The organism is Mesorhizobium sp. KR2-14 (assembly GCF_040049255.1).
Classification (GTDB): Bacteria; Pseudomonadota; Alphaproteobacteria; order Rhizobiales; family Rhizobiaceae; genus Pseudaminobacter.
Genome location: NZ_JBDZDR010000006.1, coordinates 169,703 through 226,961, shown reverse-complemented (window position 1 = coordinate 226,961; position 57,259 = coordinate 169,703). Strand labels below are relative to the sequence as shown.

The window sequence follows — 57,259 nt, the reverse complement described above, 5'->3', positions numbered from 1 at the left end:
ACCTGCCCGGCTACGCGGCCGGCAGCTACAGCTGCGTAATCAACGGTGCGGCTCCGGTGCCGGGCAATTCGGTAACGCCGGTCAATGGCGATGCGGCGGTGTGCACCATCGTCAACAGCGACATCCCGCCGGCCGTGACGATCAAGAAGGAACTGATCGACGAGGACATCGCGCGCGACGAGGCTCCGCAGCCGGGCGAGCTGCTGACCTATCGCATTACGCTCACCAACACCGGCGGCACCGCCTCCAATTATTCGCTGACCGACGTGCTGGATGCCAATGTCAGCTTCGTTGCGGCAGATCATGGCGGTGTGTTCAGCGGTCAGGAGGTTATCTGGAATGGCCTGACCGTAGCGGCTCAGGACGGCGCCACCCCCGGAAAGCTGGAGCTGACGATTCGGGTGCAGGTGGATGACCCGCTCGCGCCGGGCGTGACGACCATCACCAACATCGCCAAGAAGACGGGGAACAGCAATCCCGGTTGCCCGTCCGACCAATGCGTGCAGATCCCGGCACCGGCGAAGATCACGCTCAGGAAGGAACTGACCGGCGAGAGCATGGTCGAGGACCGCTCGCCGCAGCCAGGGGAGGTGCTGATCTACCAGATCACGCTGACCAACACCGGCGGCGCGGCCATCAACTACTCCGTCACCGACAAGCTGGACGAGCACGTCACTTTCGTCTCCGCCGACAATGGCGGCGTCGCGGGCGGGGAGGGCGTCGTATGGAACGGCCTCGCCGTTCCGGCCCAGGTCGGCGCGACGCCGGGCACGCTTGTGCTGACCGTCGAGGTGCAGGTCGACGACCCGCTCACGCCAGGGGCGATCGTGACCAACCTGGTCAAGGAGACCGGCGACCCCGACCCGTCCTGCCCCTCCGACCAGTGCGTGCGGATTCCTGATCCGGCGCATATCAGCGTCAGCAAGAAGCTGGTCGGCGAGGATGGCGCGTTGCCGGGCATTGCCGAACCCGGCGAGACGCTGACCTACAGGATCACCCTGACCAACACTGGCGGCGCGACAAACAGCTATGGCGTCACCGACAAGCTGGATGCCAACACCATTTTCGTCAGCGCCGACAATGGCGGCGTCCACGCTGGCGGTGTGGTCGAATGGACCAACCTGACGGTGCCTGCCTACAACAACGGCGCGCCGGGCATGCTGGAGCTCACCGTCGAGGTGCGCGTTGCCGCATCCCTGCCGGCAGGCACGACCAAGGTGTCGAACATCGCCTTCGAAACCGGACAGACCGAGCCATCCTGCCCGTCGGCCCAGTGCGCCGAGCTGCCGACCCCGCCCGTCATCGCGATCGACAAGAAGCTGGTCGGCGAAAGCGGCGCCAAAGCCGGTGTAGCAGAACCGGGCGAAACGCTGACCTACCAGATCACGCTGACCAATACGGGTGGTGCAGCGACTGGCTACGCCGTCACCGACCGGCTCGATCCCAATGTGTCCTTCGTCAGCGCCAGCGACGGCGGCGCCCCGAGCGGCAGCGATGTCAATTGGACCAGCCTGTCGGTTCCGGCCCAGGTGGGCGCGGTGCCGGGCACCCGCGTGCTCACGGTGCGCACCAAGGTGGCGAGCCCGCTGCCGGCCGGCGTGACCGGCATTGCCAACGTCGCCTTCGAGACCGGCCAGCCCGAGCCGCCCTGTCCTTCGGCGCAGTGCGCCGAAATGCCGACGCCTCCAAACGTGAAGATCAAGAAGGAGCTGATCGGCGAAAACGGCACGCAGGCCGGCATCGCCGAGCCTGGCGAGACGCTGACCTATCAGATCACGCTGACCAACACTGGCGGCCCCGCGACCAACTTTGCGGTCGTAGACAAGCTCGATCCAAATGTCGGCTTCGCAAGCGCCGATCACGGCGGCGCACCTGTCGGCAGCAATGTCGAGTGGAGCGGGCTTGCCGTTCCACAGCAGATGGGGGCGACGCCGGGCGAACTCGTGCTGACCGTCATCACCATCGTGAACGATCCGCTCCCGGCTGGCGTGACGAAGATCGGCAACCTCGCCTATGAAAAGGGCGAGGCTGAGCCGTCCTGCCCGTCCGACCAATGCGCGTCGCTGCCGACGCCGCCCGCGATCACCATCGAGAAGAAGCTGACCGGCGAAAGCGGCAGCCGCGCCGGCGTTGCCGAGCCGGGCGAGACGCTCACCTATACGATCACGCTGACCAATGTCGGCGGTCCGGCGACCAACTATGCCGTCACCGACGTGCTCGACCCCAACGTGACCTTCGCCAATGCAAGCGATGGCGGCACGCAGAGCGGCGGCAACGTCAACTGGACCGGCCTTTCGGTGCCTGGCCAACTGGGCGCAGTGCCCGGGACGCGCACGCTGGTGGTGCGCACCAGGGTCAAGGATCCGTTGCCGGTGGGGGCAACCAAGGTCTCCAACGTAGCCCTAAGGACCGGCGATCCGCTGCCGCCATGCCCTTCGGCAACATGTGTGGAAACGCCGACGCCGGCCGAGGTGACCGTGCAGAAGACGCTCACCGGCGAGAGCAAGACCGTAGACGGCATCGCCGAGCCGGGCGAGACGCTGACCTATACGATCACGCTGACCAATGCCGGCGGCACCGACTTTGCCGATTTCAGGCTGACCGAGCACGTACCTGCGGGCGCGACGCTGACCGCGGTCATCGGGGCAGACGGCCTTGCCGGGCCGATATCCGGCGCCGGCACGCTCGACCTCACGGTGCCCGTGGTGCCGGCCAACGGCGCGACTACCGTCACCGTCTCGTTCCAGATCGCGGATCCGCTGCCGGCGGGGGTCACCAGCATCGTCAATGCGGTTTCCGGAGGCGACGTGCCCCCCGATTGCACCACCTGCTCGGTGACGACGTCGACGCCGGCCAAGGTGACTCTAGACAAGAAGCTCACTGGCGAGAGCCTTGCCGTTGACGGCATTGCCCAGCCGCGCGAGGTGCTGACCTATACGCTCACATTGACCAACTCCGGCGGCAGCGACTTCGCCAATTTCCGCTTCACGGAGAATGTGCCTGCCGGAGCCACGCTGACGGCCGTCACAGGGGCGACCGGCTTCACCGCTCCGGTCGCGGGGCCGGCCACGCTTGACCTGTCGGTGCTCAGTGTGCCCGCCGGTGACATTGCCACTGTGACGGTTGCCTTCACGGTGGATGAAATTCTGGCCGATGGGCTCACCAGCATCGTCAACACGGTGTCGGGCGGGGACACGGACCCCGGCTGCACGACCTGCTCGGTCACCACACCGACTGCGCCTAAGGTGACCCTCGAAAAGACGCTCACCGGCGAGAGCATTGCTGCAGACAACATCGCCCAGCCCGGCGAGGTGCTGACCTATGCGCTGACGCTGACCAACAGCGGCGGCAGCCCCTTCGCCAATTTCCGCCTCACGGAGAATGTGCCGGCAGGAGTGAGGCTGACTTCGGTCAGCGGTGCCAGCGGCTTCGGTTCGGCGGTTGCGGGGCCGGGTGCCGTGAACCTTACGGTCGCTACTGTTCCGGCCAATGGAACGGCCACGGTAACCGTCCAGTTCACCGTCGACGCTCCCGTTGCCGACGGTGTGGACAGCATCGTCAACACGGTCTCTGGGGGTGATGTCGATCCCGATTGCAGCACCTGCTCGGTGACGGTGCCGAGCGCACCCAAGGTGCGGGTTGCCAAGGCCTTGACCGGCGAGAGCATGACCGTCGACCAGGTCGCGGAGCCAGGCGAGGTGCTGACCTATACGCTGACGCTGACCAACAACGGCGGCAGCGACTTCAACGATTTCGAGTTCACCGAGAACATTCCCGCCGGTGCGACGCTGACAGCTGTCGCAGGGGCGACTGGCTTCACCACGCCGGTTGCCGGTCCGGGCTCGCTCGACCTTGCCGTGGCTACGGTCCCTGCCGACAGCTCGGTCACGGTCACCGTCGAGTTCACCGTCGATGACCCGCTGCCGGCCGGCGTTTCCGAAATTGCCAACACGCTATCGGGCAGGGACATCGATCCCGGATGCACGACCTGCTCGGTCACGACGCCTGTCGCCAAGCCTGAACTCGCCATCTCGAAATCAGGCAAGTTCGAGGATGCCGACGGCAGCGGCGGGCCGACGCCGGGTGACAGGCTGACCTATAGCTTCGTCGTCACCAACACCGGCAACCTGCCGCTCGACAGCGTCAGCCCGGTCGATGCTGGCCCGACCTTCAACGGCCATCCGGCGACCAACAGCCTCTCCGCGATCACGCCAGCGGCGCTGGCGCTCGCCCCCGGCGAGGAAGCGACCTTCACCGCGACCTACCCGCTCAGCCAGGCGGATATCGACAACGCTGCGGGTATCGTCGACGGCATCAACAACACCGCCAAGGCCCAAGGCTACCGGGGCGGTGTCATGATCCCTTCGAACCTGGTCGAATCCAACGAGAGCGTGGCGTTGATCGCGCTGCCGTCGGCGGCGCCTTCGGACGTCACCGTCATCAAGCAGGCCGGCTTGCGCTACATCCGGATCGGCGAGAAGGCGCCCTACACCATCACGGTCGTCAACAACGGCCCGTCCAATGTCTCGGGCATCAGCGTAACTGACGTGGCGCCGTCCGGCTTCCGCTATGTGGACGGCTCGGCGACGGTCGACGGGGTGGCCGTGGCCCCGGTCGTCAACGGTCGCAACATCGTCTTCAAGGATCTGGCGGTGCCGGGCAACGGTAAGCTGGTCATCCGCCTGCAGCTGATGGCACTGAGTTCGGCCGGGCCGGGCAAGCACGTCAACACGGCGATTGCCGCGGATGAAGACGGCAACAGGATCGCGCCGGACGCCAAGGCGACGGTCGAGATACTGGCCGAGCCGGTCTTCGACTGCGGCGACGTCATCGGCAAGGTGTTCGACGACAAGAACGGCAACGGCTACCAGGACGAGGGCGAGCCCGGCCTGCCAGGCGTGCGGCTGGCAACCGTCGACGGCGTGCTGGTGACGACCGACGCGCATGGTCGCTTCCACATCGCCTGCGCGGACCTGCCCGAACAGCGCATCGGCTCGAACTTCATCCTGAAGCTCGACCCGCGAACGCTGCCATCCGGCTACAGCCTGACCACTGAGAACCCACGTGTCGTCCGGCTCACCGCTGGCAAGATGACCAAGCTCAACTTCGGCGCCTCGATCGGCCGCGTCGTCCGGCTCGACCTCAAGGATGAGGCTTTCGTTGCTGGCCGCATTGAGCTCAAGGGCGAGTGGCAGCGAGGGCTCGACCAGCTGGTCGAACTGCTCGGCAAGGAGAAGTCGGTGCTGCGCGTCAGCTATGTCGGCGCCGGGAAGGAACTTGCCGCCCACCGCATGCGCGCGCTGGAGGCGGAAATCGCCGAACGCTGGCGCAAGGCAGGCCACCGCACCCCGCTGGACATCGAAACGCGCGTGGAGGCAGGCAAATGAGGACCATCTTGGAGGCCGCTCGCCTGCGCGCGGGCTCGTCGTCAGTTGCGCGAACCGGTCGCTCGGCGTTGCTGCTTGCCGGCACGGCGTTTGCCCTGTTGGCCTGGTCGGGGGCCGCCTGGTCTGACGATGGCGCAATTCCCTTCTCGATCTCCGTCGACGGCGCACCGGTGGCGGAAGGCGCCACGCCGATGGCGGAAGATGAAGCGCGCAAGACCGACGTTGGTCTTGCCGCAGTCGACATCCAGGTGAAGTTCGACGGGCTCGATGCCAAGCCGTTGCTCAACGTGGCGACCATGCCGCTGCGCCGCGCCTACAAGACGGGTGAGGTTGTCGGTTTCGTTGCGAGGGCCAACTATCCGGCCTTCATCGAGCGGGCCGAGGTCCGTATCTATCCAGCGGACAAGCCGGAGGCTTCGAGGCCGGTCGCCGTGGTGCCGGTTGCCATCAATGGCGAGGCGGCCTGGACGTTACCATCGCCCGCGGAAACGGCGGGCGATTTCAGCTATGTGCTTCGCGTCTACGACGCCCAGGGCCGCTACGACGAGACCTTGCCGCTGACCCTTGCGCGGACGGACATGGCCGTCACCGAGGGCCTGACCGATGTCGCCAGCGCACCCGACATGGGCGAGGTCCGTACTGCGCTGCGCAACATTCCGGTCAGCGGCGGCGCCGTCACCATTTATGGGCGCAACGTGCCCGAAGGCCATCGCGTGCGCGCACTCGGCGAGGACATCCCCGTCGATCCCAACCGGGCCTTCGTCGTCCAGCGCATCCTGCCGCCCGGCGACCATGAGGTCGATGTCGCCGTGCAGGGCGTCTCCACGGCAAGCGCGCTCGATTTCAACCGCCAGATAACCATTCCCGACAACGACTGGTTCTATGTCGCGCTGGCCGATCTTACGATCGGCAAGCGCATGGGCGATGCCGGGATCGAGGCGGTGCGGCCGGGCGAATACGACGACATCTACACCAACGGCCGACTGGCCTTCTATGTGAAGGGCAAGATCAAGGGCGCGTACCTGCTCACCGCCGCCGCCGACACCGGCGAGGACAGAATCGAGAACCTGTTCCGCGGCCTCGACGGCAAGGATCCGCGCCAGCTTCTGCGCAGGCTCGATCCGGACGACTACTATCCGGTCTATGGCGACGATTCGACCATGGTCGAAGACGCGCCCACCAACGGCAAGTTCTACGTCCGGCTCGAACGCGGCGACAGCCATGTGATGTGGGGCAACTACAAGACCCGCATCACCGGCACCGAGTTCATGCGCTCGGACCGCGCACTTTATGGGGCGAACGTCGTATATCGCTCCGAGGAGGCAACCTCCTTCGGCGAACGCAAGAGCGAGGTCACCCTCTATGCTGCCCAGCCCGACACGCTGCCGCAGCGCGATGAGTTCCTTGGCACCGGCGGTTCTGCCTATTTCCTGAAGCGACAGGACATCACCATCGGCTCGGAGACGGTGGCGGTCGAGGTCCGTGACAGCGTCACCGGCCGCGTCATCGAGCGGCGCACGCTGGTCTATGGCGACGACTACAGCTTCGACTACATGCAGGGCGTCCTGATCCTCAAGAGCCCACTGTCGTCGGCTACTGGAGCCACCGGGCCGGTGCGCAACGGCGCGCTCGGCGGCAACAAGATCTACCTGGTCGCCCAGTACGAATACACGCCCGTTGCCACCGACGTCGACGGCTATGTCTATGGCGGCCGGGCCCAGCAATGGCTGGACGACAAGGTGCGCGTCGGCGTCACCGGCATGAGCGAGACCACCGGCGAGGCCGACCAGCAGGCCTATGGCGCCGACATCCAGTTCCGCCATTCCGAGAAGACCTTCATCGAGGCCGAGGTCTCGCGGTCCAGGGGCCCGGGCTTCAGCACCGCTCGCTCGACCGACGGCGGCCTGACGATGAGCGAGATCGGCACTGCGGGCCGGCGCGACCGCGCCGCCGCGGCCTGGCGCGTGCGCGGGCAGGTCGACCTCGAAGAGATCGCCGAAGGCGGTGTGAAGGGCACGGTCGGCGGCTACTACGAGGAGGTGCAGGCCGGCTTCGCCACGCTTTCGAAACAGGCCCTGATCGGCCGCCGCATCTGGGGCGCGCATGCCGATCTCGCGATCACCGAGCGCACCGGCCTCACGCTCCTCTATGACGATTTCAAGGACGCGGAAGGGCAGCTCAAGCGCGAGGGCAACGCCAGTCTCGGCTACCAGCTCGATGAATATTGGAAGGTTGCCTTCGGCATCGGCTACACAGACATCCTCTCGCCGAGGGCGATCGGCTCGGGCAAGAGCGGCTATGACGGCTCGCGCCTGGACGCCGGCGTCCGGCTCGAATACCGGCCCGACGCGGACCGCATGGCCTACGTCTTCGGCCAGGGCACGCTCGACCGCTCCGGAGACATCAGGCGCAATGACCGCGCCGGCGTCGGCGGCGAGATCAGGCTCACCGAGACGATCGGCGCGACCGGTGAAATCTCCTACGGCAACAGCGGCCTCGGCGCGCTGGCCGGGCTGACCTACGACCCGACGGCCGACGCGCATTATTACATCGGCTACCGTCTCGATCCCGACCGCGCCTTCGATGTCGACCGCTCCTACGATCTGGTCGGCACCGACCGCGGCGCGATCGTCGGCGGCGTGCGGCGCAAGCTGGGCGAAACCGCCTCCGCCTATGTCGAGAACAGCTACGACATGTTCGGACGCCGACAGTCGCTGACCCAGACCTACGGCGTCGTCTACACCCCCAACGCCGTCTGGACTGTCGACACCGGCTTCGAAGCGGGCCTCGTGCGCGACCGCACGATCGATCCGGCCACCGGGCTGGAGCGCGCGGACTTCGACCGCAAGGCGGTGTCGCTGTCGGTCGGCTACAACGACGAAGAGGAGGGCATCAACGCCCGTACGCGCGGCGAGGCGCGCTTCGATGAGAGCGAGGACGGCAGCCGCAATCTCAACAGCTATCTCTTCGCTTCGGGCCTGTCGTGGAAGACGAGCGAGGACTGGCGCCTGATGGCGCATGTCGACGCGGTTCTGTCCGACAGTTCCGCCGGTGCCTTCCGCGCCGGCGACTATGTCGAGGCTTCGCTGGGCTACGCCTATCGCCCCGTCGACAATGATCGGCTCAACGCGTTGTTCAGATACACCTGGCTCTACGATCTGCCCGGGCCCGACCAGGTGGGCTTCAATGGCCGGCTGGCCAGCCCGCGCCAGCGCAGCCACATCCTGTCGGCCGACCTCATCTACGACCTGTTTCCCTGGCTATCGGTTGGCGGCAAGTACGGCTTCCGCATCGGCGACGTCCAGCAGCGCTTCCTCGACGGCTCTGACGGCCTCTCGCCTTGGGAGCGCTCATCGGCGCATCTCGGCGTCCTTCGTGCCGACCTGCACATCGTCAAGGAATGGGACATTCTGCTGGAGGGCAGGGTGCTGGCCATGCCGTCAGCCAAGACAACCGACTACGGCGCGCTGGCGGCGGTCTATCGCCACGTCGGCAACAACTTCAAGGTTGGCGTCGGCTACAACTTCGGCGTCTTCTCCGACGACTTGCGCGATCTGACGCTGGACGACAGGGGAATCTTCCTCAACGTCGTGGGAAAGTTCTAATTGCATAGGCTGAGACATTGCGCTGTGAGCTCGCGAAGCTGAACAGCGCAGATCACCTCCCGCCTCACGCTGTCGTGAGGAGAACGGCCACATTGCGGACAGATTGGGCGGCTGCCCTGATGCAAGTCCGCCGGCGGCCGCGTGCACCGGCGGCATTGTAAATGTGCTGATCACCGAAGCGCTCACTCGACCCGGAGGCGCTGATGCCTGCACCTACGTCTCGCCTGCCAAAGCAATCCGACCCGCCCGGCACATCGGCGGCTATCCTGCAGCTATCGGCGTCGGCGTCGCGCGCCGGCTGGCTGGCAGCCTATGAGGCCGTTCGGGCCGAGACCGAGCGGCGCGCCGCGCCGCTTTCCGCCGAGGACCAGCTCGTTCAGTCGATGCCCGATGCAAGCCCGATCAAATGGCATCGCGCGCATGTCACCTGGTTCTTCGAGCAGTTTCTGCTGATGCCATACGCGGCCAACTACCGCGTTTTCGATGAGCGCTTCCCGTTCCTGTTCAATTCCTATTACGTCAGCGCCGGGCCGCGCCACGAGCGGCCGAGACGGGGACTGATCACCCGCCCGGATGTCGAGACGGTCACCGCTTACCGACAGCATGTCGACGCGGCCGTCCGCACCCTCATCACCGCGGCCGACGATGAGCTGTTTGCAACAATATGTCCGATTCTGGAGATCGGGCTTCATCATGAGCAGCAGCATCAGGAACTGATGCTGACCGACATCCTGCATGCCTTCGCGCAAAATCCGGTGCTGCCGGCATATGATTCCGGCTGGCGCTGGCCGGTGACTGCAGGCAAGGCCGGGGCGTTCGCCGAGCTCGCGGAAGGCGTCCACACGATCGGATACGGCGGCGACGGCTTTTGCTATGACAATGAAGGTCCCGCGCACCGGGTCTTGGTGGGTCCGATGCGGATCGCCCGCCGGCTTGTCACGAATGGCGAGTGGATGAACTTCATGGCCGATGGCGGCTATGAGACGACGACGCTCTGGCTCTCGGACGGCTGGACAACCGTCCAGGCGGAAGGGTGGAAGGCGCCTGGCTACTGGCGCGAGGTCGACGGCGCCTGGTTCAGATTGACGTTCGCCGGTCTCGAGCCCGTCGATCCCGACCTGCCGGTCTGCCACGTCAGCTATTATGAAGCTGATGCATTTGCCCGCTGGGCCGGCAAGCATCTCCCGAGCGAAGCGGAATGGGAAGTGGCGGCGAAGAGCGGCGTGCTCGACGACGCCTTCGGCCAGGTGTGGCAGTGGACGCGCAGCGCCTATCTGCCCTATCCCGGCTATCGTGCGGCGCCCGGTGCGCTCGGTGAATATAACGGCAAGTTCATGGTCAACCAGATGGTGCTGCGTGGCAGTTCGCTTGCCACGCCGGAAGGTCATGCCCGGTATAGCTATCGCAACTTCTTCGTCCCCCAGGCGCGCTGGCAATTCACCGGACTGCGCCTTGTCGATCACCCCTGACAATGTCGCGATGATGGCGCTCCCCCCACAAAACGCCCACCCTGCCGAAATGGAGGTCGGGGCGACCTTTGATTTCGCGGCCGATGTGGTGGCGGGCCTCCGGGCAAGGCCGAAGCGCATCCCCTCGAAATATTTCTATGACACCCCCGGCTCGCTTCTTTTCGAGGAGATCACGCAACTCCCGGAGTATTACCCGACCCGGGTGGAGCGCGGCATCCTCGCCGAGAACGCCCAGGCGATCGCCGAGCTGTTGCCGGCAGGCAGGGCGCTGGTTGAATTCGGCAATGGTTCGAGTGCCAAGACGCGCATTGTCCTGCGTGCGGCAAGAGAGCTCTCAACCTATGTGCCGGTCGATATCGCCGCCGAGTTTCTGGAGGAACAGGCCCAAGCCTTGCGGCTCGAATTCCCGTCCCTGAATGTGCTGCCGGTCGCCGCCGACTTCACGAGAGTTTTCGACCTGCCGACGAGCGTTCGGACGATGCCGCGGGTCGGCTTCTTTCCAGGCTCCACGATCGGCAATCTCGATCCGCCGGACGCCGCCGGATTCCTTCATCATGCCGGCCTGAGCCTCGGCACGGACGCGGTGATGGTTGTCGGGGTTGACCTCGTAAAGAACGAGGCCGTCCTCCACGCCGCCTATAACGACGCTGCCGGCGTGACCGCCCGCTTCAACCTCAACCTGCTTGCCCGTATCAACCGGGAGCTCGGCGGCGATTTCGATCTGGGTTCTTTCGAGCATCGGGCGTTTTTCGACCGCGGGCATTCGCGCATCGAGATGCATCTCGTAAGCCGCGCAGCCCAGCGCGTGGCGGTGGACGGTCATTCGTTTGATTTCGCGGAGGGCGAGACAATCCACACCGAGAACAGCTATAAATACACCGTGGAGGCCTTTTGGGCGCTCGCCCGCGGGGCCGGTTGGAGGCCCATCAAAGTCTGGACAGACAGCGATGGCTGGTTCTCGATCCATGTTCTCGCGAACGAGGCCGATGCCGGCAACCAGCCAGAGCCCCGGCGCCTGTAACGCCCAGCATCGCTATCGTGGCCCCTTCGGTTCGGTAGATTGATCGGAAGGCCACCTGCCGGCGGCGGCCGCGTCACTGTCAGCCGCGCCGGGCGGCCTCAATCGCGGCGACGTCGATTTTCTTCATGTCCATCATGGCAACAAACGCGCGCTTTGCTTCATCGCCACCAGCAGCCAGCGCCTCTGTCAGCACGCGCGGCGTGATTTGCCAGGAGATACCCCATTTGTCCCTGCACCAACCGCAGGCGCTTTCCTCGCCGCCATTGTCGACAATGGCGTTCCAGTAGCGGTCGGTCTCTTGCTGATCGTCGGTGGCGATCTGGAATGAGAAGGCCTCGTTGTGTTTGAACGCGGGCCCGCCATTGAGACCCAGACAGGGGATGCCGGCAACTGTGAATTCGACCGTCAGCACGTCGCCCGCCTTGCCGGAAGGGTAGTCGCTGGGAGCGCGGTGGACGGCGCTCACCGAGCTGTCGGGAAATGTCTCGGCATAGAAGCGTGCTGCAGCCTCGGCGTCCTTGTCATACCAGAGGCAGATCGTGTTCTTGGCAACGGCCATTGCTCGTCCTCCCGTTGAAGCCAGTTCCGGCGCGATCTCCCACGCGCTCGCGCCATCCTGCCAGCAATTCCCGAAAGCTCATAGCCTCCATCGGAAGCAGCCGGGCCCCCGGTTCAAGTTCGGCCACTCACCGGGTGCGGCGCGAGCCAGGTCACTTCTGCTTGCACGCAATCCCGTTCGTGTCATCGCTCCTCAGGTCGGTCAGCGTAGCGTTGCCGCCCTTGTCCCAGAATTCGTACTGGCCGCCTGCATAGCGCGCCCCGGAGCCTGAAAGCACATTGGCCATCACCACCTTCTGGCCGTCCCAATCCATGATGGCGAGGCTGTTGGTGCCCACATTGATGAACTCGATGTCGAGCTCTCTGGCGCCCTCACACAAATAGCTGGCGCTTATCCGTTGCGCCTCACCGGGCAAGTCCAATTCCACGGCAGCGACAGGCGCAGTCGTAGCAACAAGCACCGCGACGGGGAGGCTGAACCAAAGGGCTGACATGAATGGTCTCCAATTATGAACGTGCACGAACCATATGCCGGACCGGAATGCGATTGTCGCGGCATCATTCATTCTATCCAGGTTTTCGGAAACCGCGACACCGCGGCGCCGACAGGCTAAGCACATCTGGTGGATGTAGAGAGGCAGGGAGAGCCGCATGCGTTTTCTGATCGACGGCGCGGACGGCGCCTTCGCTACCATTTTGCTCGCGCACGGTGCCGGCGCGCCGATGGACTCTCCTGCCATGGACGCAGCCGCCCGGGCGCTGGCGAATGCAGGTTTTCGCGTTGCGCGGTTCGAGTTTTCGTACATGGCCGCCCGGCGGCAGGGGGGCCGCAAACCGCCTCCCAGGGCGGAACTTCTCCAGGGCGAGTATCGCGAGGCGGTGAGGGAGCTTGGCGCATCCGGGCCGCTGATCATCGGCGGCAAGTCGATGGGCGGCCGGGTCGCGTCCATGGTCGCGGATGGTCTGCACGCCAGCGGCAGCATCGTCGGGCTTCTCTGCCTCGGCTATCCGTTCCATCCGCCTGCGAAGCCTGAACAGTTGCGAACCGCGCACCTGGCCGAGCTGAAGGCACCGACACTGATCTGCCAGGGCACGCGCGACCCATTCGGAACCCCAGAGGATGTCATGTCGTACGATCTCTCCGGCCAGATCGAGATCCTCTGGCTCGAGGACGGCGACCACGATCTCAAGCCGCGCAAGAAGGTCTCCGGCTTCTCCGCCGAGGACCATCTCGCCACCGTCGCACGCACGGCCGAGGCCTGGGCACGGCGGGTGATCGGTTAATGCGTAACCGGTTTCGAACAGTGGGCCTTCGACAGACCGCTCACATCGAAGTGAATGCCGGACCGGAATAAGCGCATGGCTGGGTTTGTCTTCTGCTCGAACGACACACGTTCGAAAGGAGCAAGACAATGCCCAAGCAAGAAAAAGAAACCGGCACCGGGTTTGTGCTGACGCGCAGGCATGCGCTTGAATGCATGGTCTGGGCGGGAACCGGTGTGCTGTGGACCGTTGCGGGCGGCATCCCCAAGTCGCTCAGCCTGCTCGACGCGGCACAGGCCGCCGAAGCTGCGCAGGGCGCGATGACCTTCCTGCAGATCTCGGACAGCCATGTCGGCTTCGACAAGGAAGCCAAGGTGACCGCTGTCGACACGCTGACCGAGGCGATCGACAAGGTGAACGCGCTTCCGGTGAAGCCCGCCTTCATGATCCATACCGGCGACATCACCCATCTTTCCAAGGATGGCGAGTTCGACGACGCTGCACGCATCATCGGCAGCACCGGCCTGGATGTTTTCTACGTCCCTGGCGAGCACGACGTGATCGATCCGGGGCAGGGCAGGGCCTATCTCGATCGCTACGGCAAGGGCACGCTCGGCGCCGGCTGGCACTCATTCGACCTCGGCGGGGTCCACTTCATCGGCCTTGTGAACGTCGTCGACCTCAAGGCCGGCGGGCTTGGCAATCTCGGCGCCGAACAGCTCGCCTGGCTCAAGAAGGATCTCGACGGCCGTTCGGCCTCGACGCCCATCGTCGTCTTTGCCCATATCCCGCTCTGGTCGATCTATCCGGAATGGGGTTGGGGAACGGACGATGCCGCACAGGCGCTCGCGCTCCTGAAGCGTTTCGGTTCCGTGACCGTGCTCAACGGGCACATCCACCAGATCGTGCAGAAGGTGGAGGGCAACATGACCTTTCACACGGCGCGCTCGACGGCCTTTCCGCAGCCGAAGCCCGGCACGGCCGACAAACCCGGCCCCGTGATCGTTCCCGCCGACCAGTTGCGATCGATGCTGGGCCTGACCTCGGTCGACTTCACCGTCGGCCAGGAGAGGCTCGCGATCACCGACACCACCCTTGCATGAGGAGGTTCGCATGAACACGCAAGAAAGGAGGAATTGCCATGCCTGCCATGCTGCTGAAGGGGCCCCGAGCGGGTCTTGCCGCGATGTTCGTCGCCCTTCTTGCCCAGCCGATTGCCCCGGCTGCCGCAACGGAGGCACGGGTGACTATCTCGAATTTCTCCTTCGAGCCGCAGACGTTGACGATCGAGCGTGGCGACACGGTGCGGTTCGTCAATTCCGATGACATGGTCCACACGATCGTGGCGGCCGACGGCAGCTTCCGCTCCGAGCCGCTCGATACCGGCGGCAGTTTTGTCAGGACTTTCACTCAATCCGGCAATATTGCCTATTTCTGTGGCCTGCACACCTTCATGAAGGGTAGCATAGTCGTCAAATGACCTTCCGCGATGGCCCGTCGACCGGCGCAGCAGCAAGGACGTGAGTGCTTTGAGTGGAGATCAGCCGACGATCCGGTTCCGGGAACTGGTCGTGCCGCATCTTGAGGATGCGCTGGTCTTTGCGCGCTGGCTGACGGGCAATCGCGATGATGCGGAGGACGTCGTGCAGGAGGCCTGCCTCAGGGCGTTCGCCTCGCTCGGGGAAGGTGCGATCCTGCGCCCACGTGCCTGGCTTCTGGCGATCGTCCGCAATACCGCCTTCACCTGGATGGCGAAGAACCGGCGGAAAGGGCTGCTGGTGCTCGGCGATCAAAACGAGCTGGATCGGCTGGCCGAGACGGGGGAGGGGGACTTTTCCGACCCTCCAGCCCTGACGCCCGAGGCTGAACTTATCCGCAAGGCCGACGCCGCTGCCGTCCAGAAGGCCGTCGGCGCATTGCCCGCCCCGCTGCGGGAGGTGCTCGTGCTGCGCGAATTCAATGATCTGAGCTATCGCGAGATCGCCGATCTGCTGTCTGTACCGATCGGCACGGTGATGTCACGCCTGTCGCGCGCGCGCCTGTTGCTCGCGGCTTCGATTGCGGAGGACCATCGTGGCTGAAGCCAGGACACCGCTGGAAACGGACCTTCTGTTGCTGAACGCGCTTGTCGACGGTGAGCTCGACGCGGCTTCGGCCGCCGCACTCGAACGCCGCATTGCCGATGAGCCGGCGCTGCGCAAGGCCTATGATGCCATTGCCGCCACGCACGCGGCGCTCGGCAGGCTCGAACGCCCGCAACTCGACGCGAAACTGCTCGACAGGATCGAAGCCGCTGTCGGTGCTTCTGGCAAGCCTGCCGGGTCCCCACGGCGGCGACCAGGCTGGCAGGCGGACTGGCGCGCCCTTGCCGCATCCCTTCTCATCGCCGTGATCGCGGCCGGGAGCGGCGGCTATTGGCTGGGTGCGCAAGGCCCGCGCGAAACCACCGCCGATCTCGTGGCGAGCAGCCATCGCCGAAGCCTGCTTGCCGCAAGCCCCGTCGACATCGCCTCGTCTGATCGCCATACGGTGAAGCCCTGGCTCGACGGCCGCATCGGTATCTCGCCGCCGGCCCCCGACCTTGCAGCGAAAGGCTTCGCGCTTGTCGGCGGGCGCGTCGATGTCATTGGCGGTCGCACCGTACCGACGCTCGTCTACCGCCACAACGAGCATCTGATCACGGTGGTGGCGCAGCCGGCAGGGACGGGGACCTCCGGCCCCGAAGACAGGGAAGCCGACGGCTACAATATGGTGAGCTGGAAGGGGAGCGGCTTCGATTACTGGGCGGTGTCCGATCTCGAGCGCGCCGAACTGGACAGCTTCGTCGCCGGTTACCGCACTGCCACCAAGGCCGGTGGAAGTAACGCCGGGAACGTGCCTGATTAGAATCCCGCCGAGATCGCGACTTGGGTTTGACAGGCCCTCGAAGTCGCGGAACGGCTGGTACTGCGTGATGGCGAGGCCCGCGTCGCGTGCCCTCCTGACGCCGGGACTATGCGGGGGAAGGGTCGTCTTTGGCAACGAAACGCAGCATCATCTCGACGGTGTTCTTCTTGAGACGTTCAAGCTGCTCCGGTGCGCCGAAGTCGCGTCCGAAAATCATCGAGAAAGTGGCCCGGTTGGAGACGTTGAAGAAGCAGAGTGCGCTGACCTGCCAGTGCAGTTCGACCGGGTCGAGCCCGGGGCGGAAGATCCCCTCGGCCACGCCGCGCGAGTAGATGCGCGAGATGTGGTCGATGGCCGTTACGTTGAGGTCGCGGATGGCGTCCGACTGCTTCAGGTACTGACCGTGGTGGATGTTCTCGATCATCACCATGCGGATGAAATCCTCGTGCTGGTGGTGATGCTCGAAGGTGAACTCGACAAGGCGCGTCAGGGCGGCCACCGGCGGCAGGCCTTCTATGTCGAGTTGCGCCTCGCCCTCGCGCACCTGCCTGTAGGCCTCCTCCAGCGCGCGCAGGTAGAGGCCCTCCTTGTCGCCGAAATAATAATAGATCATGCGCTTGCTGAAGCGCGTGCGTGCGGCGATCTCGTCGATGCGAGCTCCCGACAGGCCGTTGAGGGCGAACTCGCGCGAGGCGATCTCCAGTATGTTCCGCCGCGTTCCTTCCGGATCCGGCACGCGGCCCCCACCGGCTTCGGGTCTGGATTTCTCATCTTTCGCGACGGTCATGGGTTCTCGGATGCCTCTACGTAGGTCGGGTGATTGACTGTACTATCTAGTTCGTACATCATCCAGCCCGCAGGTGCCCCTGTCATAGCGGCGGCGCCCGCGCAAGCACAAGTGCGGCGCTGCAGCCGCCTGCGGCATGACCGGGAGGAGAGGACTGGAATGGCCGACAGCCTTGTCGACCGGCTCGGGCAGATTGCGGCCGGGCATCGTGGCACGCCTAGGCCGGGCGAGGACTGTGTCGTCGTGGGCCTGCTCGGCCGCGGCATCCAGTCCTCCCGCACGCCGGGCATGCACGAGCGTGAGGCAAGGCGCCTCGGCATCGACTACGCCTATCTCCTCCTCGACTTCGACATGCTGGCGCTGCCCGATGCGGCGGTCGGCGATGTTCTGGACGCGGCGCAAGCGGCCGGCTTCCAGGGCGTGAACGTCACCCACCCGTTCAAGCAGGCCATCATGCCTTCGCTGGATGATCTGTCACCGGAGGCGTTCGCCATCGGCGCGGTCAACACGGTCGTGTTCCGCGAAGGGCGCAAGGTCGGGCACAACACTGACGCCTGGGGGTTCAGGGAGAGCTTTCGAGAGACCATGGCCGGCTCGGCCATGCGGACGATCGCCCTGTTCGGCGCCGGCGGGGCGGGTGCGGCGGTCGCCTACGCGCTCGACGGGCTCGGCGCGGACGAGCTCGTCGTCATCGACACGGAGGCGGCGAGGGCCGAGGACCTCGCCCGGAGGATGGCATCCCGCGCGGCCGGTCGCATCATCGCCTCCCGTGACGCGGCGGCTGCGGTCGCCGCCGCCGGCGGCATCGTGAACACCACGCCGATCGGCATGGCCAAATATCCGGGTACGCCGTTCCCGGCCGACCTTCTTTCGCCGCGGCAATGGGTGGCCGAAATCGTCTATTTCCCGGAAGAGACCGAGCTTCTGCGCCGCGCCCGCGCGCTCGGCTGCCGCACGCTGGCCGGCACCGGCATGGCTGTCTACCAGGCCGTGCGCGCCTTCGAGCTCTTCACGGGCGTTGCGCCCGACCGCCAGGCAATGGCGGGCCATTTCGAGGCGGCGGCATGACCGGCTCAGTGTCTCCCGCCCGCGTCGCCACCGTCGAGACGCGCCTCGACAACAGGCTCAATCACGGGCGGCTCTGGATCGGCACCATGGACGCGTTTGCCTCGAGCGACGCCGAATACATCGGGCAGGAAGCCGAGCTGGTCGCTGCATTCAGCGCCTTATCGAATATCAATTATATGGAATCTCCGCTGTCGAAAGACTGGCCGGAAGGCATGCTGGAGAAAATCAACGCGCTCTGAGGGGGGCGCGTCGAAAGACGGGAACGGCAACAGGGAGGTATTGCCAATGACATTTGATATCACACGCCGCCAGGCGCTGGCAGGAGCCGCAGCCCTTGCCCTCGCGAGTGCCGTTCCGGCGCTCGCGCAGGACAAGCCCAAGTTGCGCTTCTCCGCCGTCTTCTCGGAGCAGGACATTCGCGCCGAGATGATGAAGATGTTCGACGACGCCATCAAGGACGACTTCGCCTTCGAGGGCTATTACGGCGGCAACCTGTTCAAGCAGGGCACGGAGCTCGTGGCGCTGCAGCGCGGCAATCTGGAAATGGGCAATATCGCGCCGCAGGATATCTCCAAGCAGATCCCGGCCTGGTCGATCCTGACTGCCGGCTATCTCTTCCGCGACGCGGCGCACCTGAAAGCCTTCTTCGCCAGCGAGGCGGGCGCGGAGATGAAGAAGATGGCCGAAGACCAGCTCGGCATCGTGATCCTGGGCCCGACCTATTTCGGTGTGCGCCAGGTCGGCCTGAAGCCCGAGAAAGAGATCAAGACGCCTGCCGACATGGCCGGCATCAAGCTGCGCATGCCCGGCGGCGACGCCTGGCAGTTCCTCGGCGAGGCGCTCGGCGCCAATCCGACGCCGATGGCTTATGCCGAGGTCTATACGGGCCTGCAGACCGGCGCCATCGACGGCCAGGACAACCCGCTGCCCAATGTCGAGAACATGAAGTTCTACGAGGTCATGTCGCAGATCGTGCTGACCTCGCATCTGGTCGGCTTCGACCTTCTCGTCGTCTCGAAGAAGGTCTGGGACGAGATGGGCGCGGAGAAGCAGGCGCGCTTCCAGGCCGCAGCCGACAAGGCCATCGACTTCTCGACCGAGAAGCATCTCGCCCATGAGAAGGAGCTGGTCGAGAATTTCAAGGCGAAGGGCCTGAAGATCTACGAGCCGGACGTCGCCGCCTTCCGCGAGAGTGTCCAGGAGAAGTACCTGGCCTCCGACCTCGCCAAGGAATGGCCGGAAGGCATGGTCGACAAGATCAACGCGCTCTAGAGCATCGGACCCGAAAGTGGACGCCGCTTTCGGGAAATCCGATGCGAAAACAAAGAGCTGGAGCGGGAGCACCGATTCCATCGGTGCTCCCGCCCGCTCTGATGTGCCAGGGCCGCCGGCATGCCGCCGGTGGCCATCCATCCGGTCCTGGGGGAGGGGATAAGTGGAAACAGGTTTCGCGGCGCTTGGCGCTTGGCTGTACCGGCGCGCGGAAGACATCTTGATGGCGATGCTGGCGACGATGTTCTTCGCCTTCCTGCTGCAGATCGTCTTCCGCTACGTGTTGAACTGGCCGACCGGCTGGACCAACGAGCTCAGCGCGATCCTCTGGATATGGATCGTGCTGTTCGGCGCTGCCTTCGTCGTGAAGGAAGAAGAGGAGATGCGGTTCGACCTCATCTACGCATCGGTCGGTGCCCGCACGCGCAGCGCGATGTTCCTCATCAGCGCCATTTCGCTGATTGCACTCTACGGCATCTCGTTCCCGGCCGTCCTCGACTATGTCGCCTTCATGCGCGTCGAGAAGACCGCCTACCTGAAGCTCCGTTTCGACTGGGTGTTCTCCATCTACGTCATCTTCGTGATCGCGATCATCGCGCGCTACATCTGGCTGTCCTGGCAGGTTCTGCGGGGCGAGGCTCCCGAAGAGTTCGACCCAACCAAGGCGCAGTCCGGCATATGAACCTCGCGAGCCCCTTTTCCCTCTCCATCGTTGCAATCACCGTGCTCGCGCTCAACGGCTTGCCGGTCGGCCACGCCATGATTGCCGGGTCGGTCCTCTATCTGCTGCTGGCGGGTCTCGACATGGGCACCGTCGCCGAGCAGTTCCTGAACGGGATGTATTCCAATTACATCATCCTGGCCGTTCCGCTCTTCATCCTCGCGGCGGAGCTGATGAACATCGGCTCGATGACCGATCGCCTGATGGTCTTCTGCAATGCCTTCGTCGGCCGGTTTCGGGGCGGTCTGGCGCAGGTGAACGTGCTGCAGTCGATCATCTTCGCCGGCATGTCGGGATCGGCCATCGCCGACGCTGCCGGATCCGGCAAGATCATGCAGAACATGATGACGGCGGACGGCAAATACCCCGCGAGCTACGCCGCCGCGCTGACGGCGGCTACAGCCGTGATCGGCCCGATCATCCCGCCCTCGATCCCGATGATCATCTACGCGCTCGTCTCCGACGCTTCGATCGGCTACCTGTTCCTGGCCGGGGTAGTGCCGGGACTTCTGATGGCCGGGTTCCAGATGCTTCTCGTTGCCATCCATTCGAGGACGCGGAACTTTCCGGTGGAGCCTCCGACGCCGGTGCGCGAGCTTCCGGGCATAACGGTGCGGGCCCTGCCGGCGCTCCTCATGCCGTTGGTCCTGCTCGGCGGCATCTATTCCGGCGTGACGACGCCGACCGAGGCGGCAGCCGTCGCGGCTGCCTATGCCCTGATTATCTCGGTGGTGCTGTATCGCAGCGTCAGCTTCGGCGACTTCTACAATTCGGTGCTCGCCAGCGCCCGTACCACGGCCTCCATCGGCATGCTGATCGCCGGCGCCCTGGTGTTCAACTATGTGGTCACGGTCGAAAACATCCCGCAGTCGCTGAGCGTCGTCCTGCAATCATGGGATCTGTCGCCCACCGGCTTCCTGATCCTCGTCAATATCATCCTGCTGCTGCTTGGCTGCGTCCTGGAAGGCACGACGATCATTCTGGTGATCCTTCCGGTGCTCATTCCGACGGCACAGGCGCTCGGGATCGACCTCGTCCATTTCGGTGTGATGTGCGTGGTCAACATCATGCTGGGGCTCGTCACGCCGCCCTACGGCCTGCTGCTGTTCATCATGGTCCACATCGCCAAGGTGCCGTTGCGGGACATCGTGCGCGACGTGCTGCCGTTCCTCTACACGATGATCGCATCGCTGATCATCATCACCTTCTTCCCCGAAACGGTGCTGTGGCTGCCGCGCCTGTTCGGCTACCAGGGCTGACCGGAAAGGATTTGCCGATGAAACCCGTCTTCGTCATCAACGGTCCCAATCTCAATCGGCTGGGCAAGCGCGAGCCCGAGATCTATGGGCGCACGACGCTCGCCGAGATCGAGGCGATGTGCCGGGAGGCAGCCGGCGCAGTGCCGCTGCGCTTCCATCAGTCGAATGCCGAGCACCAGCTCGTGGATTGGGTCCACGAGGCGATCGACGACGGCTGCGCCATACTCATCAACCCGGCCGGCCTGAGCTTCCGCTCGATCCCGCTGCTCGATGCGCTCAAGATGTTCCCGGGCCCGATCGTGGAGCTGCACATCTCCAACATCCACCGGCGCGAGGAGATCTACCACCACTCGCTTGTGTCGAAAGTGGCGACCGCGGTCATCGCCGGTCTCGGCGCCAGCGGGTATCCGCTGGCCGTCCGGTGGCTCCTGGACCACATCGACAGCTAGCCAGCCCCCTTATGGCGAAACCAGCTCGCTGCAGCTTGAGGCGAGCGAGGCTGCACGCCAGGGAGCGCTCGCCTGGTCAAGGGCGACTACCGCAATGATCGAACGATGTCAGCTATGCTGCGTGGTGGCGATGAACTTGCGGAAGCGCTCGGACTTGGGGTTGCTGAAGACCTCGTGAGCGGGGCCATCCTCTTCGATGCGGCCTTCGTGAAGGAATATGACCCGGCTGGCGACCTCGCGGGCGAAACCCATTTCATGGGTCACCACCAGCATCGTGCGTCCCTCTTCGGCAAGTGCGCGCATGACCTTCAGCACCTCGCCAACCCGTTCGGGATCGAGCGCGGAAGTGGGCTCGTCGAACAGCATGACGTCGGGATGCATCGCAAGCGCCCGGGCGATTGCCGCGCGTTGCTGCTGCCCTCCCGAAAGATGGGACGGGTAGGCACCGGCCTTGTCGCCGATGCCGACCTTGTCCAGAAGCGCTTCGGCCTCCTTGATGCATTCTTGTCGTGGGCGGCCCTGAACGTGGATCGGCGCCTCGATGAGATTTTCGAGGATCGTCATGTGGGACCAGAGATTGAAGCTCTGGAACACCATGGCGACACGGGAGCGAATCTTGTCGATCTGGCGCTGGTCGGCAATCGCCAGCCCGTCGCCTTGTCGCTTCAGCTTCACCGCTTCGCCGCCGATCACCACCTCGCCGGAACTTGGCAGTTCCAGCATGTTGATGCAGCGCAGCATGGTGCTCTTGCCCGATCCTGACGATCCCAGGATCGCAATGACTTCGCCCTTCCTCGCTTCCAATGAGATCCCCTTGAGGACTTCCAGGCCGCCAAAATTCTTGCGCAGATTGCGAAGGGAAATGACGGATTGCGTCGGTGCCCGGTCAACCATTCCTGTTCTCCATTTTTGCCGGCGAGGGCCCGCGAAGATGCGGCGTCAGCCACCAGTCAAGCAGGGAAATGGCACGCGTCAGCACGAAATTGATGATCAGATAGATCGCGCCCGCGGCGATAAAGACTTCGACCGGCCGATAGCTGGATGCGATGAGCCTGGCGGCAATTCCCGTCACTTCCATCAGCGTGATGGTGGAAGCAAGCGAGGTTGCCTTCACCATGAGGATAAGCTCGTTGCCATAGGCTGGAAGGGCCTGTCGAAGCGCGATCGGCATGATGATGCGGCGATAGAGCAAGAGGCCGGACATGCCGCAGGCGCGCGCCGCCTCGATTTCACGCATCGGGACGGAGCGCAGCCCGCCACGCAGGATTTCGCTGCCATAAGCCGCGCTGTTCAGCGACAGGGCCAGGATCGCGCACCAGTAGGGATCGCGGAAGAACTGCCACAGGCCGAGATATTGGAGGGTGGGCCGGAACTGCCCGAGGCCATAATAGATCAGGAATATCTGCACGAGCAGCGGCGTGCCGCGCAGCACGAAGACATATCCGCGCGCGAAGGCCTCCAGAGCCCTGATGCGCGACATCCGCATCAGGGCCATCAGGATGGCAATGACCGTTCCGAGCGCAAAGGCGACGAATGTCAGCTGCAGGGTTAGCGGAATGCCCGACAGCAGTTCCAGGAAGGTGTCGCGAATGAAGATCGGATCCATCACGAGGCCTCCTGCGGAAGGCTGCGGGACGCGCGTCTTTCAAGCCGTTCAAAGATATGCTGCGACACCCAGGTGATGAACAGGAAGATGGCGCCGGCGACGAGATAGAATTCGAAGGGTTTGCGCGTCGAGCCGGCGGCGATCTGCGATTGGCGCAGAAGTTCCACCAGGCCGGTCACCGAAATCAGGGCCGACTCCTTCAGCGCCATCTGCCAGACATTGCCGATGCCGGGCAGCGCGTGCTGCAGAACCTGCGGCGCGATGATCCGTCGAAAAAGCAGAAAGCGGCTCATGCCGACGGATTTTCCGGCCTCGATCTCACCTTTGGACAGGGCGCGGAATGCACCGCGGAAAACCTCGGCCTGATAGGCGCCGGAGACGACGCCGATGGCGCTTGCGCCCGCAACGAACGGGTGCACGCCCACGAAGCCCGCATGCCCCAGGGCATTGAATACGCTGGTGACCAGCAGGCTTCCGCCGAAATAGAAGAGATAGATCACCAGGAGGTCGGGCACGCCGCGAAGCACGGTTGTGTAAGCGTCGGCGCCGACCCGCAGCGTCACACCGCCCGCGAGCTTTGCCCAGGCGATGAACCCGCCGATGACGATGCCGATGAAAAAGCCGCAGGCTGCGACCGCAATGGTCACGAGCGAGGCGGAGAGCAGTGACAGGCCCCAACCCTCGGGGCCGAAGCTCAGCAGGCCTAGAAAGTCCATCATCTGCTCATCCTTGTCTCGCGTCGGCGCGTGGGAGACGGCTTACATGTTGAACTGGAAGCCGTCGACGGTCAGCGCCTGACCGGTCATGAAGCAGGGCTCCGACGTCGCGAGGAAGGTCACCAGCCGCGCCACGTCGTCCGCGCAGCCAAGCCGGCCAAGCGCAATGCCCTTGATGACTTCGTCGGCCCGGTCGGTCACGTTGGTGTCGATCTCCGTGCGGATGACGCCGGGGCAGATCGCGTTGACGGCAATATGCGGGCCCAATTCCTTTGCCAGCGCACGGGTCATGCCCAGGATGCCGGCCTTGGCGGCGGCATAGGCAAACTTGCTCACGGCCGCCGTCACGCCTCCGGAAAGCGCGTTCAGCGACGACATCGACACGATGCGTCCACCACCCTGCTTCAGCATGTGGGGTGCAGTGTGCTGGATGTAGTTGAAGCAGCTTTTCAGGTTGATCGCGATAGCGCGGTCGAAATCCTCTTCGGAAATATCGAGGATGCCGACAGGCGCGGAGCGCCCGGCATTGTTCAGCAGGAAGTCGACGCGGCCGAACTCGGCGACCGTCGCCTCGACCACTTCGCCGGCTCGCTTATAGCTTGAAACATCGGCCACGAATGTGAGCGTGCGAACGCCAAGGCTGGATATTTCGGCAGCAGTGTCGGACAGTTCCTGTTCAAGCAGATCGACCAGCGCGATATGATATCCGGCACGCGCCAGATCCAGCGCGCACGCCTTGCCAATGCCGCGCGCCGCGCCGGTGACAATGGCAACCTTATGTACTGCGTCCATGTGCAAATCTGCTCCTTTTCAACATAGCGGGAGCATGGTATGGCTGCCTAGGCATTCTTCAACAGGAATTTCGTTCACATATATGAACAGCCTAAATGACTCTGAAGTGAAATCCGCCGTCCGGGTCCTGGAGATTCTGGAGCTTCTGGCGCGCTCTTCGAAGCCGCTGACGCTGAAAACCATCGTTTCGGAACTCGGCTATCCCAAAAGCAGCACGTTCAATCTGCTGGCGACGCTCGTCTCGCGCGCTTACGTCACGCGGGACGAGGGGGAAGCATATCGCATCCATGACGCCTTTCGAAACGGGCCCGGCTGGTCCAGCGGCCGTGACGCGCAACTGATCGCCGCCGCGCAACCGATCATGGATGCCTTGCGTGACGGCGAAGGCGAGACGGTGTTCCTGGGCGCCCGCCGCAAGGACGGGCGCGTCAAGCTGCTCGCCAAGAGCGTCAGTCACCAGGCGGTGCGCTTCGATTCCGATCTGACGGGCTCCGATCCCGCCTTTTGCACCGCCATGGGCCGAGTTCTGCTGGCCCATTGGGCCCCGGAAAGGACCGCGTCCTATCTGTGCAAGGAACGCATCGTGCAGATCACCGACCGCACGATCATCGACCGCGTCCAGATCCGGAGGATCATCGAAAGCGCCCGCGTCGATGGCTATGCCATCAGCGACGAGGAAGCGGTCGCCGGTGGCTCCGGCGTTGCCGCCCCGGTGCGCGATTCCACCGGCGAGGTGATTGCCGCCCTCAATATCGCGACGATTTCGCCCCGCTTCGCCGCATCTCGCAGCCGGATGATCGACGCCGTGATCCGCAGCGCAGCCGAGCTCAGCTATCGCCTCGGCTACAAGCCCCCAGCAACGGAAAAGCAGTGAAATGGATATTCAGTTCGAAGGAAAGCGCGTCCTTGTGACCGGTGCCGCGCGTGGCATCGGCCGCGCGATCTGCGAAGCGTTCGCCGCGGATGGCGCGGCGGTGCTGGCAACCGACGTCAACGAGGCGGAACTGCAAAGGCTGGCCGACGAAACCCGTCCCGCCCGTGGCGGTTCGATTTCCACCGCCTGCCTGGATGTCACGGACGAGGCACAGATCACGCAGTTGATCGCAACTGAGGACGCGAAGGGCGGGTTCGATATATTTGTCCATGTCGCGGGCGGTGTGCTCGGCCAGACCAAGAAGCCGGTCGAGGACGTTCCGGCCGCCGATTGGGACAGCATCTACGACGTCAATGTGCGTGGTGCGTTCATGGTTGCGCGCGCCGTGGTGCCGGCGATGAAGAAGCGTCGTGCGGGCAAGCTCGTATTCATCTCCAGCGGAGCCGGCATCGGAGTGAGCCTGACCGGCATCCAGGCCTATGCAAGCGCCAAGGCCGCGCTCATCAGTCTCGCCCGCCAGCTCGGCCATGAGCTTGGACCCTTCGGCATCAACGTCAATGCCGTTGCGCCGGGCTTCCTGCGCACCAGTCCCGATTACGAGCGCCAGTGGGCTTCCTATGGCGACGAGGGCCAGCAGGCGATGATCGACGAAATCCCGCTTCGCCGCATCGGCCGCCCCGAGGACATTTCCAACGCCGTGCTTTTCCTGGCATCGCCCTTTGCAAGCTGGATCACCGGCCAGACCCTTTCCGTCAGCGGAGGCCCCGTGGCATGACGACCGATCCCAACGCGCCGCTTGCGACCTGGACCTGGCCCGAAGAGCGCCTGCAAACCATCATGAACCGAGCCCGGGCGGGGAGAACGCTGAAGCCCGCCTCCTGGCCGGGTGGCGCCCGGTGCGCGGTTGCATTGTCGTTCGATTCCGACCACGACACGTTCGAGCTGCGCGACGGCGGCCGGTCGATTTCGGCGCTTTCGCAAGGCCAGTTCGGTCCGCGACAGGGCATCCCGCGAATTCGCCAGATTCTGTCGCGCGAGGCCATCCCCGCCACGTTCTTCGTGCCGGCAATTTCGGCAATCCACTATCCGGACGAACAGCGGGCATTGATCGCCGAAGGGCATGAAATCGGGCTGCATGGCTGGATCCATGAGCGCAACACGCTGCTGGATGCGGCAACCGAACGCGACCTGCAGTTTCGCGCCGCCGACACGCTGGAGAAGATCACCGGCGTTCGCCCGGTCGGCATCCGCACGCCCTCGTGGGATTTCAGCGAGAATACGCTGCAGATCACAGCGGACATGGGGTTGCTTTACGATTCCTCACTGATGGCCGATGTGGACTGCTATGAGCTGTTGCTGAACGGCGAGCCTTGCGGCGTGATCGAACTGCCGGTCGAGTGGATTCGCGACGACGCCGCCTATCTGGTCATGGACCGCTGGGGCGGATTGCGGCCACAGATCGCTCCGCACGACATTCTGAAGATCTTCCTGCGGGAATTCGATGCCGCCTACGAGGAGGGAGGCATTTTCCAGCTCACCATGCATCCCGACATAATCGGCCACCGCTCGCGCATCTGGCTCCTGAGGGAACTCATTTCCCATATCCGCATACATAAGGATGTCTGGTTTGCAACGCATGCCGATGTGGTGCGCCACGCCAAGGCGTGCTGTCCGTAAGGGCGAGGCGCAGCTTTCGCCGGCCTGGGGGCTCGGCCCATCACGGAGAGGGTTACATTCCTGAATGTAGTTCACATACGTGAACGACTTTCCGCTTTGCAGCGCGGTGTGCCAGGTACAAGGTTAGGGTCAGTCAGGATTGCCGGCTATCCGTTTCCAACCGCGGACAAGCTGGATCGTGAGAAACCGTCTAGGAAGATGAGGTAACAATGTCCAAAAAAAGCGCTCTCGTAGCTGCCTGCGCCTTGTCCGCGCTCTCGGTGCTCTACAGTGGCACGGCTCTTGCCAAGGAATGGAAGACCGTAACCGTCGGCGTGGAAGGCGCTTTCCCGCCGTTCAACTCGACCACCGCCAGCGGCGAGCTTGAGGGCCTCGACCTCGATGTCATCAAGGAAGTGTGCAAGCGCGCTGAGCTCGACTGCAAGATCGTCGCCCAGGACTGGGACAGCCAGATCCCGTCGCTGCTGGCCGGAAAGTTTGACGTCGTGCTGACCATGGGCCCGAACCCCGAGCGGCGCAAGGTGATCGATTTCTCCGACCCCTACGTCATCACGCCCAACACCTTCCTCGTCGGCGCCGACAGCCCGATTGCCGACCTGCCGCATACTGGCGAAAGCCTTTCGACCGACACCGAAGAAGGCAAGAAGGCCGTGGCGGACCTCAAGCAGCCCCTGAAAGGCATGACGCTCGGTGCCTCGCTCTCCACCAGCCAGTTGCAGTTCGTCGAGGAGAACTTCGGCGATGTGGTCGAGGTGCGGACCTACAAATCCTCCGAGCAAGTGCAACTGGACCTGGAAGGCGGGCGCCTTGACGGCCAGTTCGACAACGTCGTGTTTGCCCGCGACCGCGCGGCCAGGAGCCAGGGGGCGCTGAAGACGACAGGGCCGCTGCTCGTCGGCGGCATCATGGCAACGAATGTCTGCCTGGGCATTCGCAAGGACGAGCCGGAGCTCAAGGCCATCCTCGATAAGGCAATTGCCGAGATGCGTGAAGACGGCACGCTGGCGAAGTTTTCGGAAAAGTGGTTCGAGATAGACCTCAGCCCGAAGCAGTAGCAATGGGTGGTCGGTGATTGACCGGAGTCACTGACCAGCTTCGTCCAATATGCATCAGAGCGCAGGCGTCCCCCGGGAAGCGCGGCGCTCTGATGTTTGGGGAGAGCAGGGCGCCGCTCCGGCATGTCGCTTCAGAGCAATTTGTCCGGCGTCACCGGCAGCTCGCGGATGCGCTTGCCGGTGGCGTGGAAGACAGCGTTGGTGATTGCCGATGCGACGCCCACAATGGCGATCTCGCCGACACCCTTGACCCCGAGCGGGTTCACGTGCGGATCGTTCTCCTCCAGGAGGATCACATCCATCACGGGCGGCGCGTCGGCGTGAACGGGCACCGCGTATTCGGCCAGGTTGGCGTTCGCAACGCGGCCGTTGCGCGGATCAACGACCGAGTGCTCCATCAGGGCCATGCCGATGCCGCCGATCATGCCGCCGATGCACTGGCTGTGGGTGGTTTTCGGGTTGACGATGCGGCCGGCACCATAGGCACCGACGATGCGCCGCACGCGCGTTTCACCCAGGTCCGGATCGACCGCGACCTCCGCGAAAACGGCGCCGAAGGCATGCATGGAGAACCGCTTGCCATCCGCGCCCGGCTTGGCCGAGGCCGTGCCCTCGATGGGCTGGCCAATGCGCTGCATGGCCTCGGTGAGGTCGTTGGATCCGCCGCGTGCCAGCGCCTGCTCGCGTATCTGGAGACAGGCGGCCTGTACGGCGCTGCCGACGCTCGCCATCGTCATCGAACCGCCATGGGGCGGCGTCTTGGGGAAGCGGCTGTCGCCGAGCATGAACTTCACGCGTTCGATCGGCAGGCCGAGAGCATCGGCCGCGACCTGGGTCATCGACGTCCAGGTGCCTGGCCCCATGTCGCTCGCCGCGCTCATGACTTCGGCGCTGCCGTCGGGCAGCAGGCGCGCCATGGCCGAAGCCGGCGCAAAGTTCATCGGATAGGTCGCGGTCGCCATGCCCCAGCCGATCAGCAGCCGCCCGTCTCGCATGGAGCGCGGCTCGGAGGTGCGCCGGCTCCAGCCGAAGCGTTCGGCGGCTACGCGGTAGCACTCCCGCGTCGAGCGGCTGGAGAACGGCAAGTTCTTGAACTCGTCGCGCGCCGGCTCGTTGCGCAGGCGCAGCTCCACCGGGTCCATGCCGAGCGCCACGGCCAGTTCGTCCATGGCGGATTCGAGCGCGAAGACGTTGCTCACCTCGCCTGGCGCACGCATGTATGTCGGCGTGTGCACATTCATCGGCGCGAGGCGGTGGCGTGTGTAGACGTTGGGGCAGGAATGGAGGAAGCGCGTCGCGCTGGTGAGCGCCTCGGAATATTCTTCGTAAGTCGAGGTCTCCTGCCAGGCGTCTTGAATGGTTGCGGTGAGACGCCCCTCGCGCGAGGCGCCAAGCGCGACCCGCTGGACCGTGTGCGGCCGGTAGCCGGTGCCATAATACATCTCGCGCCGCGACAGCATCACCTTCACGGGACGTCCCGCCACGCGAGCGCCGAGTGCCGCGAGCGTGACATGCGGCCATGTCCGAAGCGCCGAGCCGAAGGCGCCGCCGACGAAGGGCGAGATCACCTGGATGTTCCCTGCCGGAATGCCGAATACCGCGGCGATCTCCTCGGCAACGTTGCTCACCCACTGGGACTTGTCCCATAGGGTAAGGCGGTCGCCGTCCCAGGCTGCGATCGTCGCGTGCAGCTCCATCGGGTTGTGGTTCTCGCGCGGGATCACGTAGGTCCGATCGACACGAACCTCGGCGGTCGCCAGGGCGTGCTGGGCATCGCCGCGCCGGGACTCCGAGGGACGCCGCTCGCCCTGGTCGGTCTTCTGCACGGTGGGCCTGGCCGGATCGACGCGGGCGACGTCGACGATCGCAGGTTCGGCGGCATAGGTGACATCGACCAGGCTCGCGGCATGCACCGCCTGTTCCAGCGTGTCGGCGACCACCAGCCCGACCGGCTGGCCCTGGTGATCGATGCGATCGTCCTGCAGCACATGCAGGCGCTCGCCGACATCGGGGTCGGTGAAGCCCTTGTGCGGACGATAGGGCAGCTTCGGTGCGTTGACATGGGTAAGGACGGCAATGACGCCGGGAGCCGCTTCGGCTGCGGCACTGTCGATTGTGGTCACGCGGCCCTTCGGCACGGTACTCCTGACGATGACGCCATAAGCCTCGTCGGGCACTGCGAATTCGGCGGCATACGTGGCATGTCCTGTGACCTTCTTGTGTCCGTCGATCCGGCTGATGGGTTGACCGATGGTCGCGACGTTCATGTGCGTGCTCCCGCGATTTCGACCGCACGAACGATGGCGCGCTGCATGAGCTCGATCTTGAAGTCGTTATGCCCGTATCCCCGGGCGCCTTCGGCAGCGAGCGCGGCGGCCTCACGAAGCTTGGCCGGTTCCAGGACGGCCCCGGCCATTGCCGCCTCGACCCGGGGGACGCGCCAGGGCTTGGTCCCGACACCGCCAAGAGCGATGCGCGCCTGGCGGATGCCGCTGCCGTCCATGTCGAGCGCTACCGCCGCGGACACGACGGCGAACTCGAAGGAAGCGCGATCGCGGACCTTCAGGTAATGGGAGCGGAGCCCGCCCGCATCGGCCGGGATGGTGATGGCGGTGATCACCTCGCCCGGCTCGAGGATGGTTTCGAGGTGCGGCGTGTCCCCCGGCAGCCGGTGGAGGTCGGCAAGCGGTATCGAGCGCTCTCCCTCCGGCCCGCCAATCTCCACCACTGCATCCAGCGCAGCCAGCGCGACCGCCAGGTCGGAAGGATGGACCGCGATGCAGTTCTCGCTCGTGCCCAGCACGGCGTTCCAGCGGTTCTCGCCGCCCAACGCCGCGCAGCCCGAGCCCGGCATGCGCTTGTTGCAGGATGCGTAGCCGACATCGCGGAAATAGGGGCAGCGGGTGCGCTGCAGGAGGTTGCCGCCCATTGTCGCCTGGTTGCGCACCTGCGGGCTCGCCGAAGCCAGCAAGGCCTGCGAAATGAGCGGAAACCGCTCGACCACGCCGGCGTGAACCGCGACCTCGGCCATCGTCGCGGCCGCGCCGAGCCTGAGGCCCTGGGGGCCGAGTTCGATGCCATTGTCCAGCAGGCCGGCGAGGCTGACCAGCTGCCGCGGCCGGCGCACGTTCTCCTGCAGGAGCTGCACCATGTCCGTGCCGCCGGCGATGTATTCGACGGGCGCATCATTGAGTCCGGCCTGGGCGCGAAACGCCAGGGCGGCATTGAGATCGCGCGGACGTTCCAGGGCGAAGGGATACATCGTTCAGCCTCCCTGCGTGGACCCGGTGACGGCAGCCGCATCCTGGATGGCCGCGACGATATTGTCGTATGCCCCGCAGCGGCAGATATTGCCGCTCATCCACTCGCGGATCTCTTCCGGCGAGCCGGCATGGCCCTCGTTGATGCACGCCACCCCGGCCATGATCTGCCCCGACGTGCAGTAGCCGCACTGGAACGCATCGCGTTCGATGAAGGCGGCCTGCAGCGGATGGAGTTCGTCCCCTTGGGCGAGGCCTTCGATCGTGGTGATCTCGCGGCCTTCCACCAGGGCGGCGAGCGACAGGCAGGATTTGAAGCGCTTGCCGTCCATCAGCACCGTGCAGGCGCCGCACTGGCCGAGGCCGCAGCCCTTCTTCGAGCCGGTGAGATGCAGGTGCTCGCGCAGGGCGTCCAGCAGCGTGGTGCGCGGGTCCAGGGTCAGCCGATGGTCGGCTCCGTTGACGCGCAGCACGACGTCGAGCGGAGCGGGCGCTACGCCATCGCCTTGGGCGGCGGCTGAAGAGATTGCTCCGGGCATCAGTTGTCCTCCTACAAGAGCGCCGCCGGTCACGGCAGCGATTTCCAGCAGCTCTCGTCGGGTGAGGTCAGTCATCGATATGCCTCTTCGTGGGTCTGGGCGCTGGGAAGCTGGCCATCAGGTCTAGGCACGGCCATTCCGTGCAGGCGCACCGGCCTCTACTCGCCGGTCATAATGGCGCATCCGAATGAAGCAGGCCCGACGCGCCCCATGACGATGATCTAATGCACGCACCCGCCGCGACTAGGGTCGGCACCCGGGCCGAGGCAATCCATTCGCCAGCAGCGCGTGGTGGCCTGATCCGGATTCAGAACGCTCCTGAGAGGAGCACGATCGCGCCGATCACGATCAGCAGAAGACCGGGCCAGGTTTGACCAAGGCCCAGGAAACGCAGGCCCCGATGCGACGGCTCCAGCGTGCGGCCCGCCACGGGATCGGTGTGGCTGTCGCTCAGCCGGCCGCGGTTGATCGCCGACCATGCCAGCTGCACTACGCCGCAAATGACCAGTAAGGCGCCGAACCACATGCCGGTTTGCTCCACCTGGGTGAACAGCGCGGGGATAACGCAGCGCCATCGACAGGGTTCCTGACGGGGCCACGCCAGCGTGAAGCGGGTTGAGCGCAGGGACAAAATTCGAGCAGCGTGGGGAAGCGGTCATGCCGCCTGGCTCATGGCCAGAGGCCGCCGGGCAAACTCCGGCCCGAGGTCAGTCCTCATGTCGCAGGTGCGCGACATGGCATTTCAAATGCGAGGGGTTAGATTGGGGAGAAAAGAAGAAAGGGATCGAGCCTTATGATCGAATTCGTCCGAAAGAGGCCTCTGTTGGCCTTCATAGCCGCTGTCGCGTTGGCTGCAGTGGTGGCAGCAGGTGCCACCATCGGGGTCATTCAGACAATCACCATCCTCGCGATAATTGCCACTGCGGCAGTCATGGGCGCTCTCGTAATATCGATCAGGGGGTAGGACAGTCGCGTAACGGCGCTGACAAGCTCTACCGCGGTCTACGCGCGCTCCAACCCTGCCGGAAGGCGGGGTTCCAACCGCCCGGGTGAAATGCATTTCGCAATCATGCTTCTGCTCTGGGTTGTCGCCGGCGTATATGTCGCGTCGGTATCCGCGCCTCGTGGCCTTGAGCAGCGAGCACTTCACGTGCTCCTCTGGCCAGTCTACCTGTGGCGGAAGCGCAGGTAGGTTCCGGCTCAGCGACTGAAAGTTGTACCCGGCAAAAGGCGGTCCAGCGGATCCCCTCGCGTCTGGCGGACGGAGGGGAGCGCAGGCACAATCCTCCGGGGTCGCACGACCGTTTCGGCCGGGCGATCCCCTAGGCAAGCCTCCAGCAAGCCCGCTACTTCACCGGAATCATGAGATGTGCATAGGGCGTGCCCGCCCACATCACATAGGGTTTGCTCGTGTCCGGTTTGGCCTGGGCGGGGTAGCCCTGCATCGAGTCCATAGCGTTGACGACCATGACATGGGGCCCCGTCGTCACCCAGTCGTTGCCCTGCTCGGGCTTGGTTGCATAGGGATCGGTGTTGCTGGCATCAGAGCCGCCGGCCAGCATGTACATGAAGCCGACCTTGCCCTTCGGAGGGGCCTTCTTCTCCATCAACGCCATCAGCCATTCCTTCGAGTTAGCGTCGCCACACATCGGATCCGGACCGGGTGATGCGGGGTTGTCCGGCATGCACCAGAAGCCGTTTGTGCCTTCCCGGACCGTGCGCAACGCGCCTTTCTCCATTGCGTAGACTGCCGCGCCGCCTGCCACGGCGGCGGGGGCTGCCGATTCAGCGCTCTTGATCAACGCAGCATCGTCGGCTGCTGCGGCCTGCATTGCAATCAAACTACCCGCCGCCAATAAGGCAGCGACCGTCAGAAGCCGTTTCATGGCATCCTCCCGGAGCGAGTTCATTTTTGCGCATGGTGCCCGCGCGGCATTCCTGGCCGACCTGACGGGCATCGATCAACATAGCAGAACGCACGCATCCGGGCAATTCCTGCCAATGTGAGCCGGGCCAGATTGGCCCGGGGAATGCGAGTTACTGCGGCGCAAGGTTGCCGAAGACGCTGACGAGCGCCACCACGCAAACGCCCAGGGCCAACTCAACCAAAGTGGATAGCCGCAGGCCCCGCAAGGCGCCCTCGCTGTTTTCCAGATTGGGGACCAGCACGTAACGGTTGACGATTGCGAGCCCTACCATCATGGCAACCAACGCCATCTTCAAAAGCAGCAGCAGCTGGTATGGCGATGACGTGTCCGTCGGCCAGCGGTCGAGCACGAGCGCCACATTGACGAGGCCGGATGCGATGACCGCCGCGACGGCAAGGTGCCCCAGGCCAGAAAAGCGCTGAAGGGCGGACGAGATCTCCGACGCCAGATCGGGTTGGTCGAACCTCTCGAGGCATAGCTTCAAAGCGACAAGCGCGCCCAACCAGAACCCACCGGCAAGAAGATGGACGACGTGGCTTGCGCGGCTGACGCGGCCCGCGGCACCTTCCAGCATCGCGGCGTGTCCGATAAAGCCCAGGCTGCCAAGGTAAAAGGCGCTCAGAACCGCCATGAACCGCCAGTGACGTCCCCAGCCGCTCGCGAGAAAACTGACCAATGCGGCCGCCAGCAGCAGGTGGACCTGCCAGACCTTGCCGAACTCGGTCTCGGTAAGCACGGCAAACCACGTGGCCGGGTTCCACACGTCGCTCCAGCCCTCTCCCATTTCGCCAGATGCAATGAGCAGCCATGCAACAGCGCTTGCAAGGCCAATCAATGACGCCACGAAGACGACGCGCCCCAGCGCGGCGTCGAGCGAACGCGCCAGGTGCTGCGGAGCCAGCCAGCCTTGAAACGCGCTGATCCCAAACAGGAGCAGGGCGGATCCATAGTGCAGCACGCGGGAAAGGATGAGTATGTCGTCCACGTGGCCTCAATGCGTCGCTTCGAACCAATAGGTGCCCTTGGTCTTGTGGCCGTCCTTTGACAGCACGTGCCAGTCGACGGTGTATCTGCCGTCAGGAAGCGGCGACTTGAAGGGCACTATCAGCGTCGTATCGTCATTTGGGTCCAGCACGGCCGGCCCCGTTTCAATCACATCTTGCCTGGGCCCCATGACCTTGACGCCGGTGAACTTCAGCTCAAGGGCTTCGGAGAATTTGAGCCTGAGTTCGGCGGGCGCAGGCTTGGCCGTGGAATGAGCAGCGGGCGTTTCCGAGGCGAGCTTTGCATGGGCAAAGGCGTAATCAGCAAAGAACGTTGTGGCGAGTGAAGCCAACGCGAAAGGCAGGAACAAGGACTTTGACACAGGCATGGGGAACTCCTTTGCGGAATGCTTGCGGGAGTGGAATGCCAATCGAGAGCGTATCATGTGAAGTGTTGTTCCGAGACACCTTTCCAGGATCGGTTGCTGTGTGATGTTCGGGCACTGCTGCAACATGACACGATTTCAGAGCTGGGTCGAAGTCCAGCAATCCGGACGGGGCGCCGATCGAGCTGTTCACCGTCCCGCGGCGTGACTGGACTGCCGGCGAGAGGGCGCGGATTGAGGCGGTTCCATATGATTTGAATTGCAATGCAATCTATATTGCGCTAGCAATGGGGCATGATCTCCCAGTCTTCCTCACCTCGTTCCCGTTTCGGGATCCGCTTCTCGTTGCTCGCCCGGCGCTGGCGGCGGGCGCTGGATGCCCGGCTGGCGCAGGCCGGGCTGACCGACGCCACGTGGATGCCGCTCGTGCACCTTCAGGAAACCGGCGGCGGCATCACGCAGAAGGAACTGGCACTGCTGGTCGGCGTCGACGGCTCCAGCCTTGTCCGTGTGCTCGATATCCTGTGCCGACAAGGTCTTGTCGAACGCCGCCCCGATGAAACCGACGGACGTGCCCGGCTTATCTGCCTCACTCCCACGGGCGAGCGGCGCGTGGCGGAAATCCGCAGGGAACTCGCCAGGGGAGAAGAGGAGTTTCTGGCTGATATTCCAGATGCCGAAATCGCCGGGATGCTCGAACTTTTTGACAGGATCGAGCAGCGCCTGACCGGCGCGGGAACACCGCCGCGACCGGAGCAGCAGCGATGAAGGGGCCGGAACAATCCTCCACCACATCGGCGCCGGAGGCGCGCCTTGCGACACGCCGGATAGACGCAGCGCGCTATCTTTTCCAGCCGCACCACGTCCGCGACAGTCTTGCCCTGGCGACACAGCCTTCATTGCGCAACTCGTCGCTGGCCGGTCTGCAAGCGGCGATCGCGGTCGCAATCGCGCTGCCCCTCGTCTATCTCTCGCCATGGCCGCAACTTATCGGCTTTGCTGCCCTGGGTGCCCTGGTGGCTCTCTTCGGCCGCTTCGCGCCGGCGGGGCGTCGCAATCGCATCGTGTTCTTCTGTGCGATCTGGCAGAGCATTGCCGTGTTCGGCATGTCCATGACCTCCTGGCTGGGAATGCCTGTCCCGATCCAGCTCGTGCTTCTGGCATTGTCTTGCGGCCTCTTCTTCTTTGTCACCGTCACCGGCCAGTTCGGAGCGCCAGGAGCACTGATATTCGTGTTTGCGGTCGGGGCTTCGATGGGGCCGGTCGGCTCGTTTCAGGAGGTCCTGGCGCGCACCGCCGCCACCGCCGGCGTTGCCGCATTGGCCTGGGCTATCTGCGCGCTGACGGAAGTCCTGCGCCATCGGGAGACGGCGGAGCGTCCCTTTCCCTCCGAGCCACTGCAGCCGTTCCGACATCGGCTGATCGCGGCGGCGCGCATATGCCTCGGCTGCGCAATCGCGGCCTTTTCCAGCCATGCCGCCGGAATTCATCATCCCGACTGGGCGGCGATGGGAACGCTGGCCGTGATGCAGGGCGCGCACCTCCATATCAGCATGAACCGGGCACTCCAGCGCATGATGGGCACGGTTGTCGGTGCCCTGCTGGCCTGGCTGATCCTGTCGCAGGATCCATCAGTCTGGATCATCATCGCAATTCTGGTCGTGCTCCAGTTTGCGACTGAAATCATCATTGGGGCCAACTATGGATTGGGGCAGGTTCTCGTCACGCCCATGGCACTTTTGATGACCTACCTGGCCGCGCCTCATATGGCGGGCGCGGACATGGTGCCCGAGCGCATACTGAACACGGTGTTGGGGGCGTGCATGGGCATTGTGTTCGCCGTCCTCTTTTCAACCCTGGACGACAGGCGGCATCTCGCCCGCCATCATGCCGGTCGGGGGAGGGCCGGGAAGGGGCCGTGAGGTCCATCCAGCGCAGACACGCGGCCCTCGCACCACTGGCCCGAAGCGGCCCAGCCGCTCCGGGCCGCGCCCGCCCGCTTCGGGCTGGTTGCCCCTGGAAGGGTGTCCGTCAGCTGCCGTCTACAGATATTCCGGCTGGCTCCAGGCACGCTTGCCGTCCGCTGCCGTCACCACCAGCCGGAACCAGGAGCCGGCGAATTTGGAGAGATCCAGCGTGGCGCTGGTGATGCCCTCGCCGTGAACGACTTCGGAGAAGGAGGCGCGGCCGGCCAGGACGATCGAACGCGCCGGCGTGGTCTCGACATGGAGCTTGCCGTCGCGGATGACCGCCGACAGGATTTCGGGGCCCTGGCTGGCATAATAATGACCGGCCTTGAGTGCCGCGAGCAGGGCTTCGGGCGTCAGCTCTTCGGCCTTGACCTGCACCCAGCCGCCGAAGCAGTCATCGGCCTTGAAGTGAGCGTCGTCGGCGGCAAAGCCGGTGAGCTTGCGGCCCTCGGTCAGCAGGTGGTCGAGCATCGCCACCCCGTCGGGGCGCGCCGACAGCATCTCGCAGGTGTGGTTGTAGATCTCCACCGCATGGGCGGCATCGATCGACAGCCCGTCCTCGGTGTTGAGCCCGTACCATTGCGGGTGCGCAATGCCGACGAAGGCGCCGGCCTCGGCTGCGCGCCGGGCCAGCTGCGGGCCGGTCTCGCCGGCTCCGGTGGCGGCAAAGTCGAGCGGCAGCCCCACGGCCAGGATGTGCCAGAGCTCGCCCAGATGGGTGTTGGGCGCGTGCAGCTCGGCGCCGATGATGGTGGTGAAGGTTTCGTCGCGGAACGGACGGGTGTCGGTCAGCGGGAAGTCGAAGCTTTCGAGGAAATGGTCCGTTAGGCAGAGGAAGTCGTACCCGGCCTCCTTGTAGCGACGGCAGACTTCCTGCGGCTCCAGCGCGCCGTCCGAGCGGTTGGAATGGGTGTGCAGATTGCCCCGGTAGAATTTCCCGGGCGCGGCGAAGGTGGCGAGCATGGTGTCTCCTGTCATGCGTCAGTTCATCAGGACGAAATGGTCGGGCGCTACCTGGTCGTAGGCCGGCGCCTCGAAGGCGTGGCTGACCGGCCGGATGGGCGAAGGAAGCCGGGTCGCCGGCAGCGCGGCTGTGCGGCGCCGGGATGGGTCGGGATAGGGAACCGCCGACAGCAGCGTCCTGGTGTATTCATGGCGCGGATCGCCGAAGATGGCTGCCCGCGGGCCGATCTCGACGATCCGCCCCAGGCGCATCACCGCCACGCGGTGGCTCACGCGCTCGACCACCGCCATGTCGTGCGAGATGAAGAGGTACGACAGTCCCAGCTCTTCCTGCAGCTCGATCATCAGGTTGACGACCTGCGCCTGGATCGAGACGTCCAGCTCCGAAACCGGCTCGTCGGCGATGATGATCTTGGGCGAGAGCGTCAGCGCCCGAGCGATGCAGAGCCGCTGGCGCTGGCCACCGGAGAATTCGTGCGGATAGCGCTCCATCTGCTCTTCGGTCAGGCCCACGCGCTGGATCAGCGACAGCACGCGATCGCGCAGGGCCGAGCCCGTTGCTATGCCGTGGATGAGGAGCGGCTCGGCCACCTGCTCGAAGGCGGTCAGCCGCGGGTTGAGAGCCGCATAGGGATCCTGGAAAATGATCTGCATGTCGCGGCGCTTGGCGCGGAGCCTTTCCTTGCCAAGGGTGAGCAGGTTGTCGCCGTCGAGCTCGACCGCACCCGAAGTGGGTTCGACCAGCCGCAGGATCGAGCGGCCCGTGGTGGATTTGCCGCAGCCGGATTCGCCCACCAGCGCCAAAGTCTCGCCCTTGCCAAGCTCGAAAGAGACGCTGTCGACGGCATGCACATTGGCGACGTGGCGCTTGAGCGCACCGCTGCGAACCGGAAAGCGGGTCACCAGGTCGCGCACGGTCAGCAGCGGCTTGCCCGGCTTCGGCGCCGCTGCATCCGGCGTCTCGTCGCCGAAGCGGCGCGGCCCGGCGAACGGTTTCATGCTGCCGAGCCGCGGCACGGCCGCCAGCAGCCTGCGTGTATAGGGCTCGGCCGGCGAGGCGAACAACGCCGCCGTGGCGTTCTCCTCGACCTTGCGGCCGCGATGCATCACCACCACGCGGTCGGCGGTCTCGGCGACCACTCCCATGTCGTGGGTGATGAACAGCACCGCCATGTCCGATTCAGCCGTCAGCTCGCGCAGCAGGTCGAGGATCTGCGCCTGGATGGTCACGTCGAGGGCGGTGGTCGGCTCGTCGGCGATCAGCAGGCGCGGCTCGCAGGCCAGCGCCATGGCGATGACGACGCGCTGGCGCATGCCGCCCGAGAGCTCGTGAGGATATTGTGCGAACCGCCGCTCAGGCTCCGCAATGCGCACCCGCCGCAAAAGGTCGACGGCCCTGCGGTCGGCCTCGGCGGCATCGAGCCGGCGGTGCTGGCGGATGACCTCGGCGATCTGCTCGCCGACCGTGAACACCGGGTTGAGGCTGGTCATCGGCTCCTGGAAGACCATCGCGATCTCGTCGCCGCGCAGCTGTTGCATGGCCTTCTCGGACAGTTGCGTCAGGTCGCAGCCGGTTCCGTCGCGGCGCTGGAAGCGGATGGCGCCGCCGTCGATGTGCCCGCCATTGAAGGCGGTCAGGCCGAGAATGGACATCGCCGTCACCGACTTTCCCGAGCCGGATTCGCCGACGATGGCGACGCATTCGCCCGCCGCAATGGCGAAGGAAAGGTCATCGACGGCAACGAACTGGCCGCGCTCGGTCGCAAAGCTGATGCGCAGGTTCTCGACGCTGAGCAGCATGGGGGCGGTCATGGCAGGTTCCTCGGGGAGGGCAGACAAGGGTAGCCGCCGGCGAGTGAACTCGCCGGCGGCCGATGCTGGATCACTTGGTGACGGTGACGTTGCCGGCGCGGAAATCGAGCACGTAGGGGATGTGACCCGGCAGCGGCTTCCACTCGACGTTCTTGCTCAGGCCGTAGGACTCGTATGGCTGGTAAAGCAGCACGAACGGCGCCTCTTCCTTCACATATTCCATGATCTCGGCGTACGCGGCCTTGCGCTCCGAGACGTCGGTCGAATAGCGGAAGCGCTCCCACATCGCGGTGTACTCTTCGCTCGGCTTCCACGAACCGCTGGTGATGCGGGCGCCGGTCGGGCTCCACATCGTGCCGTAGGAACCGGCCGGGTCGGCGAAGTACATCGGGTTCGACCAGTTGCGGGTTTCCATGTCGGCGTCGTTGCCGGTCCACTTCGGATCGACGTTGAGGTTCAGCTCGACGCCGATGGCGCCCCACATCTCCTTGATCGCCTGGGCGGCGAGCAGGCCGTTGGTGTAGTAGACCGCGTCGGTGTCGAAGCGGATCGGCTTGCCGTCGTAGTTCGACTCGGCGAGCAGGGCCTTGGCCTTCTCCAGGTCGTACTCGAAGGTCTTCAGCTCAGGCATGAAGAGCTCGCCATACTGCGGATAGGTATGGGTCGAGGGCACAACCGCCTTGCCCAGCCACAGCGACTCGTTGAGCAGGTCGCGGTCGATGGCGTGGCTCAGCGCCTGGCGCAGCTTCTTGTCGGCCAGGCGCGGGTTCTCGGTATTGAAGAACACCAGGTGGAACAGCGGCGTGACATTGCCTTCGACCTTGAGGGCCGGGTTGGACTCGATGGTGGCGAGCTGGTCCGGCGGCACGTTGGTGATGATGTCGACTTCGCCATTGGCCAGCGCCGTCATGCGGGTGGCCATTTCGGCGATGCGGCGCACTTCGACGCGGTCGAGCGGGGCGGCTTCGCCAAAGTGCTCGGCGAACTTCTCGTAGACGACCGTCTCGCCCGGCTGGAAGGAGGTGATGCGGTAGGGGCCGGTGCCGACCGGCTTCAGGCCGAAGGCCTCGTAGTCGGACACTTCGGCCACCTGCGGATCACCGGTCAGGCCCATCACATAGGCCTTCGGGACGATGTAGCCCTGCTGGGCGTTGAGAAGGGTCTCGAACAGCGGCTCCGGCTTGAAGGTGGTGAAGCGCACGGTCTTGGCGTCGATGGCCTCGACCTTCTCGAAGTTGGAGAAGAACTGCTTCTTGATCGAGCCGAATTCCGGCGTGACCTCGTCGATGATGCGCTGGAAGGAGAACACCACGTCATCGGCAGTCATGGTGCTGCCGTCGTGGAACTTCACGCCCTCGCGCAGCGTGACCACCATCTCGGTGGGAGAGGTCTGCTCCCACTTGGTTGCGAGGCCCGGCGAGAAGGACGGGGTGGCCTTGGTGTAGTCCTTCTGGATAAGCGGGTCGAAGGCATTGACCTGCACCTGCGAGCCGGAGTTGGAGTGATCCTTGCCCGGATCGATGTAGGCAGGCAGGTTCTGCGTGGCCACGACCAGTTCCGTGGCCATGGCGGAGGTCGTCGTCAGCAACGCTGCCGACAGCAGCAAAAGCAATTTCGATTTCATGTCAGGAGTCCTGTTCTAGGGTGGAGTCATCCCGTCCGGCCGGGAGGGAGGACCCCGGCCGAGGCTGGATAGGTGGAACTTGGGGAGCCCGGCGGCCGGAGCCGCCGGGGTTTACTTGAGCTTGACGTCGAGCGCGTCGCGCAGCCAGTCGCCGATCAGCAGCACCAGGAGCGAAACGAACATGATGGCCAGCGACGGCACCACCGCGATCCAGGGGCTCGAGGCGAGATAGTCGCGCCCCAGCCCGACCATCGAGCCGAGCGTCGCGGTGGGCGGCTGTACCCCGAGGCCGAGGAAGGACAGCGTGGATTCGAGCAGGATCACCGCCGAGAAGGTCATCGTCCAAACCACGATGATCGGCGAGGCAACGTTGGGCAGCACATGCTTGAGCAGGATGCGGCTGTGCGAGGCCCCGGCGGCGATCGCGGCTTCCACGAAAGGCTGGCGCGACACGGAGAGCACCTGCGCCCGCACGATCCGCGCATAGACTTCCCACCCCGACATGCCGATCACGCCGATCAGCACCGGCAGGGAATTGCCGAAGATGGCGATGACGAGGAGGGCGATCAGCGTGAACGGTACGGCGATCTGGACATCGACCAGCGCCATGATCGCGCTGCCGAGCTTGCCGGGTGCGTAGCCCGCGATGACCCCGAGCGTAACGCCGATCACCAGGCTGATCAGGCTGCCGATCAGCGCGATGATCATCGTCAGTTGCAGGCCGTGGAGCGTGCGCGAAAGGATGTCGCGCCCCAGCTGGTCGGTTCCCAGCGGATGCGCCGGCATGGCGCGCTCGAACCCGAGTGGCGGACGCAGCCGCGCCAGCAGCGTCTGGGCGTCCGGATGGAACGGGGCCAGCATCGGTCCGAATATGGTGACCAGGAGCACCAGGGCGAACAGCGACAGGCAGATGCGGGTGGAAAAGTCAGCCTTGTGCCAGAGCCGGGCAACGCTGCCCGTGCGCCGCAGGCCGGGGCGCCGCTCGAGACGCGGCACGGCGGAGACGATATCAGTCATGACGATGTCACCTTCACGCGGGGATCGATAAGGGCGTAGAGCAGATCGACGATGAGCGAGACGGTGACCACCAGCGCGGCGATGAGGATCACGCCGAACTGCAGCACCGGATAGTCCCGGCCGATCGCCGCGAACACGACCAGGTCGCCAATGCCCTTGGTGGCGAACACAGCCTCCACCAGGACGCAGCGCGCCACCATGCCGGCGACTTGCAGGCCGATGACGGTGACCACGGGGATGGCGGCGTTGCGCAGCGCATGCTTGCCGATGACCAGGCGCTCGGGTAGCCCCTTGGCGCGCGCCGTGCGCAGATAGTCCTGGCTCATGACGTCCAGAAGGGCATTGCGGGAGAAGCGGATGATCTCGGCAAGCATCGGCGCCGCCAGGACGATCGCCGGCATCAGAAGATGCAGCGGCGTCGCCGAACCTGAACTGGGCAGCCAGTGCAGCTTGAACGAGAACACCAGGATCATCACGATGGCGAGCACGAAATTGGGCGTCGCATAGCCAAGGAAGGCCACCCCCATGATCGCCGAGCCGATGGTGTTCTTGCGCTGCAATGCTGCGGCGACGCCGAGCGGCAGCCCGACGACCACAGACAGCGTCAGCGCATAGGCAAACAGTTCCAGCGTGTTGGGCAGTCGCTCGGCATAGATTGCGGTCACCGGGCGACGCTCATAGAGGCTCAGTCCCATGTCGCCCTGGAACAGGCCGCCGATGAAATTGCCGAACTGCACCCACAGCGGCTGGTCCAGTCCGAACCGCGCCACCATTGCCGCCTTGGTTTCAAGGTCGATGCCGGGCGGCAGCAGGTAGTCCATCGCGTTGCCGGAAAGGCGGGTGGCGAAGAACACCGCCGCCACGACAGTAGCCAGGGTTGCGGCAGCGCCCAGGATGCGTCTGGCCAGATAGTCAAGCACCGCTCGCCTCCAGTTCGGAGGCGGCGGACGGCGCTTCGAGAGAGCCCAGCGGGCGCATCCAGGGCCGCACGCCCGAGGCGCGGAACGGCAGCCTGGCGTGGAACGGGTCCTCGCCATGGACAGTGATCGAGAATTGGCCGTCGGCGATTTCGAGATCGGCGAAGGCGCCGGCCGGTTCGGGCATGGTGGTGAAGCGCTCGCTCAGCGACTGGATGGTGACATGCTGGACACCACCGACATTGGTCACGGTGTTCCAGTGCACGTGGCCGGACAGCCACAGAGCGGCGCGCCCGGTGGCCTCGACAGCCTGGCGGACCAGGGCATGATCCGGATAGGTCGAATGAAGCGGGCTGCGCTGGAAATAATAGTTGCCGATCTGGGAATGGCCGGACAGCGGCACATGGGTGGCAATGATGGCCGGGCGTTCGTCCTCCATCAGCGCATTGACCAGCCAGCCGAGGCCTGGAGCCGCCGCCGGAAAGCCGGTCTGACGGCTGAGCTCGACGCCCGGCTGCCACACCAGCAGCCGCGTTTCGCCCAGGTCGACGACCCGGCTGCGCATGGACTGGCCGTAAATGGCCTCGTTGTCCTCGATCGAGAGATTGGCGACGTCGTGATTGCCCAGCACGTGGACGCGCGGCCCGTCGTAGCCGGCGAATACCGCCGCCACTTCCGAGGCGACGCGGTAATCGTTCTCGTGGCTGGTGTCGGAGATATGGTCGCCCAGATCGAGCACCAGATCGACATTGTCGTCCCTTGCCCGTTCGAGGAACCGCTCCAGCACCGGCAAGCCGTTCCAGCCCGGCTTCTTGGTGTGGGACTGCGGCCCGTGATGGATGTCGGTGACGATGGCGATCTTCATGGCGGCCCCCGGTGGAAGTTCGTGGGTCCAGGGGTAGCGCCACTCTGTGACACTACGATGAAAGGTTCTCAGTCATAATTTCATTGACATTGAGCTGTTCTCAATCCATTCCAGCGCCACGGAGGATTTCGGATTTGCCTGAACTTGACCTGGACGCCGACGGCTATCTCATCGATCTCGACGGCACGCTGATTGCGGGCCGCAACCTGCTTCCCGACGCGCAATGGCTGCTCGAGCAGGTGCGCGGCCGGTTCGTCATCGTGTCGAACAATGCCGAGCACACGCCGGGCCAGTTGGCCCGCGCCCTGCGCGGCATGGGGCTGGAAGTCGACAAGGAGCAACTGCTGCTGGCCGGCACCGCCGCCATCGACACCATGGCAGAGGAGTATCCCGGAGCCGCCGTCCTGCTCCTGGGCAGCGCATCGCTGCGGACCTATGCCCGCCGCAAGGGGCTGCGTCTCGATGCGCCGCGCCCGGATCTCGTGCTCGTGGCGCGCGACCGCCATTTCTCCTATGCGCGGCTGGCTGCCGCAGCGGAAGCGCTCAGCGACGGCGCCCGGTTCTTCGTGGCGGCGCCCGATCGCAACCATCCGGGCGCCAATGGCAAGCCGGTGCCCGAAACCGGGGCGCTGGCGGCGGCGATCCTGTCCTGCGTCGGGCCTATCCCGCACCGTGTGATCGGCAAGCCCGAGCCGGCGCTTTTCGAGATGGGCTGTGCCCGGCTCGGCGTGTCCGCCCGCCACGCCCTCATGATCGGCGACAATCCGGAGACGGACGGGCTCGGATCCCAGCGCATCGGCATGCGGTTCCTGCGGGTGGAGCGCGGATTGATCCGCACTGCCAGAGCGGTGCTCCCGCCGCGTTGCCAGCTGACGCCGGATCGCGCAGAAGCGCGGGAATAGGCTGGAGAACAGGGTTGGTCACGGTTCGCGAAAAAATGGACGCCGGGCAAGGGTTTGCCGGAGTGCTCGACAGGATCCGGGCGATCCGACCGAGCCTGCCGCCGACGGCGAGGCGCATTGCCGATTTCATCAGCGATAACGCCGCCGAAGTCGTCCACATGTCCGTGACGGAGGTCGCCGAACGGGCCGAAGCGAGCGAGGGCAGCGTCATCGGACTATGCCAGATGCTGGGGGCCCGGGGGTTCCAGCAGATCAAGATCTCGCTTGCACGCGATCTCGTGCAACCGGTCCAGTTCATCCACGAAGATCTGGCGCCCGATGACGATACGGCGACGGTGATCGAGAAAGTCTTCCGCTCCGACCTTCAGGCGCTGCAGGACACCCAGAAGGCGCTGGACGTTGCGGCATTGGCGAGGGCGGTAGAAGCCATCCGCAAGGCCCGGCGCGTGGAGGTGTTCGGCATCGGCAGTGCGGCCACCATCGCCGAGGACACCAATTACCGCCTGTTGCGCATCGGCATTGCCTCACGGGTGAGTGTCGATAGCCACATCCAGGCAATAACCGCATCGCTGGCCGATCCGTCGGTGGCGGTGATTACCATTTCCCATTCCGGCAGCACGGTCGAGACGCTGACCGCCACGCGACTGGCCAAGGAGGCGGGAGCGACCACCATCGCCATCACCAATTTCGGCAAGTCGCCGCTGCTGGCCCATGTCGACATCGTCCTGAACACGCTTGCGCGCGAAACCCAGTTCCGCACCGAGGCGATGACGAGCCGCATCGCCCAACTCGCCATCGTCGACGCGCTGATCGCATGCCTGGCACTGGCCGACTACGAACGCTCGGTCGCCACCATCGGCAAGACCTTCGAGGTTCTCTCGGCAAAGCGCGTCTAGCCCGGCGAGCTGCTGAGCGGCATCGAATGTTCCGGCAGTGCAGACATTCAGCCACCCCAGCGCTCATACGGCAAATCTGACCGCTATCCCGATCGCGTAACGCGACCCAGGCACTTGCAGCCAGAACGGGTCCGTACCATGCTGGCTGCGGTTTCTTGACCGAAGCAGCGGAGGAACTGACGCATGAAACTGGTTCGTCTTGGCCTGTCGCTCCTTTTTGCCGTCTTGGCCATCGATGCGGCGATGGCGCTGTCGCCGTCCGAACAACGCGGCCTGGTGTTCGCGCGCAAGAATTGCTCTCAATGTCATTCGATCGACCCGGCGGGCCCGAGCCCCCTGTCTGTGGCCCCGCCCTTTCGCGATCTTCACAAGCGCTACCCGGTCGAGAGCCTCGAAGAGTCGCTCGCGGAGGGAATTCTAACGGGCCATCCGAGCATGCCGGAATTCCGTCTTGAACCCGATCAGATCCAAGACCTCATTGCCTTCCTGAAGACGCTGCACTGACGCTATTGTCCGGCCTCCATGATCCTGAGGCGTCGAAACACCGGAACCTTCAGTTGATCGAGCACGAAGGCGAAGGCCAGGGCGGCGGCAAGAGCCCCGGCTACAGCGGCGGCAGGCAAGGGTGCCATCGCGAAACCAAAGATGGCTAGGACAGAAGCGATGGTGATGTCGGCTGCGGAAGAGACCACAAGCCAGATGCTCGGGCGCGAAACCCACAAGCGACGGTGGCGCTGGCGAATTGCATAGATGGTCGCCTGACTGCCGAACACCAGTGAAACGAAGGCCAGGGTCCTGAGAGCCTCAAGGTCTGCGCCGTAGGCAAGTTTTCCTACGGCCACCGTGGCGGTGCAGAAAACAAGCAGGCAGAAGCCCAGGATCACGCCGGCCCGCGTCAGGTTGCCGATGTGCCAGGCATTTGGCATCGGCGATGGCCGGACGGTATCGGTCGTCAAGGCCATCGTCAGGAAATCCCCTGTGATCATCACGATGACCATCAGCGACGGCGTCAGGATCGCGTGACCCGTCATGACGAGCCCGGCCACCAGGAACAGCACCGCCACGATCTTCTTGATGATCGAGTTCAGCGTGTAGGTCAGGACGCGCTGGAACGTTAGCCGGCCTTCCTTCACCGCAGCGACGATGCCGCCGAGACCAGGCTCGGTCAGCACCATTCCGGCGGCCGATTTGGCAACGTCGGTCGCGGTCGATACCGCAATCCCGATCTGCGCCTGCCGCAGCGCCGGCGCGTCATTCGCGCCGTCGCCGCACATGCCGATCGTATGGCCGCCTTTCTGGAAGGCCTTGACGAGCCTGTATTTGTCTTCGGGCAGGACGCCGGCAAAAACCGCGAACTGCTCCGGACGGATGTCGTCGGGGATCGGAACCGACGTGCAGACCTCGCCATGGATCCCGACCTTATGGGCAACCGTCGCCGCGGTCGCCGGAGCGTCGCCGGTTACCATGACCGTTCGCACGCCGAGATCGCGCAATTCGGTAATGAGCGCCGGCGAGTCAGCTCGCGGCGGATCGCTGAGCGCGATGAGGCCGATCAGTTTCATGGCTCCTGCGGGACCTGCCGCAACGGCCAGCACCCTGTGGCCCTGCTGCTCAAGCTTCACCGAGGCGGCGACAGCCGTCGGGGAGGGCTCCGCTATGTCGCGCACCGCTGCGAAGGCCCCCTTGACGACGCGGCAGGTTTCGCCTGCCGGGTTGCGGACGGTGGCCTGGGACATCTTGATCGCAGGATCGAACGGCACAAACTCGGTCACCCGCTCTGCCGAAGCTGACACGGCGGAAGCTGCCGAGCGAATGGCCTTGTCGACGGGGTCCTGTCCCCCGTCGGAACTCGCCAGCGCGGCAAGTGCCAGGACACGCGCCTCGTCGAAACCCGGCATCGGCTGGACGACAGTGACCGTCAGGGCGTTTTGCGTAAGCGTGCCGGTCTTGTCTGAACACAGGACATTCACCGTGGCCGCTTCATCGACGGCGGACAGGCGGGTGAGCAGGACGCCGCGTTTGGCCAGATTCTGCGCGGCGAGTGCCGAGGCAAGGGTGAAAGTTGCCGGCAGCGCGACCGGGATCGACGCCAGGACGGCCGTCAGGACCAGTTGGATCGTTTCTTCGCGCTGAATGTCCAGATGCCAGGCATAGGCAACCAGCAGCACGACAACGGCGCAGTTGAAGAAGGCAAGATTGCGCACCACCCGCAGAACCGCCTTCTGCTGCGTGCTCACCACATGAGCCGTACGCACCAGCTCGGCCGTGCGCCCGAACTTGGTATTTGCGCCCGTGGCGGTTACCTCGCCCTCCGCTTCTCCACGCCGCACCAATGAGCTTGCATAGGTGTCCTTTCCGGCGCCGGCTTCGACGGGCATCGACTCGCCGGTAAGCATCGACTGGTCGAGCAGCACGTTGCCGCCGACGAGGCGCACATCTGCGGCAACCACATCGCCGAGCGAGAGCTTCACCAGGTCTCCCGGCACAAGCTCCACCGCAGGCACGATTTTCCAGATACCGTCGCGACGGACCGACGCGTTGAGCGCGAGGCGCGACTTCAGCGCGGCCAGGGTCGATTGCGATCGTCTTTCCTGAACCAGCCCGATCACCGCGTTGAAAAGCAGGAGCGCAAAGATGATCGCGGCTTCCAGATACCTGCCCCGCAGGAGCTGAAGGAGGATCGCCAGTTCGAGCATCCATGGAACAGGCGCCCAGAACTTTTCAAGGACCAGGCGAAGCAGCGGCACGTCGGCTTCCGGCATTGCGTTCGGACCGAACTTCTCCAGCCGGGCGCGGGCCTCGCTGCTGCTGAGGCCTCGGTGTGCGTCGACTTCAGCTTTGCTTGCTACGGGAGGGGATGGGTCTGCTGCTGATGGACGGTCCTTGGCCATGGCGTCCTTAGATTAGCACGCGCGGCCTTCCTTGTGCTCGTCGTCTGGCCGAAACGAGCAGGACCGGATTGCGATGGGCTGGCGAGTTTCGCGGGCGTATAGCGCGCCAAAAAGAAAAAAGCGGGCCGTGATGCCCGCTTCCCCTTCAGTCCTGAGACATATGTGCCGCCGGTACCTTCGTGGTCGACACACCATCAATCAGGGCAAATACAGTCTCTGAACAGGGAAACCCGAGACCGTATCTCGGCGAGCGGTTCCCGGCCGTTCTGCGACCGATGTCCCTCATATGGGACTTCCCAGACAACAAAGCAAGCGATTTCGGTCACCGGGTCCCGCCTCGCTTGCGCTGCGGTCGTGAGTGGCCTGCGATAACAGGTCAGGGCCTCTTCCGATTGGCCGGATTTGATCGTGGCTTCGCGACTGCTGGCTCCGCAGCCGCGTTCGCCAAACGGGCCAGCCGCAACCGTTCGGTTTTCGCCTCACGGGCAAGCCTCTCCCCCTCCATGATCTGCCGCGCAGCGCTTGTGGTTGTATCGTCCTTGAATTCGCGGGTTGTCGGCTTCGGCTTGAATATGCCGTCAGGTATCTTTTTCATCCATCGTCCTTCCACAAATGAAAAAGGCCGGGCATTGCCCGACCTTTTCCTGTTCGCGCCTCGTCGGCCGGTGCCAGTACATCCGCGGTCAAAGACCGGGGATACCGACTTACGCGGCCTGAAGGTTTTCTGCCGCGCTTTTTCCCTTGCGGGGGTCGCGCACCACATCGAACGAGAGCTTCTGGCCCTCGACGATGGTGTGCATGCCGGCGCGCTCGACGGCGGAAATATGGACGAAAACGTCCGCGCCGCCCTCATCCGGGGCGATGAAGCCGAAGCCTTTGGTCGAATTGAAGAACTTTACCGTTCCGATGGTCATGACGATTTCCTTTCACTCGGCATAGATGTTTGCCCGCTTGGCGGAAGGCCAAACGTTGTAGTCTTCGAAATTGAGAGGAAGATCGGTAGAGCTCAGGGGCTCAGAAACAAAGTTCGTCAACAAGATCGATCGGGCCAATGTATACGGCAATTGGGTTCCTTACAAGGCAGCCCTCAAGCTTGTTCTTCGATAGGCCCTGTCGCTCGGGCATATCGTGGGCCCAAATAGGGGTTTTGCCGCGCCTGCTGGAGCGCTGCGGCGGCCGTGGCGAGGTCGAAGCCAATTTGCCACAGCGGTTTTACTAGCCATTGCATCGGCTACGCCTTAATGACAGACGGCGCGACACGTGCGCCAATCGATAACAAGAAGGTCAAAGCCCGAATGAACCAGCTGATGCCGTCCAGCGAGGGCGGTCGGATTCCTGCAGACGGAGTCTCTCCCGTAGTCGATGATGCCGCCGAAAAGGCACTCGTTCGTCGGCTGATGTCACATTGCCAGCGCTTTCGCGATCCCGACAACGGCCGCGCGACGGTCGAGTTGGCCCTCACGCTCGTCCCCTTCTTCACGATCGGCGCAGCACTGGTCTGGCTGGCCGCCCACGCCGAGCCGTTGCTGGGCGGCTGGCGGTGGGCCCTGGTGGCGCTGCTCGCACCGGTGTGCGCGGGATTTCTGGTCCGGCTCTTCGCGATCCAGCACGATTGCGGCCATGGCTCCTTCACCAGTTCGCGCCTGGCGAACCGCTTGATCGGGCGCGCGCTTAGCGTGCTTACCTTTACCCCCTACACGCTTTGGCAGAAGGCCCATGCGGTCCACCACGGCTCTTCGGGGAACCTCGACAAGCGCGGCATCGGCGACATCACAACCAGGACGGTCGCCGAATACGAGGCGATGAACGCCCGGCAACGGCTGATGTATCGCATCTACCGCAATCCGGCGGTCCTCATCGTTCTCGGTGTTCCGCTCTATTTTCTCATAGTGCATCGGCTTCCATACAACGAAGCCATACCGCGCGCTGACGCATGGCGCAGCGCGGGCGGGCTCAATCTGGCGCTGGTTGCCTTCTATGGCGCGCTGGTCTTCCTGTCGGGCTGGGCGGCCATGCTTGCGGTGTTGCCGGTGGTGGTCATGGGCGCATGGGCCGGCGGCTGGCTGTTCTACATCCAGCACCAGTTCGAGGAGACGCGCTGGGACAAGGGCGACGCGTGGGATTTGCATGTCGCCGCGTTTGGCGGCAGCTCCTGGTATGTGTTGCCTCGCGCCGCCCAGTGGCTCACCGGCTCGATCGGCCTGCACCACATCCATCATCTCTGCAGCCGCGTTCCGTTCTATCGATTGCAGGCGTGCTTCAATGACAGCGCAGAGTTGCGCGCGGCAAGCGAGAGCGTCAAGCTCACATTCGGCAAGAGCCTGGCCTGCATCAATCTCGCGCTATGGGACGAAAAGCGCCGCCGCCTCGTCTCTTTCGCGGAGGCGAGATCATAGGGACCGGGGGCAAATATACCCGCCCCGAGTCTCAATTTCCGCCAGTATTCTTCCCGGAAAATCCAGAGAACTCCACGAAGTTCCATTTGGCACACATTGTCGGTGGCGAGCCCCGCATTACGATCCTCCAGTAAATGGAGATTGAAAATGAAAGCTGTGCTCGCTGCAATCCTCGTCATGTCAATGTTCGGCTTGTCTCGACAGGCGAATGCGGAAACGCTCATGGACGTCCTTTTCCCGAAGGCGGAATCGGATGTTACCGAACGTCCCACCCTGGACAATGCGCCGACGGGATCGCTCGTGAAACCAGCAAATCTCGTCAAGACCCCAGCGGATCGGCGCCCTGAGAAGCCGAGCTACCCGGATGCGATGTTCTGGAGTTTCCAATAGCTGTAGCCGGCCCGCATAGCTGGTAACGGCCAGCAGCGGTCCTCGTCAGCGAGTGAGCTGCCGACGGGCCCATCAGCCCGTTCGCTCAGCTCATCCCGATCAAGGCGGCCGCCTTGCGGTAGCGCGCGCTGATGTCGGGAGCGAACCGGAAAGTGTCGAGGAAGTTGTCGATCCGGTAGCCCGAACTCTGGAGACGAATCCGGGACGCGTAGTTCCGGGCATCTTCGATGCGCCCGGCGAGCGCAAGGCAAAGGGCGGCTATGGCGACGATGTGGACATGGGCGTTCGGCCTCGCCGCCGCCTTCACGCCCCACTGCGCGGCCTCCTCGAAGGCGCCGAGGCTGACCAGCGCCAGCGCCCGGGAGCCCAGCATGCCGAAGAGCAGCGGGTCGCATGGGCTGAGTAGCCGCGAATGATCCGACGACGCAATCGCTGCTGCCGGATCGCCGGACTGCGAGTGGACGAAGGCCAGCGCATAGTGGCCGAGCGCGAAGTTCGGGCTGAGGCGGACGGATTGTTCCAGCTCGCGCACCGCCTCGTCGTGGTCTCCGCAGAGCCAGAGCGCGCGCCCCATGGACCAGTGCGCCGCGGGGTTCTGATCGTCGACAAGCAGGCTTTGCCCGGCTGTCTCCAACGCATTCCGGGTTTCGGCTTCGCGGTCGTTCCAGCGCTGGAAGGCCCTTTGCCAGTGGGTGAAGGACAGGCCGGCATGGGCGCGCGAAAAGGTGGGGTCAAGGCGTGTCGACAGGCGGAAGAACTCGGCTGCGCGCGTGTTCTCCTCAGGGGTGAAACGATACATGTGCCAGAGGCCGCGATGGTAAGCTTCCCAGGCGTCCAGCGAATCCGGCGGCTTCAGGATCGCGCGGTTCCGTTCCTCGTTCTCGATCTCGGCCGCAATCGAGGACACGATCCCGTCGCCGATCTCATCGAGAATGGCCAGGCGCTCGGCAGAGCGCGCTTCGAACTCCCCTGTCCAGATGATGCGCGCGGTAGGCGCTTCTGCGACTTCCACGATAACGCAGACGCCGTGACCGTGCTGTTCCATGAAACCGGTCGCCACGTAGTCGACGCCAAGCCGGCGGCCGATTTCCGGCAGTCCCAGCCCCTCCTCGGCAACCGCAAACACCGAACCGCGGGCGATCACGAAAAGGCTGCGCAACCGCGCCAACCGGCTGATGACGTCATGTGTCACGGCCGAGCCGAGACCGTGCCGTCCCTGCGGTCCTGCACCCAGTTCGCGGAAGGGCATGACGGCGATGGAGGCGCGGCGGGACGCGGCTGGATGAATGGCCTGCGCAGCTTCCCGAACCGGTTCCGAGGCCGCCACCACCGCCGGCTGCGCAGCGGCGCGCCTGAGTTGCTCCCATGCAGCGCGCACCGGCGCGAAATCCAGCCCCTCATCCGCAAACAGCCTGGCGGCCGTAGCGAGATGCCGGTTGCATTCGTCCAGCATCCGCCTGTGCAGCAGTTCCGAGAGGAAGCGGATGTTTGCGCCGGTGTCCAGCCCGGCAAGATCGATCCACCGGCGCGCGGCCGGCAAACCCTCCGCGCTGCCCACGGGCGTCCTGCGCCCGATTTCCGCAACTATCTCCAACTGGCAAGAGCGAAACTCGGATCTGCGGCCGCCGAGCCAGTGCTCGAACGCGGGAGAGTTGTGGATGACGATACCCTCGAGGAAATCGCCGTCGCATCGCGATGCGATTGCCACCAACTCCTGCAGGTCGAGCCTGTCGAGACCGCCCCGCACCGCCTCCAGCAGACGCAACGCGTCGACATCGCAGCCGTCGAGATCGACCGAGATACGGTCGTCAACCGCGCTCACCCGCCTGCGGTCATTTGTGTCCAGCACGACGCGCAGCCTGCTCAGGCACCATCGCAGTTCGCCACGCGGGTCGCTCGGCCCATCCCAGAGCAGGTCGCAAAGCTTCTCGCGGGATACTGGCCCCCTCGCGACGGCCAGATAAGCCAGCAACGCGCGGACCTTGCGCGACGCGGGAAGCGGCAACGGGACACCCCCGCGCGACACCTGCACCGGCCCAAGGAGGCGCAGTTCAAGCTCCTGCATTGAATCAGGCACGTCGTGGACGTCCGTTTCCATGCGCGTTCCCACGCCGGCTCACACGCCGGACAGCTGGCGGGTACTTTAGCATTCCTCACCCAGACTGACATCCGGAAGCTTCTTGCCCGGGCAAACAGGACATGGACCGGGCGCTTTGCACAGCGAGGATCACATGCTCACAGATACAGGACTGAGAACCACGAAAGGCCGCGGACGGCTCTTCAACAGCGTACTGGAGACGATCGGCGACACGCCGGCGATCCGCATCAACAATCTCGGCGTCGAGAATGCCACGATCTACGTCAAGGCGGAATTCTTCAATCCGGCCTCGTCCGTGAAGGACAGGCTGGCGGTTGCCATAATCGAGCAGGCCGAGCGCAGCGGCGCGCTGAAGCCCGGCCAGACCGTGGTCGAGGCGACCAGCGGCAACACCGGGATCGGGCTCGCCATGGTCTGCGCGCAGAAGGGCTACCCGCTCGTCGTCACCATGGCCGACAGCTTCTCCATCGAGCGGCGCAGGCTGATGCGCATGCTGGGCGCCAAGGTGGTGCTGACGCCGCGCGCCGAAAAAGGCTTCGGCATGTACCGCAAGGCGGTGGAACTCGCCGAGAGGAACGGCTGGTTCCTCGCGCGCCAGTTCGAGACCAAGGCAAATGCCGCCATCCATGAAGCGACGACCGGCCGGGAAATCGTCAACGACTTCGCGGGGTCTCGCCTGGATTACTTCGTCACCGGCTACGGCACCGGCGGCACCATCGTGGGCGTCTCGCGCGTGCTTCGCCGAGAACGACCGGAAACGAAGATCGTGCTCAGCGAACCGGCCAACGCCCAGCTGATCGCCAGCGGCCAGGTGCAGGAGCGGGGCGCCGACGGGGCGCCGGCCGCGAGCCACCCCGCCTTCGAGCCGCACCCGATCCAGGGCTGGACACCGGATTTCATACCCGATGTCATGCAGGAGGCGATCGACGAGCACTACTGTGACGAGGTGATGCCGATTGCCGGGCCCAAGGCGATGGAATGGGCGAGGGCTCTTGCGCAGAAGGAAGGCATCTTCACGGGTGTGTCGGGCGGCGCGAGTTTCGCCGTCGCACGCCAGATCGCGGAACGTGCGCCGGCGGGCTCGGTCATCCTGTGCATGCTTCCCGACACGGGCGAGCGCTACCTGTCGACCCCGCTTTTCGAGACGATCCCGGCAGAGATGGACGCCGAGGAAATGGAGCTCTCGCGCTCCACCCCCGGCTTCCAGCTCGCCGCCGAATAGATCGGGAGAGAGTGTGATGCAGGCTCACCCCTTGAAACTGCCAGGCCCGGCCGAGGGATTGCTCGACCGGGGGGAAAGCCTCGACCCTCCAGACTGGGGCTCCCTTGCGGCACTGGCACACCGGATCGTGGACGATGCGGTAGAGCACGTCGCCCGGGTGCGCGAGCGGCCAGTGTGGCGGCCCATGCCCGAGAAAGTGGAAGCCACGTTCCGGGCTCCGCCTCCCGACGGGCCACTGCCGGTGGAGGACGTGTACAGGCTGGTGCGGGACAATGTGCTTTCCTATCCGATGGGCAATACCCATCCCCGGTTCTGGTCCTGGTACATGGGCTCCAGCAACTTCACCGGTGCCCTGGGCGACTTTATTGCCGCGATCCAGGGCTCCAACCTCGGGGGCGGCAGCCATGCCGCCGCCCTCGTCGACCAGCAGGTCGTGGGCTGGCTGCGGGACATGATCGGCTTTCCCGCCACGGCCAGCGGAACGCTGGTCAGCGGCGGTTCGATGGCGAACCTCATCGGCCTGACGGTCGCCCGCAACGCCATGGCCGGGATCGACCTGCGTGAAGAGGGCCTTGCCGCGCTGGACCGGCCCTTGCGCTTCTACGCGTCCGACCAGGTCCATTCCTGCCATCGCAAGGCTGTCGAGACGCTGGGCCTCGGCAACAAGGCGCTGCGCAGGATTGCGACCGACACCCGCTACCGGATCGACATCGCGGCCCTTCGCACGGCCGTTGCCGAGGACCGGGAGCGTGGCTGGAAGCCCGCTTGCATCATCGGCACGGCCGGTACGGTCAATTCGGGAGCGGTGGACGATCTGGCGGCACTTGCCGAGATCGCCGCCGAGGAGGGCCTCTGGTTCCATGTGGACGGATGCATCGGCGCCCTGCTGGCGATCGCGCCCGACAATGCCTGGCGCGTAAAGGGCATGGAATGCGCCGATTCCGTCGCCCTCGACCCGCACAAGTGGCTGCACGCTCCATTCGAGGTCGGTTGCGCGCTCGTCAGGGACCACATGAAACACCGGCAGACCTTCGCGGTATCGCCCGAATATCTCCAGGGCATGTCGCGCGGCATCGCTTCCGGCCAATGGCTCTACGAGTTCGGCCTGCAGACCAGTCGCGGTTTCGGAGCGCTGAAGGTCTGGATGGCCCTGATGGAACACGGCGTTGCGAAATTCGGCCGATTGATCGACCGGAACGTCGCCCAGGCCGCCTTCCTCGCGGATCTCGTCCGATCGCATCCGCCCCTGGAACTGGTCACCGAACCGGAGATCAACATCGTCTGCTTCCGCTACGCAGCCGAGGGCCAGGACGAGGAAAAACTGAAGCAGATCAATGTCGAGATCATGCTGCGCCTGCAGGAAACCGGCGTGGCGGCGCTGTCCGACACGACGATAGGCGGGCGGCATTGCCTGCGCGCAGCGATCTGCAACCACCGCACGCGGCTGGATGACCTCACCTTGCTCGTCTCGGAAGTGCTGCGGATTGGAAGGGAGATATCAGCATGACTTCACCGGCTAAGCGCAGTGGAACGGCCATGCTCTTCGCACTGCTCACTCGATCGGGATCAGGTCCGAAACGACACGGTCGCTTTCATGGCTGCTGGCGGCAAGCCCCTGCTTGACGCCCCTGCGATCGGCCTCGGGCCGGTTCTGGCTCATCTTGCGCTTCCCCTCCAGGGACACGATCGGCATGCGCACACCGACGATGCCGCGCAGTTGAGCGGTGACATAAGC

At 64.7% G+C, this 57,259-nt stretch carries 52 protein-coding genes (2 of these 52 cut by a window edge); 28 read left to right on the top strand and 24 right to left on the bottom strand.

The window, feature by feature from the left end:
* The 4 genes from ABLE86_RS16865 to egtD form a co-directional block, all read left to right on the top strand.
* Positions 1–5,387, top strand: partial view of a hypothetical protein gene (locus ABLE86_RS16865; RefSeq protein ID WP_348780124.1) — the 3' portion only. It extends 2,584 nt beyond the left edge of the window; the window shows 5,387 of its 7,971 coding nt (coding positions 2,585–7,971); its start codon lies off the left edge, out of view; the stop codon is at positions 5,385–5,387.
* Positions 5,384–8,992 carry a TonB-dependent receptor gene (locus ABLE86_RS16860; RefSeq protein ID WP_348780123.1) on the top strand — a complete coding sequence of 1,203 codons (3,609 nt, stop codon included), beginning with the start codon at positions 5,384–5,386 and terminating at the stop codon, positions 8,990–8,992. The genes ABLE86_RS16865 and ABLE86_RS16860 overlap by 4 nt, the downstream gene beginning before the upstream one ends.
* Positions 8,993–9,195: 203 nt before the next feature.
* A complete protein-coding gene (gene egtB, locus ABLE86_RS16855) occupies positions 9,196–10,461 on the top strand; it encodes an ergothioneine biosynthesis protein EgtB (protein WP_348780122.1) in 1,266 nt (421 codons plus the stop codon).
* A 13-nt stretch (positions 10,462–10,474) separates the two neighbouring features.
* Entirely contained in the window at positions 10,475–11,482 is a 1,008-nt protein-coding gene (egtD, locus tag ABLE86_RS16850; RefSeq protein WP_348780185.1) for an L-histidine N(alpha)-methyltransferase, read from the top strand.
* Between the two features lie 79 nt (positions 11,483–11,561).
* Here egtD and ABLE86_RS16845 read toward each other — a convergent pair whose 3' ends face one another.
* Positions 11,562–12,041 carry a VOC family protein gene (locus ABLE86_RS16845; protein WP_348780121.1) on the bottom strand — a complete coding sequence of 160 codons (480 nt, stop codon included), beginning with the start codon at positions 12,039–12,041 and terminating at the stop codon, positions 11,562–11,564.
* Between the two features lie 151 nt (positions 12,042–12,192).
* Entirely contained in the window at positions 12,193–12,534 is a 342-nt protein-coding gene (locus tag ABLE86_RS16840) for an MliC family protein (RefSeq protein ID WP_348780120.1), read from the bottom strand.
* 157 nt (positions 12,535–12,691) lie between these two features.
* Between ABLE86_RS16840 and ABLE86_RS16835 the strand changes: the two genes are divergently transcribed.
* From ABLE86_RS16835 to ABLE86_RS16815, 5 genes are all read left to right on the top strand, one after another.
* Positions 12,692–13,324 carry an alpha/beta family hydrolase gene (locus ABLE86_RS16835; RefSeq protein ID WP_348780119.1) on the top strand — a complete coding sequence of 211 codons (633 nt, stop codon included), beginning with the start codon at positions 12,692–12,694 and terminating at the stop codon, positions 13,322–13,324.
* A 128-nt stretch (positions 13,325–13,452) separates the two neighbouring features.
* Positions 13,453–14,406, top strand: coding sequence for a metallophosphoesterase (locus tag ABLE86_RS16830; protein WP_348780118.1), 954 nt, complete (start codon positions 13,453–13,455; stop codon positions 14,404–14,406).
* A 38-nt stretch (positions 14,407–14,444) separates the two neighbouring features.
* Positions 14,445–14,783 carry a cupredoxin family copper-binding protein gene (locus ABLE86_RS16825; protein WP_348780117.1) on the top strand — a complete coding sequence of 113 codons (339 nt, stop codon included), beginning with the start codon at positions 14,445–14,447 and terminating at the stop codon, positions 14,781–14,783.
* Positions 14,784–14,823: 40 nt separating this feature from the next.
* Positions 14,824–15,384, top strand: coding sequence for a sigma-70 family RNA polymerase sigma factor (locus ABLE86_RS16820; protein WP_348780116.1), 561 nt, complete (start codon positions 14,824–14,826; stop codon positions 15,382–15,384).
* Positions 15,377–16,189, top strand: a complete 813-nt coding sequence (locus tag ABLE86_RS16815; RefSeq protein ID WP_348780115.1) for an anti-sigma factor — start codon at positions 15,377–15,379, stop codon at positions 16,187–16,189. Before ABLE86_RS16820 ends, ABLE86_RS16815 begins: the two co-directional genes overlap by 8 nt.
* 106 nt (positions 16,190–16,295) lie before the next feature.
* Here the strand turns inward: ABLE86_RS16815 and ABLE86_RS16810 are convergent, their stop codons facing one another.
* Positions 16,296–16,976 carry a TetR/AcrR family transcriptional regulator gene (locus ABLE86_RS16810; RefSeq protein WP_348780114.1) on the bottom strand — a complete coding sequence of 227 codons (681 nt, stop codon included), beginning with the start codon at positions 16,974–16,976 and terminating at the stop codon, positions 16,296–16,298.
* Positions 16,977–17,135: 159 nt separating this feature from the next.
* On the opposite strand from ABLE86_RS16810, the gene ABLE86_RS16805 reads away from it, so the two are divergent.
* From ABLE86_RS16805 to ABLE86_RS16780, 6 genes are all read left to right on the top strand, one after another.
* Positions 17,136–18,044: a shikimate dehydrogenase gene (locus ABLE86_RS16805; protein ID WP_348780113.1), complete on the top strand. Its 909-nt coding sequence runs from the start codon at positions 17,136–17,138 to the stop codon at positions 18,042–18,044.
* Positions 18,041–18,283, top strand: a complete 243-nt coding sequence (locus ABLE86_RS16800; RefSeq protein WP_348780112.1) for a hypothetical protein — start codon at positions 18,041–18,043, stop codon at positions 18,281–18,283. The genes ABLE86_RS16805 and ABLE86_RS16800 overlap by 4 nt, the downstream gene beginning before the upstream one ends.
* A 46-nt stretch (positions 18,284–18,329) precedes the next feature.
* Complete coding sequence (gene dctP / locus ABLE86_RS16795) at positions 18,330–19,316, top strand: TRAP transporter substrate-binding protein DctP (RefSeq protein ID WP_348780111.1); 987 nt, start codon at positions 18,330–18,332, stop codon at positions 19,314–19,316.
* A gap of 163 nt (positions 19,317–19,479) precedes the next feature.
* Positions 19,480–19,998 carry a TRAP transporter small permease subunit gene (locus tag ABLE86_RS16790; protein ID WP_348780110.1) on the top strand — a complete coding sequence of 173 codons (519 nt, stop codon included), beginning with the start codon at positions 19,480–19,482 and terminating at the stop codon, positions 19,996–19,998.
* Positions 19,995–21,296 carry a TRAP transporter large permease gene (locus ABLE86_RS16785; protein ID WP_348780109.1) on the top strand — a complete coding sequence of 434 codons (1,302 nt, stop codon included), beginning with the start codon at positions 19,995–19,997 and terminating at the stop codon, positions 21,294–21,296. Before ABLE86_RS16790 ends, ABLE86_RS16785 begins: the two co-directional genes overlap by 4 nt.
* A 17-nt stretch (positions 21,297–21,313) precedes the next feature.
* Positions 21,314–21,745, top strand: coding sequence for a type II 3-dehydroquinate dehydratase (locus tag ABLE86_RS16780; RefSeq protein WP_348780108.1), 432 nt, complete (start codon positions 21,314–21,316; stop codon positions 21,743–21,745).
* A 108-nt stretch (positions 21,746–21,853) separates the two neighbouring features.
* On the opposite strand, the gene ABLE86_RS16775 is transcribed toward ABLE86_RS16780, so the two are convergent.
* From ABLE86_RS16775 to ABLE86_RS16760, 4 genes are read right to left on the bottom strand one after another with little or no spacing between them, the layout of a single operon-like run.
* Complete coding sequence (locus ABLE86_RS16775) at positions 21,854–22,639, bottom strand: ATP-binding cassette domain-containing protein (protein WP_348780107.1); 786 nt, start codon at positions 22,637–22,639, stop codon at positions 21,854–21,856.
* Positions 22,632–23,351, bottom strand: coding sequence for an ABC transporter permease (locus ABLE86_RS16770; RefSeq protein WP_348780106.1), 720 nt, complete (start codon positions 23,349–23,351; stop codon positions 22,632–22,634). Before ABLE86_RS16770 ends, ABLE86_RS16775 begins: the two co-directional genes overlap by 8 nt.
* Positions 23,351–24,067, bottom strand: a complete 717-nt coding sequence (locus ABLE86_RS16765) for an ABC transporter permease subunit (protein WP_348780184.1) — start codon at positions 24,065–24,067, stop codon at positions 23,351–23,353. The genes ABLE86_RS16770 and ABLE86_RS16765 overlap by 1 nt, the downstream gene beginning before the upstream one ends.
* A 42-nt stretch (positions 24,068–24,109) precedes the next feature.
* A complete protein-coding gene (locus tag ABLE86_RS16760; protein WP_348780105.1) occupies positions 24,110–24,859 on the bottom strand; it encodes an SDR family NAD(P)-dependent oxidoreductase in 750 nt (249 codons plus the stop codon).
* Positions 24,860–24,965: 106 nt separating this feature from the next.
* Between ABLE86_RS16760 and ABLE86_RS16755 the strand changes: the two genes are divergently transcribed.
* From ABLE86_RS16755 to ABLE86_RS16740, 4 genes are all read left to right on the top strand, one after another.
* Complete coding sequence (locus tag ABLE86_RS16755) at positions 24,966–25,733, top strand: IclR family transcriptional regulator (RefSeq protein WP_348780104.1); 768 nt, start codon at positions 24,966–24,968, stop codon at positions 25,731–25,733.
* Between the two features lies 1 nt (position 25,734).
* Positions 25,735–26,508 (top strand): SDR family NAD(P)-dependent oxidoreductase, encoded by a 774-nt coding sequence (locus tag ABLE86_RS16750; protein ID WP_348780103.1) that lies wholly within the window; start codon positions 25,735–25,737, stop codon positions 26,506–26,508.
* On the top strand, positions 26,505–27,410 hold the full coding sequence (locus ABLE86_RS16745; protein ID WP_348780102.1) for a polysaccharide deacetylase: 906 nt from the start codon (positions 26,505–26,507) through the stop codon (positions 27,408–27,410). The genes ABLE86_RS16750 and ABLE86_RS16745 overlap by 4 nt, the downstream gene beginning before the upstream one ends.
* 209 nt (positions 27,411–27,619) lie before the next feature.
* The gene (locus ABLE86_RS16740; RefSeq protein ID WP_348780101.1) at positions 27,620–28,465 is read left to right on the top strand and encodes a transporter substrate-binding domain-containing protein; all 846 of its coding nucleotides are present in this window, start codon (positions 27,620–27,622) and stop codon (positions 28,463–28,465) included.
* Between the two features lie 131 nt (positions 28,466–28,596).
* Here the strand turns inward: ABLE86_RS16740 and ABLE86_RS16735 are convergent, their stop codons facing one another.
* The 7 genes from ABLE86_RS16735 to copC form a co-directional block, all read right to left on the bottom strand.
* Complete coding sequence (locus ABLE86_RS16735) at positions 28,597–30,732, bottom strand: xanthine dehydrogenase family protein molybdopterin-binding subunit (RefSeq protein WP_348780100.1); 2,136 nt, start codon at positions 30,730–30,732, stop codon at positions 28,597–28,599.
* Positions 30,729–31,727 (bottom strand): xanthine dehydrogenase family protein subunit M, encoded by a 999-nt coding sequence (locus ABLE86_RS16730; protein ID WP_348780099.1) that lies wholly within the window; start codon positions 31,725–31,727, stop codon positions 30,729–30,731. The genes ABLE86_RS16735 and ABLE86_RS16730 overlap by 4 nt, the downstream gene beginning before the upstream one ends.
* A 3-nt stretch (positions 31,728–31,730) precedes the next feature.
* Complete coding sequence (locus ABLE86_RS16725) at positions 31,731–32,264, bottom strand: (2Fe-2S)-binding protein (RefSeq protein WP_348780183.1); 534 nt, start codon at positions 32,262–32,264, stop codon at positions 31,731–31,733.
* Positions 32,265–32,571: 307 nt separating this feature from the next.
* Complete coding sequence (locus ABLE86_RS16720; protein ID WP_348780098.1) at positions 32,572–32,790, bottom strand: hypothetical protein; 219 nt, start codon at positions 32,788–32,790, stop codon at positions 32,572–32,574.
* Positions 32,791–33,610: 820 nt separating this feature from the next.
* Complete coding sequence (locus ABLE86_RS16715; protein WP_348780097.1) at positions 33,611–34,150, bottom strand: hypothetical protein; 540 nt, start codon at positions 34,148–34,150, stop codon at positions 33,611–33,613.
* Between the two features lie 151 nt (positions 34,151–34,301).
* Complete coding sequence (copD, locus tag ABLE86_RS16710; RefSeq protein ID WP_348780096.1) at positions 34,302–35,177, bottom strand: copper homeostasis membrane protein CopD; 876 nt, start codon at positions 35,175–35,177, stop codon at positions 34,302–34,304.
* A 6-nt stretch (positions 35,178–35,183) separates the two neighbouring features.
* Positions 35,184–35,564 carry a copper homeostasis periplasmic binding protein CopC gene (copC, locus tag ABLE86_RS16705; protein WP_348780095.1) on the bottom strand — a complete coding sequence of 127 codons (381 nt, stop codon included), beginning with the start codon at positions 35,562–35,564 and terminating at the stop codon, positions 35,184–35,186.
* Between the two features lie 291 nt (positions 35,565–35,855).
* On the opposite strand from copC, the gene ABLE86_RS16700 reads away from it, so the two are divergent.
* Both ABLE86_RS16700 and ABLE86_RS16695 read left to right on the top strand, forming a co-directional pair.
* The gene (locus ABLE86_RS16700) at positions 35,856–36,329 is read left to right on the top strand and encodes a MarR family winged helix-turn-helix transcriptional regulator (protein WP_348780094.1); all 474 of its coding nucleotides are present in this window, start codon (positions 35,856–35,858) and stop codon (positions 36,327–36,329) included.
* Positions 36,326–37,483, top strand: coding sequence for an FUSC family protein (locus tag ABLE86_RS16695; protein WP_348780093.1), 1,158 nt, complete (start codon positions 36,326–36,328; stop codon positions 37,481–37,483). Before ABLE86_RS16700 ends, ABLE86_RS16695 begins: the two co-directional genes overlap by 4 nt.
* Positions 37,484–37,603: 120 nt before the next feature.
* Here the strand turns inward: ABLE86_RS16695 and ABLE86_RS16690 are convergent, their stop codons facing one another.
* The 6 genes from ABLE86_RS16690 to ABLE86_RS16665 form a co-directional block, all read right to left on the bottom strand.
* Positions 37,604–38,509 (bottom strand): CehA/McbA family metallohydrolase, encoded by a 906-nt coding sequence (locus tag ABLE86_RS16690; RefSeq protein WP_348780092.1) that lies wholly within the window; start codon positions 38,507–38,509, stop codon positions 37,604–37,606.
* Positions 38,510–38,512: 3 nt separating this feature from the next.
* The gene (locus ABLE86_RS16685; RefSeq protein WP_348780091.1) at positions 38,513–40,306 is read right to left on the bottom strand and encodes an ABC transporter ATP-binding protein; all 1,794 of its coding nucleotides are present in this window, start codon (positions 40,304–40,306) and stop codon (positions 38,513–38,515) included.
* Positions 40,307–40,376: 70 nt separating this feature from the next.
* Positions 40,377–41,930, bottom strand: a complete 1,554-nt coding sequence (locus ABLE86_RS16680; RefSeq protein WP_348780090.1) for an ABC transporter substrate-binding protein — start codon at positions 41,928–41,930, stop codon at positions 40,377–40,379.
* A gap of 111 nt (positions 41,931–42,041) precedes the next feature.
* Complete coding sequence (locus tag ABLE86_RS16675; protein WP_348780089.1) at positions 42,042–42,947, bottom strand: ABC transporter permease; 906 nt, start codon at positions 42,945–42,947, stop codon at positions 42,042–42,044.
* The gene (locus ABLE86_RS16670; protein WP_348780088.1) at positions 42,944–43,867 is read right to left on the bottom strand and encodes an ABC transporter permease; all 924 of its coding nucleotides are present in this window, start codon (positions 43,865–43,867) and stop codon (positions 42,944–42,946) included. Before ABLE86_RS16670 ends, ABLE86_RS16675 begins: the two co-directional genes overlap by 4 nt.
* Positions 43,860–44,729, bottom strand: coding sequence for a metallophosphoesterase (locus tag ABLE86_RS16665; protein ID WP_348780087.1), 870 nt, complete (start codon positions 44,727–44,729; stop codon positions 43,860–43,862). The genes ABLE86_RS16670 and ABLE86_RS16665 overlap by 8 nt, the downstream gene beginning before the upstream one ends.
* Positions 44,730–44,863: 134 nt before the next feature.
* Between ABLE86_RS16665 and ABLE86_RS16660 the strand changes: the two genes are divergently transcribed.
* The 3 genes from ABLE86_RS16660 (at position 44,864) to ABLE86_RS16650 (ending at position 47,031) form a co-directional block, all read left to right on the top strand.
* Positions 44,864–45,631, top strand: a complete 768-nt coding sequence (locus ABLE86_RS16660; protein WP_348780086.1) for an HAD hydrolase-like protein — start codon at positions 44,864–44,866, stop codon at positions 45,629–45,631.
* 14 nt (positions 45,632–45,645) lie between these two features.
* Positions 45,646–46,527 carry a MurR/RpiR family transcriptional regulator gene (locus tag ABLE86_RS16655; protein ID WP_348780085.1) on the top strand — a complete coding sequence of 294 codons (882 nt, stop codon included), beginning with the start codon at positions 45,646–45,648 and terminating at the stop codon, positions 46,525–46,527.
* 183 nt (positions 46,528–46,710) lie between these two features.
* Positions 46,711–47,031: a cytochrome c gene (locus ABLE86_RS16650; protein WP_348780084.1), complete on the top strand. Its 321-nt coding sequence runs from the start codon at positions 46,711–46,713 to the stop codon at positions 47,029–47,031.
* Between the two features lie 2 nt (positions 47,032–47,033).
* Here ABLE86_RS16650 and ABLE86_RS16645 read toward each other — a convergent pair whose 3' ends face one another.
* Both ABLE86_RS16645 and ABLE86_RS16640 read right to left on the bottom strand, forming a co-directional pair.
* Positions 47,034–49,418, bottom strand: a complete 2,385-nt coding sequence (locus ABLE86_RS16645) for an HAD-IC family P-type ATPase (protein ID WP_348780083.1) — start codon at positions 49,416–49,418, stop codon at positions 47,034–47,036.
* 704 nt (positions 49,419–50,122) lie between these two features.
* Positions 50,123–50,332, bottom strand: coding sequence for a cold-shock protein (locus tag ABLE86_RS16640; protein ID WP_348780082.1), 210 nt, complete (start codon positions 50,330–50,332; stop codon positions 50,123–50,125).
* A 381-nt stretch (positions 50,333–50,713) separates the two neighbouring features.
* On the opposite strand from ABLE86_RS16640, the gene ABLE86_RS16635 reads away from it, so the two are divergent.
* Together ABLE86_RS16635 and ABLE86_RS16630 are read left to right on the top strand one after the other, a co-directional pair.
* Entirely contained in the window at positions 50,714–51,814 is a 1,101-nt protein-coding gene (locus ABLE86_RS16635; RefSeq protein WP_348780081.1) for a fatty acid desaturase, read from the top strand.
* A 147-nt stretch (positions 51,815–51,961) separates the two neighbouring features.
* Positions 51,962–52,204, top strand: coding sequence for a hypothetical protein (locus ABLE86_RS16630; protein ID WP_348780080.1), 243 nt, complete (start codon positions 51,962–51,964; stop codon positions 52,202–52,204).
* Positions 52,205–52,289: 85 nt separating this feature from the next.
* On the opposite strand, the gene ABLE86_RS16625 is transcribed toward ABLE86_RS16630, so the two are convergent.
* Positions 52,290–54,302, bottom strand: coding sequence for a transcriptional regulator (locus tag ABLE86_RS16625; RefSeq protein WP_348780079.1), 2,013 nt, complete (start codon positions 54,300–54,302; stop codon positions 52,290–52,292).
* Positions 54,303–54,435: 133 nt separating this feature from the next.
* Between ABLE86_RS16625 and cysK the strand changes: the two genes are divergently transcribed.
* Entirely contained in the window at positions 54,436–55,524 is a 1,089-nt protein-coding gene (gene cysK, locus ABLE86_RS16620) for a cysteine synthase A (RefSeq protein WP_348780078.1), read from the top strand.
* Between the two features lie 16 nt (positions 55,525–55,540).
* Entirely contained in the window at positions 55,541–57,031 is a 1,491-nt protein-coding gene (locus ABLE86_RS16615; protein WP_348780077.1) for a pyridoxal-dependent decarboxylase, read from the top strand.
* A gap of 45 nt (positions 57,032–57,076) precedes the next feature.
* On the opposite strand, the gene ABLE86_RS16610 is transcribed toward ABLE86_RS16615, so the two are convergent.
* Positions 57,077–57,259, bottom strand: the 3' portion of a protein-coding gene (locus ABLE86_RS16610; protein ID WP_348780182.1) for an FMN-binding negative transcriptional regulator. Its footprint extends 444 nt past the window's final position; only the last 183 of its 627 coding nucleotides appear in the window; its start codon lies beyond the right edge, outside the window — the gene reads right to left on this strand; its stop codon occupies positions 57,077–57,079.

Bases quoted from the DNA above. Each gene is read 5' to 3' on its own strand.
- ABLE86_RS16860 (WP_348780123.1), top strand. From the start codon at position 5,384: ATGAGGACCATCTTGGAGGCCGCTCGCCTGCGCGCGGGCTCGTCGTCA.
- egtB (WP_348780122.1), top strand. From the start codon at position 9,196: ATGCCTGCACCTACGTCTCGCCTGCCAAAGCAATCCGACCCGCCCGGC.
- egtD (WP_348780185.1), top strand. From the start codon at position 10,475: ATGGCGCTCCCCCCACAAAACGCCCACCCTGCCGAAATGGAGGTCGGG.
- ABLE86_RS16845 (WP_348780121.1), bottom strand. From the start codon at position 12,041: ATGGCCGTTGCCAAGAACACGATCTGCCTCTGGTATGACAAGGACGCC.
- ABLE86_RS16840 (WP_348780120.1), bottom strand. From the start codon at position 12,534: ATGTCAGCCCTTTGGTTCAGCCTCCCCGTCGCGGTGCTTGTTGCTACG.
- ABLE86_RS16835 (WP_348780119.1), top strand. From the start codon at position 12,692: ATGCGTTTTCTGATCGACGGCGCGGACGGCGCCTTCGCTACCATTTTG.
- ABLE86_RS16830 (WP_348780118.1), top strand. From the start codon at position 13,453: ATGCCCAAGCAAGAAAAAGAAACCGGCACCGGGTTTGTGCTGACGCGC.
- ABLE86_RS16825 (WP_348780117.1), top strand. From the start codon at position 14,445: ATGCCTGCCATGCTGCTGAAGGGGCCCCGAGCGGGTCTTGCCGCGATG.
- ABLE86_RS16810 (WP_348780114.1), bottom strand. From the start codon at position 16,976: ATGACCGTCGCGAAAGATGAGAAATCCAGACCCGAAGCCGGTGGGGGC.
- ABLE86_RS16805 (WP_348780113.1), top strand. From the start codon at position 17,136: ATGGCCGACAGCCTTGTCGACCGGCTCGGGCAGATTGCGGCCGGGCAT.
- ABLE86_RS16800 (WP_348780112.1), top strand. From the start codon at position 18,041: ATGACCGGCTCAGTGTCTCCCGCCCGCGTCGCCACCGTCGAGACGCGC.
- dctP (WP_348780111.1), top strand. From the start codon at position 18,330: ATGACATTTGATATCACACGCCGCCAGGCGCTGGCAGGAGCCGCAGCC.
- ABLE86_RS16785 (WP_348780109.1), top strand. From the start codon at position 19,995: ATGAACCTCGCGAGCCCCTTTTCCCTCTCCATCGTTGCAATCACCGTG.
- ABLE86_RS16780 (WP_348780108.1), top strand. From the start codon at position 21,314: ATGAAACCCGTCTTCGTCATCAACGGTCCCAATCTCAATCGGCTGGGC.
- ABLE86_RS16775 (WP_348780107.1), bottom strand. From the start codon at position 22,639: ATGGTTGACCGGGCACCGACGCAATCCGTCATTTCCCTTCGCAATCTG.
- ABLE86_RS16770 (WP_348780106.1), bottom strand. From the start codon at position 23,351: ATGGATCCGATCTTCATTCGCGACACCTTCCTGGAACTGCTGTCGGGC.
- ABLE86_RS16765 (WP_348780184.1), bottom strand. From the start codon at position 24,067: ATGGACTTTCTAGGCCTGCTGAGCTTCGGCCCCGAGGGTTGGGGCCTG.
- ABLE86_RS16760 (WP_348780105.1), bottom strand. From the start codon at position 24,859: ATGGACGCAGTACATAAGGTTGCCATTGTCACCGGCGCGGCGCGCGGC.
- ABLE86_RS16750 (WP_348780103.1), top strand. From the start codon at position 25,735: ATGGATATTCAGTTCGAAGGAAAGCGCGTCCTTGTGACCGGTGCCGCG.
- ABLE86_RS16745 (WP_348780102.1), top strand. From the start codon at position 26,505: ATGACGACCGATCCCAACGCGCCGCTTGCGACCTGGACCTGGCCCGAA.
- ABLE86_RS16740 (WP_348780101.1), top strand. From the start codon at position 27,620: ATGTCCAAAAAAAGCGCTCTCGTAGCTGCCTGCGCCTTGTCCGCGCTC.
- ABLE86_RS16735 (WP_348780100.1), bottom strand. From the start codon at position 30,732: ATGAACGTCGCGACCATCGGTCAACCCATCAGCCGGATCGACGGACAC.
- ABLE86_RS16730 (WP_348780099.1), bottom strand. From the start codon at position 31,727: ATGTATCCCTTCGCCCTGGAACGTCCGCGCGATCTCAATGCCGCCCTG.
- ABLE86_RS16725 (WP_348780183.1), bottom strand. From the start codon at position 32,264: ATGCCCGGAGCAATCTCTTCAGCCGCCGCCCAAGGCGATGGCGTAGCG.
- ABLE86_RS16720 (WP_348780098.1), bottom strand. From the start codon at position 32,790: ATGTGGTTCGGCGCCTTACTGGTCATTTGCGGCGTAGTGCAGCTGGCA.
- ABLE86_RS16715 (WP_348780097.1), bottom strand. From the start codon at position 34,150: ATGAAACGGCTTCTGACGGTCGCTGCCTTATTGGCGGCGGGTAGTTTG.
- copC (WP_348780095.1), bottom strand. From the start codon at position 35,564: ATGCCTGTGTCAAAGTCCTTGTTCCTGCCTTTCGCGTTGGCTTCACTC.
- ABLE86_RS16700 (WP_348780094.1), top strand. From the start codon at position 35,856: ATGATCTCCCAGTCTTCCTCACCTCGTTCCCGTTTCGGGATCCGCTTC.
- ABLE86_RS16695 (WP_348780093.1), top strand. From the start codon at position 36,326: ATGAAGGGGCCGGAACAATCCTCCACCACATCGGCGCCGGAGGCGCGC.
- ABLE86_RS16690 (WP_348780092.1), bottom strand. From the start codon at position 38,509: ATGACAGGAGACACCATGCTCGCCACCTTCGCCGCGCCCGGGAAATTC.
- ABLE86_RS16685 (WP_348780091.1), bottom strand. From the start codon at position 40,306: ATGACCGCCCCCATGCTGCTCAGCGTCGAGAACCTGCGCATCAGCTTT.
- ABLE86_RS16680 (WP_348780090.1), bottom strand. From the start codon at position 41,930: ATGAAATCGAAATTGCTTTTGCTGCTGTCGGCAGCGTTGCTGACGACG.
- ABLE86_RS16675 (WP_348780089.1), bottom strand. From the start codon at position 42,947: ATGACTGATATCGTCTCCGCCGTGCCGCGTCTCGAGCGGCGCCCCGGC.
- ABLE86_RS16665 (WP_348780087.1), bottom strand. From the start codon at position 44,729: ATGAAGATCGCCATCGTCACCGACATCCATCACGGGCCGCAGTCCCAC.
- ABLE86_RS16650 (WP_348780084.1), top strand. From the start codon at position 46,711: ATGAAACTGGTTCGTCTTGGCCTGTCGCTCCTTTTTGCCGTCTTGGCC.
- ABLE86_RS16645 (WP_348780083.1), bottom strand. From the start codon at position 49,418: ATGGCCAAGGACCGTCCATCAGCAGCAGACCCATCCCCTCCCGTAGCA.
- ABLE86_RS16640 (WP_348780082.1), bottom strand. From the start codon at position 50,332: ATGACCATCGGAACGGTAAAGTTCTTCAATTCGACCAAAGGCTTCGGC.
- ABLE86_RS16635 (WP_348780081.1), top strand. From the start codon at position 50,714: ATGAACCAGCTGATGCCGTCCAGCGAGGGCGGTCGGATTCCTGCAGAC.
- ABLE86_RS16630 (WP_348780080.1), top strand. From the start codon at position 51,962: ATGAAAGCTGTGCTCGCTGCAATCCTCGTCATGTCAATGTTCGGCTTG.
- ABLE86_RS16625 (WP_348780079.1), bottom strand. From the start codon at position 54,302: ATGGAAACGGACGTCCACGACGTGCCTGATTCAATGCAGGAGCTTGAA.
- cysK (WP_348780078.1), top strand. From the start codon at position 54,436: ATGCTCACAGATACAGGACTGAGAACCACGAAAGGCCGCGGACGGCTC.
- ABLE86_RS16615 (WP_348780077.1), top strand. From the start codon at position 55,541: ATGCAGGCTCACCCCTTGAAACTGCCAGGCCCGGCCGAGGGATTGCTC.